Genomic DNA, 48,200 nt, shown 5'->3' on the forward strand with positions numbered 1-48,200 from the left:
TTCTCCAGGTCGAGCTCGGGGTAGGCGGCGTCGTAGCCGACGGCGGCCATGAACATGAGCGCGATGAACGGGGAGCCGTCCAGGCCCTTGGCGACGGCCTGCAGGTCCGCCGGGACGCCGCCCGCGAACACGCCCTTGATCGTCAGGTCGGGGGCGTAGGTCTTCGCCAGTTCCGCCGCCCAGCCCGCGGTGGTGCCGCCCTGCGAGTAGCCCCAGATGCCGACCGGCGAGCCGCCGAGGCCCGCGTCCGGGAGGCGCCGCGCGGCGCGGGCGACGTCCAGCAGGGCCCGCCCCTGGGAGGTGCCGACCTCGTATGTGTGCTGGCCGGGCGTGCCGAGGCCCTCCATGTCGGTGACGGCGACGGCCCAGCCGCGGCTGAGCGCGTCGGCGATGAACAGCTCCTCGTAGTCCATGCCCTGGGTGAGGGTGTAGGACGGGGCGCAGGCGTCGCCGAGCCCGCGCGTCCCGACGCCGTACGCGACGAGCGGCCGCTCGCCCTGGCCCGTCCACTCCTTGGTGGGGACGAGGACCATGCCCGACACGGCGTTGGCCTGCCCCTCCCCCGTCTGCGACCGGTACAGCACCTGCCAGGACTTGACGCCCCCGTACGGCGAGTGGCTGATCGGGTCGACGGTGAACACCGCGGGACGCGACCGGATGACGTCACCGGGCGCGCCCGCCGGGAGCGGGGAAGGCGGCTGGTAGAACGGGTCCTCGGCCGGAGGCGTGGGAGCCTGCGGCGCCGCGGCGGCGGTGCCCTGCAGGGCGGCCGCCGTCATGGCGAGGCCGACGCACGACGCCACGGCGGCGCGCACGACCCGGCGGACGGTGATGGACATGGCGGGTACCCCTTCGACATGGCGGCGAGACTTCGCCCCTGCCGTCGGCGTGACGGCCACCTGACCGTAACGTAATTAGACACTTACTCCAATGTCGCCGGGGGAGCATCCTCGGCGCCGGTTTTGTGCGTGGCCGACAAAGTGCGGCCCTTCCATGCGCCGCCCTGCCCGGTGCGGTGCCGGCGCGCGGAGTCGAGCGTCATCGCCGCGTACAGCAGCGCTACGAGCGGCAGGGCCGGAGCACGCGCGGGCGACAGGCCGTAGAAGCGCAGCATCGGAACGTAGGTGGCCGCCATGAGGGCCCAGGCGAGGGCTCCCGCCGCGAGGGCGAGCCCGCCGGGGCCGGACGGTCCGGCGGCCAGTCCCGCGACCGTCGCGGCGGGCGGGACGGCGTAGAGGAGCAGCAGGCCGGCGACGGTCCCGGCGAGCAGGACGGGCGAGTAGCGCAGCTGGTGGTAGGCGCTGCGGGCGATCATCGCCCAGAGGTCGGCGAGGCGGGGGTAGGGGCGGCGGCTGGCGACGGCGCGGCTGAGGTCGAGGCGGCAGCGCCCGCCCGCGCGCTTGACCAGCCGTCCCAGCGCCACGTCGTCGATCAGCGCGTCGTGGATCCGGGCCAGGCCGCCCGCCCGCTCCAGGACGGCGCGGCGCACGAGCATGCAGCCGCCCGCGGCGGCGGCCGTGCGCGCCCCGTCGCGGCCGACGCGGCGGAACGGGTAGAGCTGGGCGAAGAAGTACACGAAGGCGGGGACGACGACCCGTTCCCAGCCCGTGCGGGTGCTGAGCGTGGCCATCTGCGAGAGCAGGTCACGGCGTCCGGCCTCGGCGGCGCGGACGAGCCTCTCCACGGTGCCGGGGGCGTGGGCGATGTCGGCGTCCGTGAAGAGGAGGAAGTCGGGTTCGCCCGCCGCCCGGACGCCCTCCGCCATCGCCCAGACCTTGCCCGCCCATCCCTGCGGGCGCTCCCTCGCGGGCACGATCGTCAGGGCCGGGTCGCCGCCCGCCAGGGAGGCGGCGGTCTCGGCGGTGCCGTCGCCGCTCCCGTCGTCGACCAGGACCACGCGGAAGGCGCCCGGATACCGCTGCGCGAGCAGCGTCGGCAGGGTCTCCGGGAGGACGGCGGCCTCGTCGCGTGCCGGGACCACGGCCACGACCTCGGGCCACGCGTCCGGCTCCGGCGCCTCGGGCAGGCCCGGTCCCGTCCGCCAGAAGCCGCCGTGCGCGAACGCCAGGTACAGCCATCCGGCCAGCGCCGCCAACGCCAGGGCGCCCACGACCATCACGTTCCGCAGCCTCGCACCGCGCCGGCGCCCCGTCCACCAACGGCGTCCCGACGGCGTGCCGGACCTGGCGCTAAAGTCACGCGGATGGACGACGTCCTGTGGAAGGCCGCCGGCAAGCTGCGCGGATCCGTCGACGCGGCGCAGTACAAGGACTTCATCCTCGGGCTCGTCTTCCTCAAGTACGTGTCCGACTCGTCCGGAGACGGGGCCTTCCGGGTACCGGCCGGGGCGCGCTGGGCGGACCTCTCCCCCGCGTCCGAGAGGCTCGGGGAGCGGATCGACGCGGCGATGAGCGCCGTCATGCGGGCCAACCCGTCGCTGGACGGCGTGCTCCCGCAGATCTTCGCCCGGGTCGACCAGCGGCGCCTCGGCGAGCTGGTCGAGCTCATCGGCCAGGTGCGGTTCGGGGGGCGGCCCGCCCGGGACGTGCTCGGCGAGGTCTACGAGTACTTCCTTGAGCGGTTCGCGCGGGCCGAGGGCAAGCGCGGCGGCGAGTTCTACACGCCGGCCGGCGTGGTCAGGCTGCTGGTGGAGGTCCTGGAGCCGTTCCGGGGACGGGTGTACGACCCGTGCTGCGGTTCCGGCGGCATGTTCGTGCAGGCGGAGCGGTTCGTCCTGAGCCACCGGGGCCGGCTGGGCGACATCGCGGTCCACGGGCAGGAGGCGAACGAGCGGACGTGGCGGCTGGCCAGGATGAACCTGGCGATCCACGAGATCGCGGGCGACGTCCGGTGCGCCGACACGTTCTACGAGGACGCCCATCCCGGGCTCGCCGCCGACCACGTCCTCGCCAACCCGCCGTTCAACATGTCGGACTGGTACCGCGACCCCGGCGACGCGCGCTGGCGGTACGGCGTCCCGCCCGCGGGGAACGCCAACTTCGCCTGGATCCAGCACATCGTGGCCAAGCTCGGGCCGCGGGGCCGCGCGGGCGTCGTGATGGCGAACGGCTCGATGTCGTCCCGGCACTCGGGCGAGGGCGAGATCCGCGCGGCGCTGGTGGAGGCCGATCTCGTCTCGTGCGTCGTCGCGCTGCCGGACCGGCTGTTCCGCAGCACCCAGATCCCCGCCTGCCTCTGGTTCCTCGACAAGAGCAAGAGCGCTCCGGGCGAGGTGCTGTTCGTCGACGCCCGGGACATGGGGACGCTCGTCGACCGCACGGAGCGGATCCTCACCGACGCCGACATCGCCCGGATCGCCGGCGCGTACCGGGCCTGGCGAGGCCATGACCACGCGGACGTCCCCGGCTTCTGCCACGCGGCGGCGCTGGACGAGATCCGGGCCCACGACCACGTCCTCACGCCGGGGCGCTACGTCGGCGCCGCCGAGGCGGACCGCGGCGACGAGCCCGCGGCCGACCGGGTGGAGCGGCTCACCAAGGAGCTCTTCACGCACTTCGAGGAGTCGGCGCGCCTCGACCGGGTCGTCCGGGACGAGCTGGGGCGCCTCCGCGACCGGCGGGCCGATGGCTGACGTGGCGCTGGGGGAACTCGTCACCTTCTCCAACGGCCGCTCGCACCCCGCCGCGGGCACCCGCTACCGGACGTTCGGCGCCAACGGCGTCATCGGCACGTCCGGCCGGTTCAACGCCGGGCCCGGCTCCACCGTCGTCGGGCGCGTCGGGACCTACTGCGGGGCCGTCCATTACAGCCCCGACCGGTGCTGGGTCACCGACAACGCCATCATCGCCACGGCGAAGGACGGGGTGAACCCCCGCTACGTCTACTACCTGCTCAAGCGGCTCGGCCTGAACCGGTACCGCATCGGCTCGGGGCAGCCGCTCCTCACCCACGCGATCCTGAACGGCCTCACCGTCCGGCGACCGAGCCGGGCGGAGCAGGACGCGGCGGCGTCCGTCCTCGGCGCCCTCGACGACAAGATCGCGGTGAACGGGCGCATCGCGGCCTGCGGGGACGCGCTGGTCCGCGCCCGCTACGACGAGGCGGCGGCCGCGGCCGAATCCGCCGTGCCGATCGGCGAACTCGGGGAACTGGTGCGCCGCCACGCGCCGCCGCACCGGATCGGGCGGGACGAGAACTACATCGCGCTGGAGCACATGCCGAAGCGGCACATGTGGCTCTCGACCTGGACCGACGCGTCCGGCGTCACCAGCGCGAAACGGCGCTTTGAGGCCGGCGACGTCCTGTTCGGCAAGCTCCGGCCCGTCTTCCACAAGGTGGGGCTCGCCTTCGTGGACGGCGTCGCGTCGACCGACATCCTCGTGGTCCGGCCGAAGGACGACGCCCGCCGGGGCTGGCTCCTCGCCGCCCTGGCCAGCGACGAGGTCGTGGCGCACGCCTGCGCCGTCGGCGACGGCACGCGGATGCCCCGCGCCAGGTGGCAGGACATCGCCGCCTTCCCCGTCCCCTGGCCCGGCGACGGTCCCGCCCGCGCGTTCGGCCGCCTCGCCGGGGCGCTGGCCGGCCGGGCGAAGGCCGCCGCGTCGGAGAGCGCGGCCCTCGCGGACCTCCGCGACACCCTGCTGCCAGAACTGATCCCCTGAACGCGCGGGCCGCCTCGACCTCACCCTGGCTCCGCTGATCTCCGTCTGGGGCCGCAGGCCCGGCGGCCGGTGCCGGGCGGGTTTTCCGACCGCCGCGGGCTCCCTGACTTGGCGGGTAAGAAGCCGCCCGTGGCGGATCATGGACGCGGCGTGACGCGTCCCAGGGTGCGGCAAGGCCCTTGCACGCGCGCAAGCGTTGGTGACTGCCCCTCGGGGCTGCGTAAGAGTGTGTGTTGTTTCACTTCCACGTCCGACATCGACTTGGCCGAAGAGCACATGTTCGCTTACAGCCCGACACGGAGACGTGAAACCAACGCCGCCATGAACGCATCAGACACATGGTCAGGGCCCCTCCTGGTGCCCGCTCCCGCTCCCTCGCTGGAGGTCGGGATCCCGTCCGTCTGGAACACCAACAACGGCAAGTCGTCCGGGCGCCTCATCGGCGAGATCGACCTCGCCGCGACGCCGCCCGCCGTGCGGCTCGGCCGCTCCTACGTCCGCGAGCTCGTCGGCCAGCACTTCGGCGCCGACCGGTCCGAACTGGGCGACCTGGAACTGCTGACCAGTGAGGCCATGACCAACTCGGTGCTGCACGCGCGGCCGCGCCGGGACGGGACGATCACCGTGTCGGTCCTGCACGTCGACCGGTACGTCCGGGTCGAGGTCACCGACGGCGGCGCCGCCTCCCCGGGGCAGCCGCGGCCGGTGGACGAGGCGCTGCCCACGGGCGGGCGCGGGATGACCCTGATGAAGGCGCTCGCCACCGACTACGGCACCTGCCGAGGCCGGAACGGGACCTCCGTGTTCTGGTTCGGCATCGGCGTCCGGGACGGATGGCGGCTGCCGTGACCCCGGGGGCGGCGCTGCGACCGGCCGGCTGGACCGAACCCTCCCCTCCCGGGGGCGGGATCCGGCTCAGCACGTCGTCCGCCAGCGTCGCCCGGATGTGCAACTACCTCCTCGGCGGCAAGGACAACTACGCCGCGGACCGCGCGTCCGCCGAGCGTGCCCTGCGCAGCTGCCCGGTGGTGCTGCGGCTCGTCCAGGCGAACAGGGGCTTCCTGGACCACGCCGCCGCGCTCCTCGCCGGGGAGGCCGGGCTCCGGCAGTTCGTCGACGTCGGCTGCGGGCTGCCCGCCGCCGAGAACCTCGGCGACCTCGTCCGGCGGGCCGACCCGGCCTGCCGGGTCGCCTACGTCGACAACGACGCGATGGTCCTCGCGCACGCGCGGGCCCTGCTCGCCGTGGACGACGGCACCGGCGCCTTCGCCGGGGACGTCCGCGCCCCCGCCGCGCTGCTCGCCGACCCCGGGCTGCGGCGTCTGATCGACCTCTCCGAGCCCGTCGCGGTCTTCCTGCTCGGCGTCCTGGACTTCGTCGCCGACGAGGACGACCCGGCCGGCATCGTCGCCGCGCTGGCGGCGGGCCTCCCCCCGGGCAGCCACGTGGTGATCAGCCATGCGGTGCGGTCGCCCGAGCTGGACGCGGTCTCCGGGCCGTGCGAGGGCGTCGACACGCCGTTCCGGCCGAGGAGCGAGGACGAGATCGCCCGCATCTGCGGGAGCCTGCGGATGCTCGCCCCGTATCCGGCCCGGCTCACGGCGCCCACCTCGCTGCGCGATCCGCGCCCGCTGCCGCTCGTCGGCTGCGTCGGGCGCGTCCCGGGGTGACGGTCCGGATGCCCTCCGCGGTTCTCACGGGAAACGCTGTCCGGGCGCGGGACGAGGCCCTCGCCTGGACCGGTTACAGGACGGACATATCTGCCGATCGCCCGCCCCGGCCGCGCGGCGCTTCGCTACGATCGAAGCGCCAGCAACTGCCACATCTAGGGCGAGTGATGACAGCGGACGGCGAGCCGAAGTCTCTCTCCGACATCACCAAGGACATGGGGCTCAACATGTCCGACGTTGCGGCCTTCTCCGGACTCGACGAAAGCACGATCTTCCGGTTGTGGGACAACGTCGAATGGCTCGACCGGATCAGCGGCCGGTCGCTGCAGAGCCTCATGTCGTCCGTTCCGGGAATCGCCGAGTACTCCATGGCGCACGCCCTCCGCAAAAGGCGCGACGGGCTCGTCGCCGACCTGCACGGCGAGGGCCTCAACGTCAACCTGGACGCCCTGGAGAGATCGCCCGTCGCGCAGCCGCACCTGCTGAACGCGCTGGAGGCCGGGCTGCACATCATGCGCGGCCAGGCGACGCAGAAGACGTCGTCGTTCATCGCCCGCTTCTGGGGGCGCGAGCAGGACACCGCGCTGGAGGCGCTCTACTCCACCACGGCCGGCGAGGGCCTTCTGGACGACCCGCGGAAGCTGTACGACTCGTCCATCGACCTGGCCCCCCGGCTTAACCGCAAGACCTACTCGTTCCATTCGATCCTCGCGCTCAACATCCTCACGCACCAGGTCAGCAAGGTGACCGGGGAGCTGGAGGCCGACCTCGGGTTCGAGGTGCCCGGACGGCAGGCCGCGTTCATGATGCGCGGCGTCGTGATGGGCTCCCTGATCAGCTCCAACGACTTCGAGCTGGCCGAGCGGTACCGCAAGGAGCTCGACGCGACGCCGGTCTACGCGGCGCTGGAGGAATGGTCGTTCCCGACCTACACCAGGGACGGCCGGATCAGCAGCGACTTCACCCTTCCGAGCTCCCTGTCGCTGCGCAACACGGCCGTCGAGGTGCTCCGCGAGATCGCCGTCTACAACGACGCCTACGTCTACTACCTGGCGTCGACGTACATCCCGCTGGCGGTGAAGCGCGACCCGGCTTTCGGCGGGAAGCTCCCCGAGCTGATCCAGGCACTGGAGCTGCGCGGGGCCGACTGCCGGGACAGAAGGATCAGACAGACCTGCGAAAAGCTGGTGCGGCGGCTCAAGGGCCTCGCCTGAACCAGGCCTTGGAGAATGGGGAGCCGGTGGAGGACACGGCGCAAGCCATCGCGAATCTGACGCGCGCGCGTTGGGAGGCGAACGCGGAGTACTGGGTCAAGGTCATCAGGGAGCGCCGCGACCGGTACCGGACCGAGCTGACCGACGCCGCCGTCCTGGACGCCGTCGGCGACTGCGCGGGCCGGCGCGTCCTGGACGCGGGATGCGGCGAGGGCTACCTGTCCCGCAAGCTCGCCTCCATGGGCGCCGACGTCACGGGGGTGGACGCGGCGCAGGGCCTGATCGACGCGGCCTCCTCGCACCCGTCGCCGGAGGGCAAGGCCACGTTCACCCGCGCCAGCGTCGAGGACCTTCCGCTGGAGGACGACCAGTTCGACCTCGTCCTGTGCAACCACCTGTTCAGCCACCTCCAGGACCCGACCCGCGCCATCGGCGAGTTCTCGCGCGTCCTGAAGAGCGGCGGGCGGCTGGTCCTGCTGACCCTGCACCCCTGCTTCTACGTGGAGAACGCCGAGCAGGGCGCGGCGAGCAGCGTCCCGGCCTCGCAGTACTTCGCCTCGCGCGGGATCGACCAGCGGTTCATGGTGGACGGCCTGGAATCCCCTTCGATGATCACAAGCTGGCTCCGGCCGCTGGAGTACTACGCTGGAACGCTCCGAGACGCCGGTTTCGTCATCGCGGACCTGCGCGAACCGCATCCGACGGAAGAGCAGATGCGGGACGACCCCTGGTGGCGCAAGGGCTTCCCCACGGCCATGTTCATGCTCCTGATCGCGGAGCGCCGTTAGAGTCGTCCTCATGGAGGACGTGCCGGCGGGGTTAGCGGAGCATCCGGACAGGCTCCGGTGGAACGAGAAGTACGCGGAGGCTTCCGGGCCGTCGCGCGCCCACCCGCTCGCGGAACGCGCGCTGTCGCTCGGGATGCCCGACGGCGGGGTGCTCGACCTCGCGTCCGGACCGTCCGGCAGCGCCCTGCTGGCCGCCTGGACGGGACGCGCCGTGACCGCCGTCGACATCTCCGAGGTCGCCCTCGGGCGCCTCGGCGCCGAGGCGCGGCGGCGCGGGCTCGGACCGCTGATCACCCTCGTCCAGGCCGACCTGGGCGAATGGCGGCCTGGCACGGACCGGTACGCGCTCGTCCTGTGCACCGGCTTCTGGGACCGCGCCGTGTTCGAGCGCGCGGCCGGGGCCGTCCTGCCCGGCGGCCTGCTGGCCTGGGAGGCGTTCACCGAGGCGGCCCGGCGCGACCGCCCGCGCCTGCCCGCCGAATGGTGCCTCAAGCCGGGCGAGCCCGCCTCGCTGCTGCCGGACGCCTTCACCGTCCTCGACCAGTCCGACGACGGCGGCAAGCGCCGCTTCCTCGCCCGCCGCGACGATCAGTCGAGGTCGACGACGACCGGGGCGTGATCGGACGGGCCCTTGCCCTTGCGGGCCTCCCGGTCGACATACGCGGAACCCACCCGCGCCGCGACGTCCTCGCTCGCGTAGAACAGGTCGATCCGCATGCCCATGTTCTTGTGGAACGCTCCGGCCCGGTAATCCCAGTAGGTGTAGGGGTGGGGGCCCTTCATAGGCGTCGGGACGACATCGCGGAGGCCGAGGGCCCGCAGGTCGGCGAGCGCCTGCCGCTCGGCGGGCGTGACGTGCGTGGAACCGGCGAAGACGGCGGGGTCCCAGACGTCCTCGTCGGTGGGGGCGACGTTGTAGTCGCCGCAGGCGACCAGCGGCGCCCCCTCGGCCAGCTCGGCCCCGAGCGCGTCGCGCAGGGCCGCGAACCACGCCAGCTTGTAGGCGTAATGGGCGGATTCGGGGGTGCGACCGTTCGGCGCGTACAGCGACCAGACCCGGACGCCGCCGCACGTGGCGCCGATCGCGCGGGCCTCGGGTGCCAGCAGGACGGGCTCGCTCAGCTCCATCTGGCCGGCCTCGTCTTCGGCCCCGGCCTCGCCCGCGTAGGACGGCTCGCCCGGAAAGCCGAGGGAGACGTCCTCGATGCCGACCCGTGAAAGGACGGCCACGCCGTTCCACCGCCCGTCGCCGTGCGCGGCGGTGGCGTACCCCAGTTCCTCTACCTCCGCGGCGGGGAAGAGATCGGCGCGGCACTTGGTCTCCTGGAGGCAGACCACGTCCGGCTTCGTCTCGTCCAGCCAGCCGAGAAGGCGCGGAAGGCGTGCCTTGACGGAGTTGACATTCCACGTCGCGAGGCGCATCCCCCCAGCCTGCCATCCCCGGGAGCGTGAAAGCGTGTGTCATGCCGTCGGCGGGGATATCCTGGCGGCTTCCCCTGTCCCCTGCCAGATGACACCGCTCCTTGCGTGTGGCCGGTAGATTGCGGGTCGGCCTCCTTCTCCCGGATTTCACGCTGTGCTTAGCCCGGCCCTGGAAGGGTGGTCACGTTCGTGGTGTCGTCGAACCCGGAGCAAGTGAGGAAACATGTCCGAGGATGACAAGCCCCGGGGCAAGCCGGCGGTCAAGGCGAAGGCGAAGATCCCGAACGCCCAGAGCATCCGCAGCCCCGAGTTCACTCCGCACGGGATCAGCGCCGGCCGCGGCAGCGGGCTGAACCGGCCGTCCGCGCTGACCGCCAAGGAGGCCAAGAAGCGCCGGCTGATGATGGTCGCCGGGATCGTGGTCGCCGCGCTCGCGATCTCCGGCGGGGTGTACTGGTGGGTCAGCCGCCCCGGGCCGAAGGTCGAGGTGACCGGCAAGTTCGCCGAGGAGCCCAAGGTCGAGATCCCGAAGAAGCTGGAGCCGACCAGGACGCTCAAGGTGAGCACGCCGATCAAGGGCGGCGGCCCCGTCGCCGCCGACGGCGACACCGTCTTCGTCCAGTTCGCCACCTACAAGTGGTCGAAGGCCAAGGACGAGGAGAACTCGCGGGTCAAGAGCTCCAGCGAGAAGGTCCGCTCCTCCTACGAGGAGAACCAGCAGCAGGGCGGCGGCGGCCCCATGAAGCTCGTCGTCGGCAAGAGCGGGCTCAAGGACATCGACAAGAGCCTCGTCGGCAAGTCCGCCGGCAGCCGGGTCGTGATGCAGCTCCCGCCGTCCAAGGAGCTCACCCAGCTGAGCCCGCAGCAGATCTCCGCCAAGGACGCGATCCTGTTCGTCATGGACGTCCAGGCGGTCGTCCCGAAGAGCCAGCAGCCGCAGGGCACCGTGCAGAAGCTGGACGACAAGTCGCTGCCCAAGGTCGAGGACAAGGGCGCCGGCAAGGAGCCCAAGGTGACGATCCCGGGCGAGGACGCACCGAAGAAGCTCGTGGCGAAGACCCTCGTCGCGGGCAACGGGCCCGCGCTGGCCAAGGGCGACGAGGCGGTCGTCAACTACACCGGCAAGATCTGGAAGTCCGGCGACAAGTTCGACTCCAGCTGGGACAACAAGCAGCCCGCGACGTTCCCGATCGGCCTGGGGCAGACCATCCCCGGCTTCGACAAGGGGCTCACCGGCGCGAAGGTCGGCAGCCGCGTGCTGCTCGTCCTGCCGCCGGACGAGGGCTACGGCAAGAAGGGCAGCCCGCCCAAGATCAAGGGCGACGACACCCTGGTGTTCGTGGTGGACGTCCTCGCGAAGGTCTACAAGTGAGCTGACCGAGGCGCGGCCGTGCGCGGGAGCGGCGGGGCACCCCATGGGTCCCCGCCGCTCGCCTTTTTTCGAAAGGCCGCCAGTTGCGGCATCCGTCACGACAACCGGGGAGACGGATTGCCCGTCCTCCTATGGGAGACCGCGGATGCGCATTGGGCGGCCGCCGCACGGATTCCCTCAGGTATCGTCTGTAACGCATTAATCACGGGGGGGTTGTGAGCGACAGCGAGAAGATCCCGGAGAGCCGAGAACGCTCCGGGACGGGCCAGGCGGACCGGCACGACACCGAGGCCGGAGCGCCGACCGGCACGGACGGACGCGCGACCGCCACGCTGACCGCGGATGTGAACGGCTCCGAACCCGCCATCGGAGAATCCGCCCCGGACGCCGAATTCACCGACGAGGACGACATATCTCGGAACGACGACAAGGGTCACGGAGAGGCCGCGGACCTGGGCGACTCAGCCGAATCGACCGCCGTGGACAACACCACCGGCGCACCCGCCGAAGAAGCCCCCGCGTCCGAAGACGCCGCCCCCTCTGAGGATGTCTCCGCCCCCGAAGACGCCGCAGCCCCCGAGCGCGCCACCGCCTCGGAGAGCGCCGCCGCGTCCGATGATCTCGCGGCGGCCGATGATCTCGCGGCGGCCGAAGGTGCCGCCGCCTCCCAGGGCGTCGCCGCGGCCGAAGGTTCCGTCGCCGAAGGGGTTGGGGCGTCCGAAGAGGCCGCCGTGTCCGACGGTGTCGCGGCGTCCGGAGGTGTGGCCGCGCCGGATGGTGTTTACGGGGCGACCACCGGAGATACCAAGACCATGCCCGCCGCCTCCAAGCGCGACTCGACCCAGCGCGACTCCCATGCCGGAGAACCACCGTCCGGCACCGCCCCCGGGCCCGGCGGCGGCGGGGGCGGGGGCAAGGGGCCCGGCAAGCCGCGCAGCCGCCGGACGCGGTTCTTCCGCCGGTCGCTGTTCCTGATCCTCGCCTTCCTCGGGTTCTGCATCGCCGCGTTCGGCGTGGCCTACCTGTTCACGCCGGTGCCTTCGCCACAGGAGGAGGCGATCGCGCAGGGCCCGACGTTCTACTACTCCGACGGCAAGACGCAGATCGCGAAGACCGGCGTGAACCGGGACGCGGTCAAGCTCGACAAGATCCCCAAGAGCACCCGGGACGCGGTGATCGCCGCGGAGAACCGCAGCTTCTACAGCGACCCCGGGGTGTCGGTCCAGGGGACCACGCGGGCGCTGTGGTCCACCGCGACCGGCAAGCAGCTCCAGGGCGGCTCGACGATCACGCAGCAGATGGTCCGCAACTACTACGGCGGCATCGGCAAGGACCGCTCGGTCACCCGCAAGCTCAAGGAGATCATGGTCTCCCTGAAGGTGGGCCGGGAGAAGGACAAGAACTGGATCCTCGAGCAGTACCTCAACACCATCTACTTCGGCCGCGACGCCTACGGCGTGCAGGCCGCCGCGCACGCCTACTTCGACAAGGACGTCTCGAAGCTGACGCCCGCGGAGGGCGCCTACCTCGCCGCCGCGATCCAGCAGCCGAGCAACTTCGCCGACCCGACCGGCCCCCGCCGCGCCTACGCCGAGCAGCGCTGGCGCGCGATCGTGGGCAACATGGTCCGGGACGGGGCGCTCACGTCGTCCCAGGCGGCCTCGCTGACCTTCCCCGCCCCCGGCAAGGAGAAGATCATCGACGTCCTCAAGGGCCAGCGCGGCTACATGGTGAACGTGGCCAAGAAGGAGCTCACCGAGCGCCGCGGCTACAGCGAGGACGAGATCAACCGCAGCGGCCTGAAGATCACCACGACGTTCGACAAGCGGCTGATGGACGCGATGAAGCAGGCCGTCTCTAACAACGCCCCGAACGGGATGAGCAAAAAGATCCGTACCGGGGCGGTGTCGGTCGACCCGTCCACCGGGCAGGTGCTTGCCTTCTACGGCGGCCGCGGCTACCTGGAGGAGGCGCTGAGCAGCGCCTTCGGCGACTGGGCACAGGCCGGGTCGGGGTTCAAGCCGATCGCGCTGGCGGCCGCGCTGGACGACGGCAAGACGCTGTCCACCAGCTACGACGGCAGCTCCCCGCAGTACTTCCGCGGCGCCCCCATCCGCAACGACAGCAACGAGAACTTCGGCACGGTGAACCTCGTCACCGCCACCGAGCACTCGATCAACACGGCCTACGTCAACCTCGGCCAGGACATCGGCAACAAGAAGATCGCCGCGATGGCCGAGAAGATGGGCATCCCCGCGTCGCAGATGAAGCCGGACCAGCGGGACGCCGCCACGTTCCCGCTCGGCATCGTGTCGCTGCACCCCGTCCAGCAGGCGGGCGTGTACTCGACGTTCGCCTCCGAGGGCGTGCACCGGACGCCGTTCGTGGTGAAGTCCGTCACCGACAACGAGAACCACAAGCGCAAGTTCACCGAGAAGGGCGAGCGGGCGTTCAGCCAGCAGGTCGCCAGGGACGCCACGTACGCCATGCAGAAGGTCGTGCAGGGCGGCACCGGCACCGGCGCGCAACTGCCCGACGGCCGCGACGTCGCCGGCAAGACCGGCACCACCGACAAGGGCCGCGCGATCTGGTTCAACGGGTTCATCCCGCAGATGGCGACGACGGTCGCGATGTTCCGCAGCGACGGCAAGCCGCTGAACATCCCCGGCTACGGCGCGTACGGCGGGCAGCTGCCCGCGCAGATCTGGCGCTCGTACATGTCGGACGCGGTGAACATCAAGGACTACGAGGCCAAGTCGTTCGGGTCGCCGTCGGAGACACCGGGCAGCGGCTTCGGCGGGCCGACGCAGGACGTCCCCCCGGGCGGGACGCAGCCTCCGGACACGGGCGGGCCGGTCGAGCCGCCGCCCTCCACGGACCGGCCCGACACCCCGACGCCCCCCACCGACCTGCCGACCATCCTCCCGCCGCAGCCGCCCGGCGACGGCGGCGGAACCGGAGGCGGCGGAACCGGTGACGGCGGCGGAACCGGAGGCGGAGGCACCGGCGACGGCGGCGGCGGGACCGGAGGCGGCCCACTAGGCCGCTTCGGCACCGGCGGCTGACCGCCCCGCGCCACTCCTTGCTCGGTCGCGCGGTTGCTCGGTCGCGGGGGTGCTCAGTCGCAGGCTTTGCCGATGGCCGCGGGCGTCTCCCTGATCACGGTGTCGAGCTGGGAGACGTCGCCGGAGCCGACGCCGGGGGCGGCGGCGCGGAGCTTGCCGGCCTCCGTCTTCAGGGCCTTGCTCAGGTCGGCGTCGTCGGCCTGCTTCGCCAGCCCGTCGAGACGCCCGGCGAGCTGCTCGGTCGCCGGGCGCCACTGCGCGGGCTCCGCCGCCGGGACGCTCCGCACCTGGGCGACGTACTGCTGGAACGCCTTCTTCGTGTCGGTGCACACCTGGCCGGAGTTCCCGCCCAGCGCCCCGCACCCGCTGAGGGCGCCGAGCACCAGCGCTCCGCCGGCCAGCGTCGCGACCACCCCGTACCGCATCGCACCCTCCCCTTGATCTTCGATCGGCTCCGCTTATACTTCCGCATGAGGTCATGAGCGCCAGCGCCAAGCCCCGGCTTGCTGGCCGGCAACCCTTCGTCCGCGATGGGGTGCCCCGGGTGAAGACCTGGCCGGACGCGAGACCGCGTTCCGGCAAGCGCGGATCCCGACGGACGTCCCGGGGTCCCTGACCCGGAAGGTCCAGGTATGCCCACGCTGCTCGCCCGCTCCCCCATCACGACTGCTGTGACGCACCCGGAGGGGGTCCGGGTTCGCCGTCTTCCCCGCGTCGTCGGGGCGGACGCCCCGGTTCCGGTGCGCGGCGGCCACCGCGTCCCCTACGCCAACTTCGACTACGCCGCCAGCGCGCCGTGCCTGGAGGCGGTCCAGGAGGCCGTCACCCGCGCGCTGCCGTACTACAGCAGCGTCCACCGGGGCGCGGGGTACGCGTCCCAGGTCACGACGTCCGCCTACGAGGAGGCGCGGGAGACCGTCCGGTCGTTCCTCGGCGCGTGGCGCCGCTCGGCGGTGGTGTTCACGCGCAACACCACCGACTCGATGAACCTGCTCGCGCACGCCGCCCCCGCCGGGACGAGCGTCGTCGTCTTCGAGAGCGAGCACCACGCGTCGCTGCTGCCGTGGAGGCGCGCCGTGCGGCTGCCCGCGCCCGCCACCCCGGCCGAGGCCCTCTCCGCCGCGGACCGCGCGCTGCGCTCGTGCCCGGTCGGGCCGCGGCTGCTCGTCGTCACCGCCGCGTCCAACGTCACCGGCGAGCTGTGGCCGATCGAGGAGCTGGCGGAGGTCGCGCACCGCAACGGCGCCCGCATCGCGGTCGACGCGGCGCAGCTCGTCCCGCACCGCCCCCTCGACATGACCGCGCTCGACCTCGACTACGTCGCGTTCTCCGGGCACAAGCTGTACGCGCCGTTCGGCGCGGGCGTGCTCGCCGGACGCGCCGACTGGCTGCGCGCCGCCGAGCCCTATCTCAAGGGCGGCGGCGCCAGCGCCTCGGTCGGAGCGACGACCCGGTGGGCGGCGTCCGCCGAGCAGCGGCACGAGGCGGGCTCCCCGAACGTCCTCGGCGCCGTCGCGCTGGCCGCCGCGTGCGAGGCGCTGCCGCCGTTCTGGGACGACCTCGCCGCCCGCGAGGAGGCGCTGGTGAAGCGGCTGCGGTCGGGGCTGGCCGCGCTCCCCCACGTCCGGGAGCTGACGCTGTGGGGCGACCGGGCGCCGCGCGTCGGGATCGTGTCGTTCACGGTGGACGGCTGGAACGCGCGGGACGTGGCCCTTACGCTGTCTGACGAGCACGGCATCGGCGTGCGCGACGGGAAGTTCTGCGCCCACCCCTTCGTCCGGCACCTGCTGGGCGAGGACGGGAGCGCCGTCCGCGCGAGCATCGGCATCGGGACGGTCGAGGAGCACATCGACCGGCTCCTCACCGCCCTCGCGGAGCTGACAGCGCACTGACCTGCGAACTCCCGCGCTCGGTCAGACGATTGTGCTCTTTAATCCTGTTCGCCCATGTAGCGTAGGCAGTCGCGCGGGGACGAGCACGCTAGAAACAGGGGGTGGCGACCGTGGCCGACGCGTGGCGACCCACGTCGGAACTCGAGCACCGACTGCAGGAGACCGTACGGGCCGGCGACCAGGAGAGCTACTTCCGCCTCCTCGCCGACAGCGAGCTCGTCGTTCCCGTTCCGCCCGACCTGGTGGACGGCGTGCTCGCCGGGGAGGCGCAGCCGTCGTGGCCCACCCAGGAGGAGGACGGCCGGGTCCACGTCCTGGTTTACACGTCGGCGGCGGCGATGCGGGCGTGCCTCGGCCCGGCCTACCAGCACTTCATGACCGTCCGGTTCGGCGACATCGCCGAGGGCTGGCCCGACAACCGCTGGTGGCTGGCGGTCGACGCGCCCGCGCGCGGCGTCGCCGCCGCGCTGCCGATCGAGGCGCGGCTGCCCGCCTGGTTCGTCCGGCAGGTCGCCGAGGGCGACGGCCGCCCCCCGCTGGTCGGCCGCGCGACGCCGCCGTGGGAGGAGCTGCGCGACCAGCACCGCGACCTGCCCCGCGAGGCGCCGCGCCCGGAGTTCCAGCCGGCCAACGACGTGGAGCGCGAGCTGCTGCGGGCCGCCGCGAACAACGACCACGACCTGTTCCTGCAGACGCTGGCCGCCACCGACGTGCTGCTGCCCGTCCCGGACGAGACGGACTACTCGCTGCGTCCGGGCCGTCCCGGCTTCCCCTGGCAGACCCGCGAGGTCGACGGCTCCACCGTCGTCCCCGTCTTCACCTCGCCGGAACGCCTGGCCGAGGCGTCCGGGCCCGGCACCGAGCACATCACGCTGCCGTTCACCGTCGTGCTGCGGTACTGGCCGAACCACGACTGGGCGCTCGCCATCAACTCCGGCTCGCCCGCGGGCGGGACCGTCCTCGCGCAGCAGCTCCCCGGCCTCGCCACCTGGGCCGACCGGCGCGCCGCCCAGCGCATGACGGAGCGCTTCGAGCCCCAGAACGACATCGAGCAGCGGCTCTTCGACGCCGGGCGCCGCGGCGACACCGAATCCTTCTTCAAGATCCTGCTCGGCGCCCAGGTGCTCGTGCCGGTGGACGCCGAGACGCCGTGGGGCATCGTCCCCGGGGACGGCGAGTTCCCGTGGCGCCCCGTCCCCGTGCACGGCCGGACGTCGATCCAGATCTTCACGTCGCTGAAGTGGATGAACGAGGCGATCGGGTCGTCCCGCTTCATCATGCCGAGCCTTCTGGAGATGGTCACCGCGTGGCCCGACGCCTCCTGGACGCTCGTCCTCAACCCGGGCACGCCCATCGACGCGTCCATGCCGGGCGACCAGGTCCGCACCCTCAGCGGGCCGCCCGCTCCCCCGTCCGCCGCGGCGCCGCCGGCCCCGGCCGCGCCCGCGGTGCCGGTGGCCCCCGCCGTCCCGGCCGACCCGTCGCAGGCCGGTGAGCCGGGCCGCCACCACGCCGACGCCCCTGCCGCGCCTCCCGCTCCGGCCGCCGGTGCCGCCGGGCCGGGCCGCCACGCGAGCGCAGCGCCCACCGACGAACCCGCTGTTCCCGCACCCGGAGCGCCCGCGGAGGCGGGACGCCACCACGCGGGTCCCGGCCCTGCCGCGCATCCCGACCCTGCGGCCGGTCCCGGGCCGAGCGGTCCCGCCGAGCCGGGCCGCCCTGAGATCGCGCCTCAGGCTCCGGCCCACTTCGGTGAGTTGGGCGCGGCCCCTGGGGAGGCGGGCCGCCACCACTCGGCAGGCCCTGCCATGCCTCACGCCGCCGCAGCGGGCGGAAACGACACCACTGGTCCCGGTGCGCCCGAGATCGGCGCACCCGGCGTACCTCCGCAGCCCGCACCGGCCGGCGCGGACACGCCCGTCCCGCCGGACGCCGCGGGCGGCGTCCCGGCCGACGAGCCGCCGAGCCCCGCACCGGGCCTGCCGGGAGACGCGGGCCGCCACTCGGACCCGTCCAGCACGGCCATCGACCCGGTCCTCCTGGCCGGACTGGACCCGGCGGCCGCTCCCGGCCCGACCGGCCAGGCAGGCGGCGTCATCGAGCCCGGTCCTCCCGGCTCCGCGCCTCGGGACGTCGAGCTCCCGGGCCGCCACCACGCGGGCGCGCCCGGCGCGACCGACCGGCCGGGCATCGGAGCAGAGCCCGGCCTCCCCGGCCCCGCACCGCAGGCCAACGAGCCGCTAGGACCTGACGCACCCGCAGACGCGGGCCGCCACCTGGCAAGCGCACCCGGCACCTCGACCGACGCCGCCACACCCGAAGCGCCCGCCCCTGCAAGCGGCGCTCCCCAGCCGGGCCTCCCCGGGCCCGCGCCTCGGACCAACGAGCCGCTAGGACCGGGGGCGCCAGCGGATGAGGACCGTCATCTGGCAGGGGCACCTCGCACCCCGGCCGACGCGATCACTCCTGAGACGCCTGCAAGCGGCGCCCCGGAGCCCGGCCTTCCCGGACTCGCACCGCAGCGCAACGAACCGCTAGGACCGGGGGCGCCAGGAGACGCGGGCCGTCCGGCAAGTGCACCCGGCACCCCGACCGACGCCGCCACACCCGAAGCGCCCGCACCCGCAAGCGGCGCCTCGCAGCCAGGCCTCCCTGGGGCACAGGCCAACGGGCCGCTTGGACCGAGCGCGCCCGGAGACGCGGGCCGTCATCTGGCAGGCGCACCCGGGACCCCGGCTGACGCGATCACTCCTGAGACGCCTGCAAGCAGCGTCACAGAGCCCGGCCTTCCCGGACCCGCACCTCAGAGCAACGAGCCGCTTGGACCGGGCGCACCCGCAGACGCGGGTCACCACCTCGCAGGCGCGCCCGGCAGCCCGCTCAGCGCTGCCACTCCCGGTCCTGCACCTCAGGACGTCGCCCCCTCGGGCCCCGTGCCGGATGGCGCGGGCCGTCCCTATGCGGCCCCGCCCGGGCCGGGCGCAGACCCTGGCCACATGGCCGGACGGGACGACCCCGGTGCGCCCCGCGAAGCCGCACCGGGCGGTGCCGGTGAGGTAGGTGGCCCCGCGGCCGCCGGCGTCGGGCCGGTGCCGGAAGAGGCGGACCGTCGTGTCGCCGGTCCTGGCGAGCCCCGCGATGCGGCGCTTCCCGGGCAGGTGAGCGGACGGGACGCGACCGACCAAGGCGCGCCTTCCGCGACGGGCGGCCTCGTGGACACCGGCCCCGCCGCCCCCCAGGGCAACGAGCCTCCAACCCCGGAGGACGTGGAGCGCCACCAGGCAGGCATGCCGGGGACGCCCCCGCAGGACGTGGCCGACACCGACCAGAGCGGTCGCCACGACTTCGCCGACCGCGCGGCTCCAGGCGAGGGCGCGAGCGCGTCCCCTGCCGCGGGCGCCGCTGAGCCGGGCGGCCCCCCCGCGGCCGTTCAACCGACCGCAGGTCCGGCGCCCCAGGACGCCGCGCTCCCCGGCCAGGCGGACGGCCGGGACGTCGCAGGCCCCAGTCGCGTCGAGGACGGCGGGAGCGCCGCACCGGCCGGAGAGGCCGCTACGGGGCGCGCGCTGCACGCCGTCGGGGAGCCCGAGCCCGCGTTCGAGCCGGGGAACCGGATCGACCAGGAGCTCTACGAGGCGGCTGCGAGCGGCGACTCCGACGCGTTCCTGCGGGTGCTGCTGAACGCGAACGTGCTCGTGCCGATCCCCGACGACGCGCCGCTCGAGGTGACCCCGGTCCAGCGGGAGTTCCGGTGGGACGCGGCGCTGCGGGACGCGGTGTCCGTGCAGGTGTTCACGTCGCTGGTCCGGTTGCGCGAGGTGCTGCCGGAGTCCCGGTTCGTGTACGCCGACTTCCGGGAACTGATCGGCGCGTGGCCCCGGGAGGACTGGGCCATGGTCCTCAACCCGGGGACGCACATCGGGGCGTCGCTGCACGGCGACCAGGTGCGGTCGCTCAGCGAGTGGGCGGTGCGGGTCGGGCTCGTCCCGGGGCGGCCGGAGGTTCCGCTGCCGCCGCCGCGGCGCGAGCCGGTCCCGCAGATGCCGGCGGCCGACCCGGAGGACCGCGTCTCCTCGCCGACGATCATGCAGAAGGTCGTCCCGCACGGCCATGTCTCCTGGTACCTGGAGCAGGGGTACGACCGGGTCGGCGGCTTCGTCCACTCGACGGCCGACGTGGCCGAGCTCCAGACGCCCGGCCAGCTCTACGAGGTGCTGGGGCTGCTGTACGCCGACTCCCCGTTCTCCTTCGACGACGAGGGCGTGTACGTCATCCGGTGGCCCGCGTACTGCCCCGACCTGTACCGCGTCCCGTTCGGCGGACGGGACGAGGAGGAGATGGCGTCCTGGGGCGAGGCCGGCTGGGTCGTCGAGCGGCCGCCGTTCGTCGGCAGCGGCTTCGCGCCGGGAAGCGCCGGATCGATCCGCGAGTACAAGGTGGCCAGTGTCCGGCTGCCGTACGGGGCGGAGATGTACTACCTCGGCAGGGACCGGTCCGAGCGGTTCATCGCGATGTACGATCCCGACCGGCTCGCCTGGCTGCGGCCGGACGCGAACGCCGACGCATGGGACGGACGGACGGAGGCCGCGCAGTGATCCGGGACGGGTACGTCGCGCGCTGGCTCGGCCGCGACTTCGAGGCGGCGCCCGGCGCCGACGGTGAGGTCCGGCTGTACGCGCCCGGGCCGACGGACGGGTTCGAGGAGTTGCGGCCGGGGCGCTTCCGCCGCATCGTCCCGGCGTCCGAAGTGGAGGACCTCCGCTACGTCCGGACGACGTGCCGCTGGCGCGGGGAGCGGTTCGTCATCGTCGGCGAGCATGAAACGTGGATTCGTGTCGAATACGCGGGCGGGCTGGCCCCGGTCGCCGAAAGGCTGGGGCTGGAGCGCGTCGACCAGGGCATCTGGCAGGCGTGGGCGCCCGGCTCGGAGATCGAGGACGTCCGCGAGGAGTTCGTCTGACCCTGGACGGGCTTGATTTGGCCCTGGGATCCGTGTTCGCATGTCTCCCGAGGCGATCCCTCGGAACGGAAGCGTTCAACGGCGACGCGACGGAGGTGCGGCGGCAGTGATCTGCCGATCGGCGGTCAAACCGATCTTTGTTGGGCTCGGCACGGCGGCCATCCTCGCCGCCGGAGGGGCATCGGCCGTAGCCGAGGTCACGCCCTCCCCCTCAGAATCGGATCCCGCGTCCCCCGCCCCGGGCAAGCTCCTGGTGGACGTCGCCTCGTCGGCGGCCAAGCTCGACCCGGGTGACTCCCTCGACATCACGACCACGGTCAAGGCCGACGGCGGCGACGTCGCGAACATCAAGGTCACGAACGTCGCGGTGACCCTCAAGGGCGCGACGGTGACCGGCGACTGCGGCGCGCCGTTCGAGTCGGCGGCGTGCGCCGTCGGCGACCTCGCCGACGGGAAGACCGGTGGCCCCGTCAAGTCGCACGTGACGGTGCCCGAGGAGGGCCCGAAGGCCACGACGACGTACACGATCACCGTGACCGTCGACGCGACCGACCTCTCTCCCGTCTTCGGGACCACGACCTTCAAGTACGTCGTCCCGTCCAAGCCGCCCACGAAGACGCCCACGCCGACCCCCACGCCCTCGAAGACGCCCACGAAGTCACCGTCGCGCAAGCCGACGAAGCCGTCGACCACGCCCTCGCACTCCTCGTCGTCGGGGACGTCGCACGGCGGATCCGGCGGAAGCGGGTCGTCCGGCTCCGGGAACGGCACCGGGGGCGTCAACACGAGCGGGTCCGTGCAGACGTCGCCCAACTCGTCGTTCGACGCGCGGAACCCGCAGGTGGCGCTGCCGTCCATCCAGGCGCCGAACCCGTCCGTCGCGCCGAGCCCGAGCGCCGGGGCGGCGACGCCGCAGAGCCGGCTCCAGGGGAACAAGACGCCCGTCGCGCAGGACCTGACGTTCGAGCGGATGGCCAGCACCCAGATCGCGTGGCTGGCGGCGCTGCTGGTGGCGTTCTCGCTCCTGCTGACCCAGCTGCGCCTGGGCCGCCGCCGGGTCCCGGCCGGGGCGCCGAGGCGGCCGAGGGGAACGCACCGGCGGCCGCGGGGCGGCATGTTCGGCCGCTGAGCCGGGCACGTCTCAGTCCTTCATCCGGCTGATCGCCGCGGGCCATGCGCCGGTCACGCGCGCGACGGGTGGCCCGCGTTCCTTGGAGGTATGCCTGTCGCGGTCGCCCCCCAGCTCGGCGCGGCGCCGGGTATGTCCCCGGAAACGGCGGAGCCCGGGAAGAGAATCTCACAAGAGGCCGCAGAACCGGTCCGGAAATATTTGGACCCTCCGGCGGCGTTCCACCAATGTGGCTCTCTTCGCCCGCCCCAATCCGCTGATGGAGGACGCCGTTCCTCCTGCCCGCCGCCGAACGGCGCGGGATCGGCGGGCCCGTTCCAAGGCGAGCGAAAACCCGGGGCCGCACGGAGCGTCTTGACGATTATCGGCGGGCGTCCGGAAGGCCCGGCGAAACGGCGGGTACGTGGCGCGCGTACCCGCGGATTCCGCCGCCCGTCCCGGCCGACTCGCCGAGAGGAAGCGGTTTGAGGCTCTCAGAGATGGTTATTTTCCCGAAGCGGCTGTTCCTTGCCAGCGCCCTTACTGCCCCCGGAAGAGGTGACCGGTAATGGAAATTCGGACAGACGGCGGCGTGCCGGAGTCGGACGAGATCGCGAACCTGCGCGCCCAGGCCGAGACCGGAGACCGCGACGCGGCCGGACGACTGGGCGAACTCCTCGCGAAGCACGGCGACCTCGAAAACGCGCTGCGGGTGTGGGCCCGCGCCTATGGCGACGCCTCCCCGACGACCAGGCGACTGGCCGAACTGCTGGCCGACCGCGGCGACCTGAGAGCGGCCGTCGAAGTGTGGCAGTTCTCGGACCCGGTCCGGCAGAACCCGGCCGGCCTCCACGAGGACTTCCTCGCCGCGCTGGACACCGATGAGCTCATCGACTGGGAGGACGACCCGGACGACTGGGCGTTCATGGAGCGCGAGCAACTGACAACCCTCCTGACCGAGCGCGGCGACGAGACCGCGCTCGCGTAGCCGCGGCCCTGGCGAACGGGCGGCGCATAAAGGCTTCGGAGGTCTCGGCGGCGGCTTCTCGGTCTCGTCCGGCCGGCCATTCCCTTTCCCCGACCCGCGGCATGCGGAATCGAAGACGCGAGTCACTTGATCCTGAAGACGAGGTGCCGAAACGGATTGGCCCCCCGCCGGGGCCGTCAACGCATGAGGGTGTGGCAGGCGATGGCGGCGGCCGCAGTGACGTTGAGGGAGTCGACTCCGGCGGACATCGCGTCCGGGCTCATGGGGATGCAGACCGGTTCGTCGGCCTCGTCCAGCCAATGGGACGAGAGGCCGTCGCCTTCCGAGCCGAGCATCAGGGCGACGCGATCGCCCAGGGCGGCCTTGTCCAGTGGCGTGGCCGACTGGGCGGGGGTCAGGGCCAGAAGAGTGAATCCGGCGGCGCGCAGTTTGCCCAGGTCGTCGTGCCAGTTGGCCATGCGGGCGTAGGGGATCGCGAAGACGGCGCCCATGGAGACCTTGACCGCGCGGCGGTACAGGGGGTCGGCGCACCTCGGCGACAGGATGACCGCGTCGATGCCCAGCGCCGCGGCACACCTGTATATGGAGCCCACGTTCGCGTGATCGACCAGGTCTTCGAGGACGAGGATGCGGCGCGCTCCCGTGAGGACGGTCTCGATGGACGGCAAAGGTAGGCGTTCCATGGACGCCAGGGCGCCGCGGTGCACCTGGAAGCCGGTGATGGCCTCCATGGTGGCGTCGTCGACCAGGTAGGCGGGGGCGTCGAGGCCGTCCAGGAGATCGGCCAGCGGCTCGGTCCAGCGGCGGGCCATCAGCAGGGAGCGGACGGGGTGGCCGGCGGCGACCGCGCGGCGGATCACCTTCTCCCCTTCGGCGACGAACAGGCCGTGCTCGGCCTCCAGGCTCTTGCGGAGGTTGACGTCGCGGAGCCGGACGTAGTCCGCGAGGCGCGGGTCGGCGGGATCGGAGACGGGGATGAGGCTGGCCATCCCCTAAGTCTGCCGCCGGGCGCGGAGTGCCGGGGCGTACCGGGAGGGGGGCCCGGGAGGGGGCCGGGAGGGGGCCGGGAGGGGGCCGGGTTGCATAACGGCCCGGCCGTGTCGCGGAGTGGCCCGGTCGCGTCGCGGCCGGATCCGGCCGTCGGCGGGTCCATATGTCCCACTCTGCGGGATAATCCACCTCCCCTTGTACCGCCTCGATCGCTGGGCGTGACGGTCGCGTACACTGCCAGGCTCGTCAGGCCATACGCTCATGACCTGCGTCATTATCAGTTTTGAGTCCTTTGTAACCTCTGGGGCGTACTACTACAGTGCCGGGGAACATCGGCGGGTTTCAGGTGAATCGAGGGCAGCCGTGAGCGGACGTCATCGCAATGACTTCCCGGAGGGGCCGGGTGAGGGCGGGTACGACCCGTCCAGGCCCGTTTTCGGCCCGGCCAACGACGGGTCGTCCGACTGGTTCGGCGCACGGGACAGCCAGGGCCAGCCGCTCGCCCAGCCCCAGGCCGGCCCGCAGGGCGCGCCGCCCGGCATGGCGCCGGGCGCGTCCGGCGAGACGCCCGAGTGGTTCACGCCCCGGCAGTCGTCCGAGCAGCCCGTCTACGGCTCCGGTCCCTACGGCGCCGCGTCCGGGTCGGGCGCCTACGGGGGCGGCCGGTACGGCGAGGAGCCGAGGACCGGGTCCCCGCAGGGTCCGCCCGCCGCGTCGCCGCTGGCCGGGACGGGCTACAGCGAGTACGACGCCATCAGCAGGTCGGACGGCGGCGAGTCCGGATACTTCGGCGGGTCCGGCGGTTCCGGGGGCTCCGGGGGCTCCGGCGGGTACGGCGGCGGTTCCGGTGGCTCCGGTGGTTCCGGCGGCTATGGCGGCGGGTCCGGGGGCTACGAGTCCGGCGGCTACGAGTACGGGCGCCGCAAGCGCAAGCGCAGCAAGACCGCGCTGATCGGCCCGATGGCCGGCGCCGTGGGCCTGGCGCTGCTGCTCGGCGTGGGCGTCTACGCGTTCGCCGAGAGCGGCGGCGGCTGCTCCGGCGACGGCGCGCTGAACCTGTCCGTGGCGGCCGCGCCCGACATCGCGCCGGTCGTGGAGAAGGCCGCCGGACGGTTCAACGACGGCAAGCACAAGGTCGACGGCAAGTGCGTCAAGGCCACCGTGAAGCGGACCGAGCCGTCGTCGGTGACGACGCTGCTGTCCGGGCAGGCCGTGGCGGACGACCGGCCGGACGTGTGGATCCCCGACTCCTCCCTGTGGATCTCGCTGGCGCAGACCAGCGGCGAGAACGGCGACAAGAGCGGCGTCGTGTCCACCAAGACCTCGCTGGCGTCGAGCCCGATCGTGGTGGGGCTGCCGCAGACGCTCGCGGCGCAGCTGAAGAAGCAGGGCATCACCGCCAGCCCGTCGTGGGACAACCTGCTGAAGGCCGCCGGCGGCGTCGCGGGCGGCGCGGTGACCAAGAACCAGATGATCCCGGCCGGAACGGTGCGGCTCGTCGTGCCCGACCCGATGCGGAACGCCGCGGGCATGGGCTCGCTGATGGTCACCAGCACGCTGCTGGCCAACGACCCGAACCGGGACTCGATCTTCACCGGCATCGTCCGGACCGTCCGCGAGAGCACCGTCACCGACACGAAGGCGGAGTTCGAGCACTTCCGCAAGGACCGCACCGGCAAGCAGCCGATCTCGCTGTCGTCGGAGCAGGCCCTCTACGCCTACAACCGGACCAAGCCGGCCGAGCCCGCGGTGGCGCTGTACCCGATCGAGGGCACGCTCTCGATGGACTACCCGTTCGCCGTCACCACCAAGGACGACGCGCGCGGCAAGGGCGCCCGCCTGCTCGAGCAGGCGATGCGGACCGAGGCGACCCGCAAGGACGTCCTCGACGCCGGGTTCCGGACGGCCGACGGCAAGGCGCCGTCCGGGTTCGGGCAGGCGGCCGGCGTCAGCCCGGCCCGGCCGCGGCAGCTGCCCTCGCCGAAGAGCGAGGACGTCGCGAAGGTCATGCAGGCGTGGGCGAAGCTGTCGCTCGGCCTGCGCCTCCTGACGCTGATCGACGTGTCCGGGTCGATGGCCGAGAAGGTCGGGCCGAACGTCAACCGGCTCCAGGCCATCGCGCAGGTCTCGCAGGGCGGGCTCAGCATGATGTCCAACGACACCGAACTCGGCCAGTGGCTGTTCTCGACGAACATGAACGGCAAGACGCCGTACAAGGAGACGGTGCCGATCGGCGCGCTCGGCGACCGGATCGGGTCCACCACGCGGCGCGGCCTCGTCCTGTCGACGCTCAACCAGATGAGGCCCAAACCGGACGGGGACACCGGCCTGTACCGGACCATGCTGGCCGCGTACAAGATGATGAACGACTCCTACAAGCCCGAGTTCGGCAACTCGATCCTGCTGCTCACCGACGGGAAGAACGACGACCCGGACGGCCCGTCGCTGCAGGACACGCTGAAGCAGCTGAAGGGCATGCAGGACCCGAACAAGCCGATCCAGGTGAACATGATCGGGTTCGGCAAGGGCGTGGACAAGAACGAGCTGGAGCAGATCGCCGCGGCGACGAACGGCAACGTGCAGGTCGCCATGACGCCCAGCGAGATCTCCCGGATCTTCCTGAAGATGCTCTCCCGCCGGATCCAGTGATCACCGTTCGGTGATCTTCCGGATGCGCCAGGTAGTTCTGGATATTTCCCTGCTTTCGGTGTCAACCGGGCGCGGGGGTCGATCGTCAATCTATGTGGAGGCCCGACGGGGAGCGGGGCCGTCGGGCCTCCGACCTTCTTCCCTCCCTGGCCCGTGACGGGGAGGCGGCCGCCGGTCGAACAGACCGACCGGGGCCGGGAGAGCGAACCGCTCCCTCTGAGATCTTCCAGCCCGTCCCCGGCGTCCCGGACGCCCGGACGAGGATTCCGAGCACAGCCCGCGGGAGGACTTCGTGTCCGGTTGGCCCAGTCTCGACCGCGCCGACGACGAGCGTCTGGCACGGACGCTCGCGGCGGGCGACCCGAGCGCCCTCATCCAGGTCATGGACCGCTACGCGGCCCGCCTGTACGACTACTGCCACGCGCTGCTGCGCGACCAGGAACAGGCGGCCGGCGCGCTCCACGACGCGCTCGTCGCCGCCTACGCGCACGTGTCCGGCCTGCGCGAGCCCGACCGCTTCCGCGGCTGGCTGTACGCGCTCGTCCGCAACGAGTGCATGCGGCGGCTGCGCGACCCGAACCGTCCCGCGCAGCGGCACGAGGCGCCCGAGGTCGAGGACGGCTTCCTCGACGACGCGGAGCACGCCCGGCGGCAGGAGGCCCGGCGGCTCGTCCACGGCGCGCTGTCCGGCCTGCGCGGACGCGAACGCGAGTCGCTCGACCTGATGCTGCGGCACGGCCTGGACCCCGGCGAGATCGGCGGCGTCCTCGGCATGGACGCGGCGCAGGCCGCGGAGCTGACCGCCGAGGCGCGCGCCCGCCTGGACGACGCGCTCGCCGCCGCCTACATCGCCCGCGCGGGACGCGACGCCTGCCCCGAGGTCGCCGCGATCGCCGACGACGCCGGATGGCCGCTGCCGCCGCCGGTCGTCCGCAGGCTCGTCCACCACATCGAGGGCTGCGGGATCTGCGGCCCCCTGCGCGACCGCACCGTCTCCGCGGCGCGGCTCCTGCAGGTGCTGCCGGTCGCGATGATGCCGACCGACCTGCGCGGGCACGTGATGGCGACCGCCACCGACCCGTCGCTGGCATCCGACTTCGACGCCATCGCGCACGCGGCCGAGCCGTTCGACGCCTGGGGCTGGCCCGGCATGGTCGAGCAGGAACCCGTGCGCGTGGCGCCCCGAGACGGCTCCGGCTCGCGCGGGGTGTGGGCCGGGCTGGCCGCTGCCGCCGCCGTCATCGCGGTCGTCGCCGCGGCGTACTACCTGATGTCCGGCTCGTCCGGCGGGCGGACGGCGGCGGAGGGGCCCTCGGGCGGGGCGTCGGCGTCCGTCGTCGAGCCGTCCTCGCCGACCGAGTCCGAGGAGCCGTCCGACACGCCCACGCCCACGCGGACCGCGACCCCGACGCCGACGACCACCTCGCCGACGCCGACCCCGACGAAGACGCGCGAGCCGTCGCGCTCGGCCCGTCCGACCGCGACCCGCACCCAGCCGAAGGCCGGACGGCTCTCGATCGGCTCCTGCACGATCCAGGGCGCGGGTCCGGGCAGCTGCAACATCCCCGTGCGGGCCGTCGGCGGAACGGCCACCTGGTCGGTCACGGGCGCGTCCGGCGGTCTCAGCGCCAGTGGCGGCGGCACGCTGCGCAACGGGCAGGTCGGCTACGCGCGCGTCAGCGGGGTCTGCGACCCGCCCGGCGGTTCCGGAACGGTCAGCTTCTCCAACGGCGACGCGCGCACCGTCACCCTGTCGTGCCCGCCGGACGGCGGAAACGGGGGCGGAGGCGGCCAGGGCGGCCGCTGATCGGAAAAGTGACCTAGATCACGTTTTCCTTCGCAGGGGCCGTCTCACAAGGCGATACGGATACGGCGCGTACCGGATCCGTCACTAAAATCCACTCATAAGGGAGAAATTCCAGCAACTTGGTGGCAAGATCAGGCAACCGAGTCGGCCGACCAGGGGGTCGGGGCTCGTCGGGGCAGATCAGTACACCGAATTCGACTGGGAGGGTTCCCGTGGCCGGTGAGCCAGGGGCCGCGCAGAATGACGACCTCAGGCTGGCGGACTCGCTGCGAGCCGGGGACGTCATCGCGCTGACCGAGGTCTACGACACCTACGCGCCGTTCCTCTTCGACTACTGCCACGGCCTGCTGCGCGACCGCACCGAGGCGGCCGGGGCCCTGCGCAACACCGTCATCTCCGCGCGCGAGCACGTGGACCGGCTCACCGAGCCGGACCGGCTGCGCGGCTGGCTCTACGCGATCGCCCGCAAGGAGTGCATGCGGCGCCGCGACAGCCCGAACCGGCAGACCGGGCAGGAGGCGCCGGAGGCCGAGGACGAGCTGACCCCCGAGCAGCTCGCCCGCCGCGAGGAGCGCCGCCTGCTCGCGCACAGCGCCCTCGCCGCGCTGAACGGGCGCCAGCGCGAGGCGATCGACCTCTCGGTCCGCCACGAGCTGGACGAGGTGGACCTGGCCGGCATCTTCGGCATGCCGCTGGAGGAGACGCTCGCGCTGGCGGAGAAGGCCCGCGAGGACCTCGCCGCCGCGCTGCACGCGTCCCTCATCGCGCAGAACCACTGGAAGGACTGCCCGAGCGTCGCGGCGCTGACCGAGTCGTGGCCGCTGTCCCCGCAGACGTCCACGGCGCTCGTCCGGCACGTGGAGAACTGCCCGGTATGCGGGGCGCGGGAGACGCCGCCCCTGCCGCCGGACCGGCTGCTGTCGGTGCTGCCGATCGCGGCCATCCCCGCCGACCTGCGGCTCGACGTGCTGACCGCCGCGACCGCCGAGGACCGGGCCGGGAACCGCCGCGCCATCGCCGCCTGGACCGAGCCGTTCGACGAGTACGGCTGGCCGCTCCCCTACCAGCCGACCGCGCCGCGCGCCCGGGACCGCGCGCCCGCGCGGCGGCGCGCGCCGCTGCTCGCCGCCGCCGCGGTGGGCGTCGGCGTCCTGGTGCTGTTCGGCGGCGCGATGGCGTGGCTCGGCGGCGGGGACGACGGGACGAACGCGGCCGCGACCGGTCCCGTCTCGCCCGGCGGCAGTACCCCGCCCGGCGGTTCGACCGCGCCGGAGCCGATTCCGACCGACCCGACGTCCCCCACGTCGCCGACCGCCTCCCCGACCGAGTCGAAGTCGCCGTCGAAGTCGCCGTCGCCTTCGGCGTCCAAGACCGCGACGGAGGCGCCGACGAGCAAGCCGCCGGCGCCGCCCACGTCCAGCGCGCCGAAGCCGCCGAAGCCGGGCACGCTGTCGGTGAGCGGGTGCGACATGGGCCGGGGCAGCTCCTGCACCGTCACGGTCAGGGCGGTGGGAGGCCCGGTGAGCTGGCAGGTGAGCGGCACGGCCGGGCCCGTCAGGGCGGGCGGCTCCGGGCATCTCGACGCGGGCCAGAGCGGCGGTGTGCGGGTGTCGCGCTCGTCCGGCTTCTGCTTGGGCCAGCAGACCGGCACCGTGTACTTCTCGTCCGGCGCCTCGGCGACCGTCACCTACCGCTGCTGAGCGGGGGACTTACCAGACCGAGCCGGCGTCGAGCGTGCGGTGGGCCCGATCCAGCAGGACGGGCACGCCGCCGCCGATCTGGTCGAAGCCCTCGCCGACCGTCGCCTTCTGCAGATAGCGGGCGTGGATGCCCTCCAGGATCACCGCCAGCTTGAAGCACGCGAACGCGACGTAGAAGTCGAGGTCGGCGAGGTCGAACCCGGTCAGCTCGGCGTACCGTCCGGCGAACTCGCGGCGGGTGAGGAAGCCGGGGGCGGACGTGATCGTCGCGCCGACCGGGAGCTGCTCGGCGTCGGCGGCCTCCGCCCAGTAGACGAGCGTCAGCCCGAGGTCGGACAGCGGGTCGCCGAGCGTCGACATCTCCCAGTCGACGACGGCGGCGATCTCCGGGCGCGGCTCCAGCCGGGCGAGCGCGTTGTCGAGCCGGAAGTCGCCGTGGACGAGACGCGCCGGGGCGTCCGCCGGAAGCCGCTCGGCCAGCCGCGCGACCAGCCGGTCGTACTCGGGCAGCTCGCGGGTGGCGCCCGTGGCGCGGACGGCCTCCTGCGAGCTGTCCCACTGCTTGCCCCAGCGCTTGAGCTGACGCTCCATGTAGCCGGTCGGACGTCCGAAGTCGCCCAGCCCGACCTTCTCCACGTCGACCGTGTGGATCGCGGCGAGCGCCTCGGCCAGCGCGTCGCTGAGGCCGCGCGCCTGCTCGGGCGTGATGTCGGCGGCGTCCTCCCGCGTGCGCAGGACCCGGCCCTCGACGAAGTCCATGAGGTAGAAGCGGGCGCCGATGACCTCCTCGTCGTCGCAGAACGCCAGCGTCGTCGGCACCGGCACCGCGGTCCCCTGGCCGAGGGCCGACAGGACGCGGTACTCGCGTCCCATGTCGTGCGCCGTCGGCAGCACGTGGCCGAGCGGCGGCCTGCGCAGCACGATGCGGCGGCCCCCGTCCAGGGTGATGCCGTACGTGAGGTTCGACCGCCCGCCCGCGATCAGGTCGATCGCGGTGATCCGTCCCGATCCGGGCAGCTCGCGGGCCAGCCAGGCCGCCAGCCGGGGGACGTCGATACCGGGCACTCCGGCGGGCAGTTCTGCGTCAACGGTCATGACCCATTATTAGAACGCGGCTCGGTCAGGGGTGTGAACCCCACCCGGGTACCGCCGTGCGGTCCGTGACGCCCCGGCCACTTCCGGCCGACTTCCAGCCGCTTGTCATCCGATCTCCAGGGACGGCGATGACCTGCGCGGACGCGGGCATCTTCCGCCCGCCTTCCCGCAGGGTGAGTGATTCGACCGAACACCCGGGAGGAAAAAGGTGACACAAGGTGCAATGCTCGGACACGCGGGGTGCCCGTCTGCACTACCCGATCGAACCGGTTCAAACCCGGTGAGAGAGGTCGGCAGCCGTCATCCCACCCACTGAGGCGGCGGGCTGGACGGACGAGTCCTCGCTGGACCAAGAGAAGTAACTGACCACTCGGGGGTCTGACCGCCCGATTGGGGGGACGCACCGTGGCAGACGCATGGCTGCCGGGAGCCGGCCGCATGCCGGCGCGAAACGACGGCGGAGCGTTGCGAGGAGGTGCTCCACGCGCCGTCTGGTGCGCCGAGGAGCACGACCCGCACACCGTCTCCGCGCGCTCGGTGGCCGCCGACCTGCTGAAGGAGGACCGACCCGCCCACCTGGTGTGGCACCCCGGCACCGGCGAGATCGTCCAACTCCTGCCCATCACCCGCGCCGCCCGGCTGCTCGGCGGCGCGCTCGGTCGGGAGGGCCGCGTCTGCGCGCAGATCATGGTGGTGGCCCAGTCGCGGTCGCCGTTCACCGGGTCGCCGCTGGCCGGCATCGACGCCATCGTCCAGTGGCTGGAGGCGTGGGGGGTGGCCCGGCGCTGGCCCGCCGGCCCTCCGCTGCCGTCGCCGCAGTCGTACCACGCGCAGCGCAACCGCAAGGAATGGGCGCGCGGCGGGCACTACGGCGCCTCCCAGGTGCCGCTCCTGGACCGTCCCGACCCCGGCGGGATCGACGTCCGGCGCATCACCGGACCCGACACCCCGGTCGCCCCCATCCCGAAGCCCCGCCTCCCCAGCACCCCCACCGGCCCCCGGCTGGTGGCGCCGCGCCCCCGCACGCCTGACCCCGTCCGGTCGTCCGATCCCGTCCGCACTCCCCAGAACGACGCGCCGGCCTCGCGTCCCGGGCCGCTGCACCCCGCGTCGGAGCCCGTGCCCGTCGGACCGAGCGCCCTGTCGAACTGACGCCGCTACCCGACCAGCGTCCGGACGATCTCGCAGCCCTTGCGCAGCTCGGCGAGGGTCGCGGCGGAGCCGTAGCCGATCACCAGACCGGACGCGCGCACCGGGCCCGCGTGGTGGCGGGTCAGCGTCTCCACCAGGACGCCGCGCCGGGCCGCCTCGTCCGCGGCGTGCGAGGCCGCCGGCTCCGGGACGTCCACCACCAGGTGCAGGCCTGCCGTGTCGCCGCGCAGGGGCAGGCCGTCCAGCGCCTGCACGACCACGTCACGGCGCCGGGCGTACTCCGCGCGCATGCGGCGGACGTACCGATCCAGGTCACCCCGTTCCAGGAGAAGTCTCAGCGCGTCCTGCGGGACCACGGCGGTGCGGTCGTTCAGCTCCTCCCTCCGGAGCGCCACCTCCGCCACCAGGTCGGGACGCCCCACCAGCCAGCCGACGCCCATGTCCGCGGTGAGGATCTTGGCGGTCGTGCCCAGGTAGACGACGACCTCCGGATCCAGGCCGTAGAGGGCGGGCAGGGGCGCGACGTCGTAGCGGAACTCCCCGTCGTAGTCGTCCTCTGCTATGAGCGCCCCGTTGCGCCGCGCCCATGCCAGCAGAGCCTGCCTGCGAGGGACGGGCAGCACGCCGCCCATGGGGAATTGGTGCGAAGGCGTCGTATAGACGATGCGCAGGTCATCGGGCAGACCGTCAACTACTAGACCATGCTCGTCCACAGGGCAGGGGACGAGTTCGGCACCACGTCCACTGAGGACCGCGCGTGCCCTGCCATAGCCGGGCTCCTCCACACCGACCCGGTCCCCAGGGCGGAGGACGGTCGCGGCAAGCAGATCGAGCCCGTTCGTCGCTCCCCGCGTGACCAGAAGCCCGTCCACAGGACACGCCACCCCGCGGCTACGCCTGATGTAGTCGGCGAGCGCCTCCCTTAGGCCAGGCAACCCATGCGGATCCTGGCGCTGCTGAGGCGGCATCCCGGCAGCGAGACGCCATGCCCTGCGCCATGCGGGTGTATCCAGGGCCCCGATCCAGGCGAGACCGGGCCGCAGGTCGATCTCGTGTGGGCCCGCAGCCCTCCGCACTGGCTCCTTCTCCACCACCTGGGGCTTCGGCATAGGCGCGGCGGCGACGCCCTCAGTCACATACGTGCCGGACCCATGCCGCCCTTCCAGCCAGCCCTCCGCGTAGAGCTGCTCATAGGCCTCGGTCACCACCGTCCGGCTGACCCCCAGCAGACCCGCCAGAGCCCTACTGGACGGAAGCCGCTCGCCCGCGGCAAGGCGTCCCTCCCCCATGGCGGCGCGCAACTGCCCGACGAGCTGCGCGCTCATCGGCTCCGGTACGTCCCGCTCCACGGCCAGGGGCAGATCGATCGACAAAGTGGTCACCCGCTATCCGCGCCAAGTGGCCATACCTGCCAGGCCACTCGCCTCCTAGCGTAAACGGACATGAACCCGCTCGCCGCGACCGCCCGCACCCGCCCAGGCCGCCTGGGGGAACGTTCCAGCACCGACCGCTCCGTCCTGTACGAGATCCTCGACGACGGCATGATCTGCCACCTCGGCCTCATCGTGGACGGCTCGCCCCGCGTCATCCCCACCGGCTACGGCCGCCTGGACGACACCCTCTACGTCCACGGCTCCACCGGAGCGAGCAGCCTCAGGGCCGGGCCGTCCCAGGACATCTGCGTGACGGTCACCCACGTGGACGGGCTGGTCCTCGCCCGCTCCCTGTTCAACCACTCGATCAACTACCGCAGCGCCGTCGTCTACGGGACGCCCCGCCTCGTCGACGCCCCGGAGGAGAAGCTGACCGGCCTCCGGGTCATCACCGAGCAACTGACCCCAGGCCAGTGGGACGCGGCCCGCCAGCCCAACCGCAAGGAGCTGGCCGCCACCTCCGTCCTGGCCCTCTCCCTGGACGAGGCCTCTGTGAAGGTGCGGCAGGGCCCGCCTGAGGACGAAGAGGAGGACTACGCCCTCGACGTCTGGGCCGGCGTGGTGCCCGTCCGCCAGACGTTCGGCCCGCCGGCCCCCGATCCCCTACTCCGTCCCGGCATCCCCATCCCCGGACATATCGCCCGGCGCGTGACCTCCTAAATCGATCGCCCGCGATGCCCCGCGCAGTCGTTCATGGCCGTAGGGTAAGTGCATGAACGAGCGGCTGGTCTGGATCGACTGCGAGATGACGGGACTCGACCTGCGCAACGACGCGCTCATCGAGATAGCCGCACTGGTCACCGACAGCGAGCTCAACATCCTGGACGAGGGCGTCGACGTGGTGATCAAACCGCCGCCCGAGTCGGTCACCCAGATGACCAAGGTCGTCCGCGACATGCACACCACGTCCGGCCTGCTGAAAGCGCTCCCCAGCGGCGTCACCCTCGCCGAGGCCGAGGACGTCGTCCTCAAGTACATCAAGACCCACGTCAAGGACGCCAAGAAGGCCCCCCTCTGCGGCAACTCCATCGCGACCGACCGCTCGTTCCTGGCCCGCGACATGCCGTCCCTGGACGCCCACCTGCACTACCGCATGGTCGACGTCTCCTCGATCAAGGAGCTGGCCCGGCGCTGGTACCCCCGCGTCTACTTCGCCAGCCCCGAGAAGAAGGGCGGCCACCGCGCCCTGGCGGACATCACCGAGAGCATCCAGGAACTCCGCTACTACCGCGCCGCCGTCTTCGTCCAGCAGCCCGGCCCCGACTCCGACACGGCCCGCTCCATAGCCGCCCAGGTCGCCTCCGGCTGACCCACCCCGAAGAAGCCGCTACACTACTGGAAGCCGGGAGCGATCCCGGCCACGGTGGGTGTAGCTCAGCTGGCAGAGCACTTGGTTGTGGTCCAAGATGTCGGGGGTTCAAGTCCCCTCACTCACCCCAACGGGAAGCCCTGGTCCCCGCAAGGACGACCAGGGCTTTTCTGTGCGGCGCGTCACGCTCGCCCGGCACTCATACCGGATCTCGGAGCACTCCGGCTAGGACGCTCCCCTTCACCGAAGCCGCTCCGGGGCGGCAGCGCCCTGCCTGTCGCCCGGCAGATACTGCGCATCGCGCCTCCGCCGCCACCGCTTGGTGCCGCCACGATGCCCGCTCCGTTTCCGGTATGACTCTGCACACCGCCTCCCGGCCGGACCATCCATGCCGCCGGCACTTACAGCGGCCCGGGCCGCGACATCGGCCGCACCGCGCCGACCTCGCGTAAGAGGCTCACCACACCCGCATACGGGCATGCATTGCATAGATGAAGGTGCAGTAATACACTCAGACACATGCAGCTCACTCCGTTCGAAGAAGGGGATACTCTCCTCACTGAAGAGGAACTCCTCTGGTTGGATGCCAGGGGCCAGACACTGCACCGCTCGGCGGGACAGGTCTTCTTCGAGGAGGGTGAGGAAACCGACTTCGTCCTGCTGATCCGCAAGGGACACGTCATGGTCTCGGCAGGCCGACCGAAGCGCATCATCGCTGTGCGAGGCGCGAACGAAGTCGTGGGCGAGATGTCACCGCTGCGCCGCAAGCCCCGCGTCGCCTCCGTCGCAGCGATCGACGAGGTCGAGGTGCTGCTCATCTCCGCCGCGCGATGGATCGAGTTCCTGCAGACCCATCCCAGGGCGGCGCTGGCCCAGCTCGTGGCCAAGGACGAACGGCTCGAACAGGCCACCCGCAAGATCGCGGAGTCGGAACTGGCCGTGGAGCGGCGACTGGCCTTGGCCTTCATCGAACTGCTGGAGAGCGGCCTCGGCAAGCACGGCGATGAGGGGATCGTGCTGCGGATCAGCCAGCAGGACCTGGCCGACTATGCCGGCGCCTCGCTCGACTCCGTGAAGAAGATCATCCGAACGTTCAAGAGCGCCGCGATCATCGATGCGGCTCGACAGAAGACGGTCATTCTCAACCTGCCCGCCCTCCGCGAGATCGCTGCCGGCGAGCGAACGGCTTCGGCCTGATGAAAGCGAGGGCTACATGAAGGACACCGACACCACACCGGACATCCTGGAGAACGAGCTGATCCGCTGGCTCGCCGACCGCCCCTTCAACCGTGACGAGTTCGTGATCGTCGGAAGCGCGCCACTACTGGCGCACGGCATCGGAGACGGTGTCCTCCGTGATCTGGACGTGGTGGCGTGCGGCTCCACCTGGCGCCGGGTCTACGCGACCGGTGTCCGCGGGATGACCGGAACGATCACCGGCGCCCCCGTGGTGTCGTTCTACGGCGGGCGCGTCCACTTCTCCGAAGAATGGTTCGGTCCCCGAAACACCCGAGAGCTGATCGACCGAGCCGAGATCATCGGCGGCCTCCGCTTCGCCTCCCTGCCGGATGTCCTGGACTACAAGCGGGTCGCGGGAAGGGACAAGGACCTGCGGCACATTCGCGCTGTTGAGAGGTTCCTGAAAAGCGTCGAGACCATCCGGCACGGCGTCGGCGTCCCCGCCCCCGCGGCATGAAGCGCCCGGCCGGCAGCAGGAGGTGAACAGCAGCGATGTCGTCCACGACGATGGGGCAGACGACGTCCGTCCCTGAACCCGGCTCGTTCCTGGCCATGCTCACCACTGACGAACGAAACGACCTGATGGCCGGAGGATCGGTGCGGGCCTGGGCCGCCGGGGAGACCATCTTCCAGGAGGAAGATCACGGCACGTCGGTGCTGATCCTCTTGTCCGGGCAGGTACAGGCAAGCTCCATGGACGACGGCAGCGTCCCAGTCGTCCTCGGCCCTGGTTCGCTGCTCGGAGAGATATCCGCGATCAACGGGCAACCGCGGTCCGCAACGGTCCGGACGCTGGAGCCCACGCGCGCACTGGTACTGCCGATCGAGGAGTACTTGGCGTTCCTCCAGGAGCGCTCTCAGATCCCGATCGCTCTCATGAGGAGGTATCTCGAACGCTCAATCAGCATCGACTGCACGCGCATCTGACCGGCCTCGCCGGATCACCGCCCGCACACGCGACGGCGGCCTCCTGGGATCAGCAGGGGGCCGCCGGTTCGATCAGCCCCATCACCCGTCTTAGCCAAGAGAGCAGGAGCCACTAGTGAGAGTACAACGAACCGGGGACGAAAGGCACCGGCCAGCGGGCGGCGAATCCGTGAGCCGCGCCACGAACGAGCAGGTCAACCCAACTGCCGGGACGCACACGGAGGCAGGGCGCCTGCCCCAGCGCCGGGAACCGGGCGTGTTCATCCCTCGGCACGTACTGCTGGGGACCGCTATCGCGGTGATCGCCGTGTCGGCCGCGACCCTGGCCGCGACTGCCCCGGTCATCGGCATGCCCGTCGGGGTAGGGGTGGCCGTCGCCGGACTGCTGAACAGCGTGTTCGGCTCTCGCAGGAGGGACGGCTAGGCCCGCTGCGTTCTCCCCCGGCACGCATCTGAGGGAGCCGCAGGCCACCCGCGGCTCCCTCCCACCGCATCGCTTGAGACCACTGCTTCATCGGAGTTCTCCGCCTGAGAACAGAGCCACGCGAGGCGATCAGGGTGATACGCCACGGTACCTGCGCACCGTCCAGGTAACAGTTGCCATGCCTATCGGGATCCAAGATGTCATGGGTACAAGCCCCTCATTCGTCCCGGCCCTCACGCCGTCCGTCGCGATCAGGCCCTGACCTCGTTCCGGTCTCGATACGGGCACTGTGCGTGCGGGTTCATCGACCTTCGTAGATCATCCGGTTATGCTCCGACTCTAGAATTGTCAACCACACGCCAAGGGCGACGGATGAGTGTGGACGAGACGGCCCCGCTGCGCGTACTCGTGGTGGACGGCGATGCCCGGGGCAGAGCTGATGTGATCTCCGTACTGGACGCCAGCGACGAGTTCCAGGTCGTCGCCGACACCCCCGACCCGGCCGCGGCGGTCCCCCTGGCCGAACGCCTGCGTCCCGACGTCATCCTGCTCGACGCGGCCGCTGTTGCTCACACGACGCCCCTCAGCACCTCGTCCCGCGTCTTCGTGCTGGCATCGGACGATCAACCCGCCGTCGAGGCCGCCCTCCGCGCCGGCGCCAGTGGGCACCTCGTCCCCGGCTCCTTCACGGCGCACGACCTCGTCCGCGGCGTCCGCCACGCGTCCCGCGCCACCCTCGGCCTGTCCGCCCGCGAGGCCGAGGTCATGGACCTGATCGCCACCGGCCGCTCCAACGGCGAGATCGCCCGCCAACTCTTCCTCAGCGAGAAGACGGTCAAGAACCACGTCAACCGCATCTACGCCAAGCTCGGCGTCAGCTCCCGGGCCACCGCGATCGCCCTGTGGCGCGGCATGATGAGCGTCCTCCCGGGGCGGGAGTAAACCGATTCGCACTGGTCCGCAGGGCCTGATACTGTTCTTCCTGTCGCGAGGGACCCCGGCCCACCGCCGAGGCCCGTACGACAGGCGCCGTTAGCTCAATTGGCAGAGCAGCGGACTCTTAATCCGCGGGTTCGGGGTTCAAGTCCCTGACGGCGCACCCTGCATACCTGGGCATTCGTGATCTTCGCGAATGCCCATTGGTGTTCATGGGCCGTTTTGCTTGCCCGTGCCGCTCCCGCTTCACCCCTCGGTCAGGCGCCGCGCCCTGGATCGTCGTCGGGGCCCCTCTCCATGGGTGAGGTTGCCGGCTACTGGAAGATGGCCAGCACGGGGGAGATCTTCACGTCGCCGGTTCTGGGGTCCCAGCTGATCTTGCCGAGGCAGCGTGCCCGGAAGGCGCCGTCCGGGACCTTGCCGTCTCGCAGCTGGTCGGTGACGCAGGTCACGCTGACCACCCGGTCGCCGGAGGGCCCGTACGGGGCTGAGAACGTGGTCATTTCTCCGGACACGTCCCTGACCGTGAACCGTCCCTCGACCGAGACGAAGGCGGCAGGTTCCAGGTCACGGAGCCGGGCCGCGTCCACCCGCTTCGATCGCCCCCTGGACAGCGGCTTCAGCGCTCGGTCGAGGCCGGCGTTCGGCGCGATCGTCCGGGTGAGGAGGTTGACGTACACGATGTCGTTCTCCTTATCGAGCGCACGGACGATGCGCCCGATGACCGTGATCGACCTCGTCTCCTCGAAGTACTTGGTGACCTGCTCTTCTCCGGCCACACGCCGTACGCCCCCGCGTAGGGGCCGGAACAGCAGTTCCAACACGATGTTGCGGCGGGTCGTCTTCTCCACCGAGCGCTGCAGGTAGGGGTAGTCGCCCTGGAGGTAGAGGTCCATGGCGTTTCGCTCGTCGAGATAGAAGCAGAACCCCGGCTTCTGTGGCGTCACCCAGGCCGACAGGTGGCGGCTCACTCTGACCCTGTGCGCGCAGTAGAGCGCTACTGCGGAGCATGCGGCGATGGCTGAGATCGCTGTCAGCAACGGCATCATCGGTGCCTTCCGGTGTCAGAAGCAGCCGCGGGTCTGCTTGAAGGCCAGGTTCAGGGAGGACGCGTTGGCGTCCACCATGTGTCCGCCGGTCGCCTTGGCCGCGCGGTCCAGTTCGGCTGAGTCGGCCTCGCCGAACCGAACGGTGTACGTGTGCACGGCCTTGGCCTGCGGTGGCATGGCCTGGTATCGGCTGAGGAATTCGTTCAGTCCGATGCCGGCGTTGTTCAGACCATCGGTCATCAGCACAATGGTCACCGGCCGCTCCGGAGCGGCGCGCTTCAGCTCGCCTGCGCGCCGGTAAGCGTGGTCGAGCGCCGACCAAACGGCGGTGTTCTGCTCGAACTTCTCGGTGCCGAGGAAGTCGCGGATGGCGCCGGCGGCATGCGGGTCGGCGACCGTGACGTCGCGCTCCGCCCGGACCTTCTCCCCGAAGCGCATCAGGATGAAGTTCTCGCCCCGGTAGAACCGGACGAACTTGCCGACGGACGAGCCGTCGCCGCCGATGAGGCCCTCGAACGTGGATCGCAACGCCTTGATCCGCGGGCCCCTCATGGAGCCGGAGTAGTCGAGCACGAAGATCACCTGGCCGGGCGTCCGGGCCCTCGGGTCGTAGTTGGACAGCAGCCGGTCGATGACCTCGGGCCGGTCCGGAAAGTACAGCGCGTTGCCGATCTCGGTGCGCAGCCGCGGATCCCGTCGCACGCTGAGATCGAGTGGGCGGCGCAAAGTGCGCTGCATGATCTTCCGCTGCGTGTCCGCGCGGGTCAGCCACGCCACGACCTTGTCGTAGGCGGCGCGGCGGGATGGATCGAGCAGCAGCAGCGGGTACTTGGACAGCACGATGCCGTCCTCGGGATAGATGATCTCCAGCGGCTCGCGCAGCCTCCCGCTCGCGTTCAGGGACAGCAGCGTCGACTCGTACCCGATCAGCGCGTCGGCCTTGCCCTGGTCCGCGACGAACGCATCGATGAGCTCGTCCGAGGACGTCGCGGTGATCGTCTGGCCGGAGAACAGCCCGCGCAACCGGTCGCACGTGACATCCTCCGGACGCAACGCGCTGCCGGTACCGGCGGCCGCGGTGGCCACCCCGACCAGGGCGACCAGCCCGCTGTTGGCCTGCCGGGGGTCGGCCATGCCGAAGCGCACCAGCCCTTCGGCGGCGCCGTCGGCGATGTCCGCCCAGGACAGGTTCGGGTCGGGGGCGTTGCGGCGGAGCCGCTCGGCCGTCCGCGGCCGCACGCCCAGGACCACCGGGGACGTCATGATCGCAGCCGACAGCGGCCGCAGCCGCGTCCCGCCGGCCGCCCGCAACTTGAGCTGCAGATAGCGGTCGTCGGACAGCCAGGCCAGGTCGTGGTCGTCGTCCCCCCGGGAGAGTGAGTTCGAGACCTCCACGGTGCCCCGATAGTCGAGCTCGATCGCGATGCCGGTGTCCCGCCGGAGCTCGTCGAGCAGCGGGCGCATGTCGGCGAGTTCGGAGCTCGCCAGCACCCGCAGCGTCGTGTCCGGCTCGTCCGAGGTGCAGCCGGTGCCCGCGAGCAGCATCGCAGAGGCCATCAGTCCGGCGAACGTTCGCGAAGGCCGCCTCGTCATCGGCACTCGTCCACCCTGACGGCCAGCCGTTGCAGAAGAGGCAGCTTCGGGAGCTCCGCGCGGGTGTAGTCCGTCCGCTCCTCGGGCACCGGCACACCGTTGTCCTTGAGTAGCCCGTACAGCGGTCTGGTCCCAGGGTCCGCGGAGTCGTCGACGACCCGGAAGCCGAGCTCCAGCATGCGGCGCCTCAGTCCGGGATCTGTGCGCAGCAGGTGGCCGAGCCGGTCACCGTTGCCGCGTTTGAGGGAAATGTATGCCGGGTCGGTCTGGAACTCCTGCTCCGGATAGAGCAGGACCCGCTCGGTGTCGACACGCCCGGAATTACGCCGATGTTCCTGCTGATAGGCGAAGAACTGATGCTCATAGACCACCACGATCGGTCCTTGGCTCTTGCCTTCGGGCGTGACGTAGGCCGAAAAGAGCTCTGACTCCGGCATGCCGGTCCCGGTGATGAGCGGTCCGACCTCCTTGGCGATCTGGTCCACCTCGGTCTCGGTCTGCGCCGGCTTGCCGCCGTTGACCACGTATGCGACCAGGCCGAGGTAGGTGAGGCCGGAGTTGGACCGGCATACCCCGGCGGTTCGCGCGAGTACGCGGTTGCCGTTGGTGATGCCCTTGATCCCGATGTCGTTCCAGGTCTTCCCCCGCCGACCCAACTCGACGAACTCGGCCGTCCTCAGCGTGTAGTAGAGCGCATCCCCGGGACCCCCCGAATGCCGTTCCGCGATGCCGCGCCCGACCAGGGTCTCGGCGTACTCGCGGTAACTGGCCAGCACGATCGGGCTGGTGAACAGGTAGGTCGTTCGGTTGTACAGGCGCCGCTTGCTGCGCTCCTTCCTGATCAGATCCGCAGCCGGCTGTCCGGACGGGAAGGCGAAGTCGTAGGACTCGGTCTTCTGGCCGAGTACCTCGGCGGCGACCTCTTCCGAGCCACGCGGAGTGACCTCGACGCGGATGTGGTGCTCCAGTAGCAGGTCCTGGACCTTCCGGTCGTTGAAGAAGTCCTGTTTGGAGGCCATGATCCCGCGGATCGTGACGACCGGACCGGGCCGGGCGACCAGCACCGCGAGCGACGCCCCCGCACAGACCAGCGCGACAAGGGCGGCGACCACCGCTCCCCCGCCGAGTGGCGAAGGCCAGAAGCGGGGTGGCCGAGGGATGCTGAACGTCGGTTCTTCGACAACGTTCCGGGGGTCGGCCGTCACCGCAACTCCTTGCGATCACATTCGCAATACAGCCCAAGCTTACGCACCATCACCGACGGCCAGGGGTGATCTTGCCGGACAAGGCCAATTCATGTGACCGTCGAGCACGTGGGCCGCAAGGCCTCCCGTGGTGGCAGCGTTTGACAAGGCCAAATCGTCTCGGCCCTTTGAGTCAGTCCAGCGCCCTGGACTCGCGTGTGTGTCACCACACGTAGACCTATTCGGTCGCCCGTCGCATGGTGTTCAGTTGCCCTTTCCACAGCGCAGGGTCAGCACCAGGGAGCCGACAAAGTGCTCCTTTCGCCCGCGTCCTTTCTTGGCGGGTCGTAACTCCTCGGCGGGGGCAGGGTGAAGATCTCATCGGCGGCGTTCGCGAGCGAGCGAGCGGTCAGCGGCGACCCGGAACGCGGAGGTCGCGCCCTCCCTTCTCGTCGGCCCGACCGGCCGCAGGACGAGATGGAACGCAGGCGGCCGCCGCACACCGGCCGTGGGAAGTGGCGCCAGCCGCTCCTCTCTGCCCGCGGAGGGTTGCGGTGGGGTGACGGATCGCTGCGAGTGCCTCCGCGTCGATCAATCAGACGTTATTGTCTTTTTGAGAGAGGGAGGTGTGCCGTGAGACCCCTGGAGTCGTCCGATCCCCGCCAGATCGGGAACTACCGAATGCTCGCCCAGCTCGGCCGCGGAGGCATGGGACGGGTACTGCTCGGCAGCGGGCCGGACGGGCGGCTGGCCGCGGTCAAGCTGGTCGACGAGCAGTTCGTGCACGACGACGGGTTCCGCGGCCGGTTCCGCCGCGAGGTCCGCGCCTCGCGCCGGGTCGCCGGTGCGTACACCGCGGCGGTGATCGACGCCGATCCCGAGGCGGCCGAGCCCTGGCTGGCCTCGGTGTACGTTCCGGGCCCGTCGCTGCACGAGGTGGTCGCCGCGACCGGTCCGCTGGCGGCCGGCCCGGCGCTCCGGCTGGCCGCCGGCCTCGCCGCCGCGCTGACCGAGGTGCACCGCGCCGGGCTGGTGCACCGCGACCTGAAGCCGTCCAACGTGCTCCTCACCGAGGACGGCCTGCGAGTGATCGACTTCGGGATAGCGCGGGCCGCCGAGGGCGAGGACGGCACCCAACTCACCCGTACCGGCGCCCTGGTCGGCACGCCCGGCTTCATGTCCCCGGAACAGGCCCTGGGGCGGGATCTGACCACTGCCAGCGACGTCTTCTCGCTGGGCTCGACGCTGGTGTACGCCTGCACCGGCCGCGGCCCGTTCCACGCGGGGAGCACCCCGCAGACCCTGCAGAAGGTCATCCACGCCGAGCCCGTGCTGGGCGACCTGCCGGACCGGATCCGCGAGATCGTCTCGGCCTGCCTGGCCAAGGACCCGGCCGCACGGCCGGAGCCCGCCGCGCTGCTGCGGTGGATGGGGGAGGTACCGCCGTCCGCCCGGCCTTGGCCTGACCCGGTCCACGACACGATCGCGCGGCAGAACGCCGAAGTCGCCCGGCTGCTTCAGACTCCGCAGGTCCCGGCGCCGCACGTCCCGCCCGCACCGGCGCCGACGCCCACGGCCGTCGCGCCGGCGCCGGACAGGAGGCGGTTCCTGCTGATGGCGGGCGGTGGCGCCCTCGGCCTCGCCGCGCTCGGCGGCGCCGCCGCCTGGGCCCTGCGCGGTGACGGCGAGCCGGTCTCCGGCAAGGGCGTGTCCGGCGGAGGCGGCGGTAAGGACGCGAAGCCGCTGGCAGTCCTGGAAGGTCATGCCGGTTCCGTGCACTACGCGGAATTCAACCGGGCGGGTGATCTCCTGGTCACCGCCGGGGAGGACGGCACCGTACGGCTGTGGGACGCCAAGGCCCGGCGGCCGTCCGGCCAGCCGCTCAAGATCGCCTCCCAGAGGGCTTACCGGGCCAGGTTCGACAGGGCGGGGCGGCTGCTGCTCACCGCCAGCATGGACGGCGGCATCAAGGTGTGGGACGTGCGGACCCGCCGGCAGATCGGCGCGACCCTCGGCATCCCCATGTTCGACTTCTCCGACGATCCGGCCCCGGTGACCGACGTGGCCTTCAGTCCCGCCGGGGACCGGCTGGCGGCCATCGGCTCCCATCTGAAGGTGTGGGACACCGAGTCCCGCAAGGAGGTGAGCGGGCTCACCTTCGATAAGGCGAACATCATGTCCTTCATCGCGTTCAGCGGGGACGGGCGGTTGCTGGCCTTCACCGAGCAGAATCTGGTGCGGGTGTTGGACGTGAGTTCCCGCAAGGTGGTGGGGCAGCCCCTGCGCGGGCACACCGTCCAGATCACGAAAGCGGCGATGAATCCGGACGGTCGGACGCTGGCGACCGGGAGCGGCGACATGACCGTGCGGTTGTGGGACGTCCAGCGTGCGGCTCCGCTCGGTGAGATAGTGCCCGCGAGCGACCACGCCCCGCAGGGCATGGCGTTCAGCGCGGACGGACGACTGCTGGCCACCGTCGGGAACGACACCACCATGCGGCTGTGGGACGTGGCCGGGCGCAAGGAGGTCGGGAAGCCGATCGGTCTCCCGAGCAAGTCCTCCGCCGTGGCGTTCAGTCCGGACGGGAAGGTCCTCGCCGTCGGCGGCGACGAGAAGGTGTGGCTCTACGACGTCGCCGGCCGCACCCGCGCCTGAACCGCCGGTGAGCAACGTGACCATGCGCCCGCTCGCCGCGTCCGACCCGGCGAGGGTCGGGCACTACCGGATGCTCGGCGAGCTCGGCCGGGGCGGGATGGGCCGGGTGCTGCTGGGGTCCGCGCCCGACGGGCGGCCGGTCGCGGTGAAGCTCATGCACGCTCGGCTCACCCACACCCCCGGCTTCCGGGAGCGGTTCCGCGCCGAGGTGGCGGCCACCCGCAGTGTGTCCGGCGCGTACACGGCCGCCGTGCTCGACGCGGACGCCGACGCGCCGACACCGTGGCTGGCGTCGGTGTACGTGCCGGGGCCGTCGCTGCGGGACGCGGTCCGGGCGGCCGGGCCGCTGCCGGAGCCGGCGGTGCTGCGGCTGGCGGCCGGGCTCACGGCCGCGCTCGCGGAGATCCACCGGGCCGGACTGGTGCACCGCGACCTCAAGCCGTCCAACGTGCTGCTGGCCGCCGACAGCCCGAAGGTGATCGACTTCGGGGTCGCGCGGACGGCCGAGGGCGACGGCGACGGGCAGACCGGCGTCCTGGCCGGAACACCCGGGTACATGTCGCCGGAGCAGGCGGAGGGAGGGGCGGCGACCGCGGCCGGCGACGTCTTCTCTCTCGGGGCGGTGCTGGTGTACGCCTGCACCGGCCGCGGCCCCTTCGACGGACCCGGTCCGGCGCAGGCGCTGTACAACGTCGTGCACGCCGAGCCCGACCTGTCCGCCGTACCGGACCGGCTCCGCCCGGCCGTAGCGGCCTGCCTGGCCAAGGACCCGGCCCGGCGGCCGGACCCCGTCCGGCTGAGCGCGATGCTCGGCGCGATAGCCCCGGCCGCGCAGCCGTGGCCGCCCGCGGTGCAGCGGATGATCGACGAGCGGCGGGCCTGGATCGGGTGGACGCCCGGCCCGGAACCTTCGGCGACCCTGGTCTACACGCGCCGTCCCCGCTCCAACCCGTTCACCGCCCTCGGCACCCCGCGCGGCGCGCTGGCGGCGGGCGGCGTGCTGGCGGCATGCGCGGCGCTGGCCACGGCCCTGGTGCTGGCGCCCTGGTCGGGATCGGCAGCCCGGAGCGACCCCGGGGCGCAACGGTCCGCGGCCGCGCCGCAGAGCCGTCCGTTGCGCGGGCACACCGCGTCCGTGCGCGACCTGGTGTTCACCCCGGACGGCCGGACGCTTGCCAGCGCCGGCGACGACGCCACGGTACGGCTCTGGAATGTCGCAGATGGGAGGCAGCGCCGCGCACCCCTCGACCACCCCGACGGCGTCAACGCGCTGGCGATGAGCCACGGCGGCAGCACCCTGTACACCGCGGGCGACGACGGCAGCCTCCGCCTCTTCCCGATGTCGGGCAAGGGCGAGCCAGGCGACCTCGACATCGATCTCGGGCCCCTGACGTCCCTGGCCCTGAGCCCGGACGACCGCGTCCTGGCCACCAGCAACACGGACCAGTCCGTGCGGCTGTGGGACCTGGACGACGCGAAGGTGGGCCCGCTTCTTGAGACCCACGCCGGCAACGTGCAGGCCCTGGCGTTCGCCCCGGACAGCCGGATGCTGGCCATCGGCACGACCGGCACCGAGCAGGATCCCGGCACCGGAAACACCCGCGGTGTGGCGCAGCTGTGGGAGGTGTACGACCGCAAGAGGCTCAGCGAGGGCCTGTCCGGGCACGACTCGTGGATAGAGGACGTGGCGTTCAGCCCCGATGGGCAGACGCTTGCGACGGCGGGCGGTGAGACCGTCCGCCTGTGGGACGTGGCCCGGAGCCAGCAGAAAGGCACACCGTTCCAGTGCGACGGCCGCTGCCACACGGCGGTGTTCAGCCCGGACGGCCGCATCCTCGCGGCCGGAGGTGCGGAAGGGACCGTACGGCTGTGGGACGTGACCAGCCACCGGCAGCTCGGCCCGGCGCTCACCGGGCAGGACGGCGCCGTCCTCAGCGCGCGCTTCAGCCCGGACGGCCGTACCCTCGCCACCGGCGGCCAGAACGGCACCGTCCGCCTGTGGAAGGTGCCCGTGTAGCTGCGCGAGTCGGCCCTGACGCCGGCGCGCCGCGAACAGTCGATATCCGATGGTCACGAGTGGATGCGTGACCATATCCACTTGCCGCCGGCCGGGTCGCCGGTGACACCGCACTTGGTCGATAGCGCCTGGACGATGTGCAGGCCCCAGCCGCCGTTGTCGTCGAACGCTTCCTCGGACAGGTCCAGGTCGTCGAGGGTGAGTTCCTTCATCGGCTTGGTCTGAGGGAGGGCGTAGTCGGCGTCCCAGACGGCGATGACGATGCCGTGCCCGTCCCGACTGAGCTGGAGGCGGATCTCCTCGTGCGGCGTCTGCCGGGCCGCGTTGGTCACGAGCTCCGAGACGACCAGCCGCGCACTGTCGAGAATGTGAAAATAGCCCCAGTTGCGGATTCGTACGTCCACAAGGGTGCGAGCTAGGCCGACTGCGGACGGTGTTCCCATAAGGGGCATAAGCAGATCGCCACTCGACGTCATCAGCATCGCTCCGCCCTTGCCCGAGATTCTGAATTCATGTGGCAAGGATCACTGGCAAGCTCTAGTTTCGCCTGTATCAAGAGGAACCGAAAACAGGGAGCAGCGATGGTGATCGTTCGAGACCCGCTCGACCCCAAGGTCTCCATGTGGCATTTTCTTGCCTACTACCTCCGGTTCACGAGGGAGAGGGAAGGACTGTCACTTACCCAGTGGGGCAAGATCATAGGAATGGCGCGATCAAGTGTTTCGAACATCGAAGCCGGGCGAGCGAAGCTTCAGGTCGACTATGCCAGGCGGCTCGATGTCAAGTTCGAAACCGGTGGGCTGTTTGAGCTGCTGCTCTGGTATGCCCGGATGGCGCACGATCCGAACTGGTTGTGCGACGTGAAGTCGCACGTTTCGAGTGAATGCATGATTGGAGGTCGATGGAAAGTCAAAATGCATTCCAGGCTAGTGCCTGAGCC

Annotated in this window: 39 protein-coding genes, 2 tRNA genes and 1 riboswitch (1 of these 42 only partly in view); of the genes, 30 read left to right on the forward strand and 11 right to left on the reverse strand. The window is 71.8% G+C overall.

The annotated features are described in order from the left end of the window. A protein-coding gene (locus tag AB0C21_RS38775) for a lipase family protein (protein ID WP_500211095.1) crosses the window boundary here: on the reverse strand, positions 1–839 show its 5' portion. 415 nt of this gene lie to the left of the window's left edge; 839 of the gene's 1,254 nt are visible here — the first part of the coding sequence; its start codon is at positions 837–839; its stop codon lies beyond the left edge, outside the window. Between the two features lie 83 nt (positions 840–922). Beyond that, the gene (locus AB0C21_RS38780; RefSeq protein WP_500211149.1) at positions 923–2,116 is read right to left on the reverse strand and encodes a glycosyltransferase; all 1,194 of its coding nucleotides are present in this window, start codon (positions 2,114–2,116) and stop codon (positions 923–925) included. A gap of 87 nt (positions 2,117–2,203) precedes the next feature. Here AB0C21_RS38780 and AB0C21_RS38785 point away from each other — a divergent pair, with 87 nt between their 5' ends. The 7 genes from AB0C21_RS38785 (at position 2,204) to AB0C21_RS38815 (ending at position 8,913) form a co-directional block, all read left to right on the forward strand. Continuing rightward, positions 2,204–3,592 carry a type I restriction-modification system subunit M gene (locus tag AB0C21_RS38785; protein WP_500211097.1) on the forward strand — a complete coding sequence of 463 codons (1,389 nt, stop codon included), beginning with the start codon at positions 2,204–2,206 and terminating at the stop codon, positions 3,590–3,592. Continuing rightward, positions 3,585–4,622: a restriction endonuclease subunit S gene (locus AB0C21_RS38790; RefSeq protein ID WP_500211098.1), complete on the forward strand. Its 1,038-nt coding sequence runs from the start codon at positions 3,585–3,587 to the stop codon at positions 4,620–4,622. The genes AB0C21_RS38785 and AB0C21_RS38790 overlap by 8 nt, the downstream gene beginning before the upstream one ends. A gap of 321 nt (positions 4,623–4,943) precedes the next feature. After that, the gene (locus AB0C21_RS38795; RefSeq protein ID WP_500211099.1) at positions 4,944–5,471 is read left to right on the forward strand and encodes an ATP-binding protein; all 528 of its coding nucleotides are present in this window, start codon (positions 4,944–4,946) and stop codon (positions 5,469–5,471) included. Next, a complete protein-coding gene (locus AB0C21_RS38800) occupies positions 5,456–6,292 on the forward strand; it encodes an SAM-dependent methyltransferase (protein ID WP_500211100.1) in 837 nt (278 codons plus the stop codon). The genes AB0C21_RS38795 and AB0C21_RS38800 overlap by 16 nt, the downstream gene beginning before the upstream one ends. Positions 6,293–6,459: 167 nt before the next feature. Then, the gene (locus AB0C21_RS38805; RefSeq protein ID WP_500211101.1) at positions 6,460–7,506 is read left to right on the forward strand and encodes a hypothetical protein; all 1,047 of its coding nucleotides are present in this window, start codon (positions 6,460–6,462) and stop codon (positions 7,504–7,506) included. 26 nt (positions 7,507–7,532) lie between these two features. After that, on the forward strand, positions 7,533–8,294 hold the full coding sequence (locus AB0C21_RS38810; protein WP_500211103.1) for a class I SAM-dependent methyltransferase: 762 nt from the start codon (positions 7,533–7,535) through the stop codon (positions 8,292–8,294). 10 nt (positions 8,295–8,304) lie between these two features. Beyond that, the gene (locus tag AB0C21_RS38815; protein WP_500211104.1) at positions 8,305–8,913 is read left to right on the forward strand and encodes a methyltransferase domain-containing protein; all 609 of its coding nucleotides are present in this window, start codon (positions 8,305–8,307) and stop codon (positions 8,911–8,913) included. Here AB0C21_RS38815 and AB0C21_RS38820 read toward each other — a convergent pair. After that, positions 8,883–9,716 (reverse strand): exodeoxyribonuclease III, encoded by an 834-nt coding sequence (locus AB0C21_RS38820; RefSeq protein ID WP_500211106.1) that lies wholly within the window; start codon positions 9,714–9,716, stop codon positions 8,883–8,885. The genes AB0C21_RS38815 and AB0C21_RS38820 overlap by 31 nt on opposite strands. Before the next feature lie 223 nt (positions 9,717–9,939). Between AB0C21_RS38820 and AB0C21_RS38825 the strand changes: the two genes are divergently transcribed. Then, entirely contained in the window at positions 9,940–11,088 is a 1,149-nt protein-coding gene (locus tag AB0C21_RS38825) for an FKBP-type peptidyl-prolyl cis-trans isomerase (protein WP_500211107.1), read from the forward strand. 215 nt (positions 11,089–11,303) lie between these two features. Next, complete coding sequence (locus tag AB0C21_RS38830; protein ID WP_500211109.1) at positions 11,304–14,153, forward strand: transglycosylase domain-containing protein; 2,850 nt, start codon at positions 11,304–11,306, stop codon at positions 14,151–14,153. Between the two features lie 53 nt (positions 14,154–14,206). On the opposite strand, the gene AB0C21_RS38835 is transcribed toward AB0C21_RS38830, so the two are convergent. Next, the gene (locus AB0C21_RS38835; protein WP_500211110.1) at positions 14,207–14,578 is read right to left on the reverse strand and encodes a DUF8711 family protein; all 372 of its coding nucleotides are present in this window, start codon (positions 14,576–14,578) and stop codon (positions 14,207–14,209) included. 49 nt (positions 14,579–14,627) lie between these two features. Then, a riboswitch (SAM riboswitch) is annotated at positions 14,628–14,744 on the forward strand. A 41-nt stretch (positions 14,745–14,785) separates the two neighbouring features. On the opposite strand from AB0C21_RS38835, the gene AB0C21_RS38840 reads away from it, so the two are divergent. The 5 genes from AB0C21_RS38840 to AB0C21_RS38860 all read left to right on the forward strand — a co-directional run bounded on the left by AB0C21_RS38840 (position 14,786) and on the right by AB0C21_RS38860 (position 23,101). Continuing rightward, on the forward strand, positions 14,786–16,045 hold the full coding sequence (locus AB0C21_RS38840) for an aminotransferase class V-fold PLP-dependent enzyme (RefSeq protein WP_500211112.1): 1,260 nt from the start codon (positions 14,786–14,788) through the stop codon (positions 16,043–16,045). Positions 16,046–16,146: 101 nt separating this feature from the next. After that, the gene (locus tag AB0C21_RS38845; RefSeq protein ID WP_500211114.1) at positions 16,147–20,640 is read left to right on the forward strand and encodes an SseB family protein; all 4,494 of its coding nucleotides are present in this window, start codon (positions 16,147–16,149) and stop codon (positions 20,638–20,640) included. Next, positions 20,637–21,005 (forward strand): UCP033725 family protein, encoded by a 369-nt coding sequence (locus AB0C21_RS38850; RefSeq protein ID WP_500211116.1) that lies wholly within the window; start codon positions 20,637–20,639, stop codon positions 21,003–21,005. Before AB0C21_RS38845 ends, AB0C21_RS38850 begins: the two co-directional genes overlap by 4 nt. 106 nt (positions 21,006–21,111) lie before the next feature. Beyond that, complete coding sequence (locus tag AB0C21_RS38855) at positions 21,112–22,134, forward strand: hypothetical protein (RefSeq protein WP_500211117.1); 1,023 nt, start codon at positions 21,112–21,114, stop codon at positions 22,132–22,134. 547 nt (positions 22,135–22,681) lie between these two features. Continuing rightward, complete coding sequence (locus AB0C21_RS38860) at positions 22,682–23,101, forward strand: hypothetical protein (protein ID WP_500211119.1); 420 nt, start codon at positions 22,682–22,684, stop codon at positions 23,099–23,101. Between the two features lie 176 nt (positions 23,102–23,277). Here the strand turns inward: AB0C21_RS38860 and AB0C21_RS38865 are convergent, their stop codons facing one another. Then, positions 23,278–24,090, reverse strand: a complete 813-nt coding sequence (locus tag AB0C21_RS38865) for a TrmH family RNA methyltransferase (protein WP_500211120.1) — start codon at positions 24,088–24,090, stop codon at positions 23,278–23,280. Between the two features lie 364 nt (positions 24,091–24,454). On the opposite strand from AB0C21_RS38865, the gene AB0C21_RS38870 reads away from it, so the two are divergent. The 3 genes from AB0C21_RS38870 to AB0C21_RS38880 all read left to right on the forward strand — a co-directional run bounded on the left by AB0C21_RS38870 (position 24,455) and on the right by AB0C21_RS38880 (position 30,247). After that, on the forward strand, positions 24,455–26,740 hold the full coding sequence (locus tag AB0C21_RS38870) for a substrate-binding domain-containing protein (protein WP_500211121.1): 2,286 nt from the start codon (positions 24,455–24,457) through the stop codon (positions 26,738–26,740). A gap of 292 nt (positions 26,741–27,032) precedes the next feature. Beyond that, complete coding sequence (locus AB0C21_RS38875) at positions 27,033–28,547, forward strand: RNA polymerase sigma factor (RefSeq protein ID WP_500211123.1); 1,515 nt, start codon at positions 27,033–27,035, stop codon at positions 28,545–28,547. 212 nt (positions 28,548–28,759) lie between these two features. Beyond that, on the forward strand, positions 28,760–30,247 hold the full coding sequence (locus tag AB0C21_RS38880) for an RNA polymerase sigma factor (RefSeq protein WP_500211124.1): 1,488 nt from the start codon (positions 28,760–28,762) through the stop codon (positions 30,245–30,247). 9 nt (positions 30,248–30,256) lie between these two features. Here the strand turns inward: AB0C21_RS38880 and AB0C21_RS38885 are convergent, their stop codons facing one another. Then, positions 30,257–31,342, reverse strand: a complete 1,086-nt coding sequence (locus tag AB0C21_RS38885; RefSeq protein WP_500211126.1) for a phosphotransferase family protein — start codon at positions 31,340–31,342, stop codon at positions 30,257–30,259. Between the two features lie 438 nt (positions 31,343–31,780). On the opposite strand from AB0C21_RS38885, the gene AB0C21_RS38890 reads away from it, so the two are divergent. Further along, positions 31,781–32,494 (forward strand): hypothetical protein, encoded by a 714-nt coding sequence (locus AB0C21_RS38890; RefSeq protein WP_500211127.1) that lies wholly within the window; start codon positions 31,781–31,783, stop codon positions 32,492–32,494. Between the two features lie 5 nt (positions 32,495–32,499). Here the strand turns inward: AB0C21_RS38890 and pdxR are convergent, their stop codons facing one another. Then, positions 32,500–33,819 (reverse strand): MocR-like pyridoxine biosynthesis transcription factor PdxR, encoded by a 1,320-nt coding sequence (gene pdxR / locus AB0C21_RS38895; RefSeq protein WP_500211150.1) that lies wholly within the window; start codon positions 33,817–33,819, stop codon positions 32,500–32,502. 117 nt (positions 33,820–33,936) lie between these two features. On the opposite strand from pdxR, the gene AB0C21_RS38900 reads away from it, so the two are divergent. The 9 genes from AB0C21_RS38900 to AB0C21_RS38940 all read left to right on the forward strand — a co-directional run bounded on the left by AB0C21_RS38900 (position 33,937) and on the right by AB0C21_RS38940 (position 38,925). Further along, positions 33,937–34,587, forward strand: coding sequence for a pyridoxamine 5'-phosphate oxidase family protein (locus AB0C21_RS38900; protein ID WP_500211129.1), 651 nt, complete (start codon positions 33,937–33,939; stop codon positions 34,585–34,587). 52 nt (positions 34,588–34,639) lie between these two features. Then, entirely contained in the window at positions 34,640–35,236 is a 597-nt protein-coding gene (gene orn, locus AB0C21_RS38905) for an oligoribonuclease (RefSeq protein ID WP_353818233.1), read from the forward strand. 54 nt (positions 35,237–35,290) lie between these two features. Continuing rightward, positions 35,291–35,366: transfer RNA gene (locus AB0C21_RS38910), tRNA-His, on the forward strand. Between the two features lie 389 nt (positions 35,367–35,755). After that, entirely contained in the window at positions 35,756–36,433 is a 678-nt protein-coding gene (locus AB0C21_RS38915; protein ID WP_500211131.1) for a Crp/Fnr family transcriptional regulator, read from the forward strand. A 16-nt stretch (positions 36,434–36,449) separates the two neighbouring features. Next, positions 36,450–36,932, forward strand: a complete 483-nt coding sequence (locus AB0C21_RS38920; RefSeq protein WP_500211132.1) for a hypothetical protein — start codon at positions 36,450–36,452, stop codon at positions 36,930–36,932. A 35-nt stretch (positions 36,933–36,967) separates the two neighbouring features. Next, a complete protein-coding gene (locus tag AB0C21_RS38925) occupies positions 36,968–37,402 on the forward strand; it encodes a Crp/Fnr family transcriptional regulator (protein ID WP_500211133.1) in 435 nt (144 codons plus the stop codon). Positions 37,403–37,571: 169 nt separating this feature from the next. After that, entirely contained in the window at positions 37,572–37,826 is a 255-nt protein-coding gene (locus AB0C21_RS38930) for a hypothetical protein (protein ID WP_500211135.1), read from the forward strand. Between the two features lie 372 nt (positions 37,827–38,198). Beyond that, positions 38,199–38,768 (forward strand): response regulator transcription factor, encoded by a 570-nt coding sequence (locus AB0C21_RS38935; RefSeq protein WP_500211136.1) that lies wholly within the window; start codon positions 38,199–38,201, stop codon positions 38,766–38,768. 84 nt (positions 38,769–38,852) lie between these two features. Further along, positions 38,853–38,925, forward strand: a tRNA-Lys gene (locus tag AB0C21_RS38940). Positions 38,926–39,076: 151 nt separating this feature from the next. On the opposite strand, the gene AB0C21_RS38945 is transcribed toward AB0C21_RS38940, so the two are convergent. The 3 genes from AB0C21_RS38945 to AB0C21_RS38955 all read right to left on the reverse strand — a co-directional run bounded on the left by AB0C21_RS38945 (position 39,077) and on the right by AB0C21_RS38955 (position 42,609). Then, the gene (locus AB0C21_RS38945) at positions 39,077–39,733 is read right to left on the reverse strand and encodes a hypothetical protein (RefSeq protein WP_500211137.1); all 657 of its coding nucleotides are present in this window, start codon (positions 39,731–39,733) and stop codon (positions 39,077–39,079) included. Positions 39,734–39,826: 93 nt separating this feature from the next. After that, positions 39,827–41,368 (reverse strand): substrate-binding and vWA domain-containing protein, encoded by a 1,542-nt coding sequence (locus AB0C21_RS38950; protein ID WP_500211139.1) that lies wholly within the window; start codon positions 41,366–41,368, stop codon positions 39,827–39,829. 32 nt (positions 41,369–41,400) lie between these two features. Then, positions 41,401–42,609: a hypothetical protein gene (locus AB0C21_RS38955; RefSeq protein WP_500211140.1), complete on the reverse strand. Its 1,209-nt coding sequence runs from the start codon at positions 42,607–42,609 to the stop codon at positions 41,401–41,403. Between the two features lie 612 nt (positions 42,610–43,221). On the opposite strand from AB0C21_RS38955, the gene AB0C21_RS38960 reads away from it, so the two are divergent. Beyond that, positions 43,222–45,243, forward strand: a complete 2,022-nt coding sequence (locus tag AB0C21_RS38960; protein WP_500211142.1) for a WD40 repeat domain-containing serine/threonine protein kinase — start codon at positions 43,222–43,224, stop codon at positions 45,241–45,243. Positions 45,244–45,250: 7 nt separating this feature from the next. Continuing rightward, complete coding sequence (locus AB0C21_RS38965) at positions 45,251–47,260, forward strand: WD40 repeat domain-containing serine/threonine protein kinase (RefSeq protein WP_500211144.1); 2,010 nt, start codon at positions 45,251–45,253, stop codon at positions 47,258–47,260. A 53-nt stretch (positions 47,261–47,313) separates the two neighbouring features. Here the strand turns inward: AB0C21_RS38965 and AB0C21_RS38970 are convergent, their stop codons facing one another. After that, entirely contained in the window at positions 47,314–47,664 is a 351-nt protein-coding gene (locus tag AB0C21_RS38970) for an ATP-binding protein (protein ID WP_500211146.1), read from the reverse strand. A gap of 177 nt (positions 47,665–47,841) precedes the next feature. Here AB0C21_RS38970 and AB0C21_RS38975 point away from each other — a divergent pair. Continuing rightward, positions 47,842–48,200: helix-turn-helix domain-containing protein (locus AB0C21_RS38975; RefSeq protein ID WP_500211148.1), on the forward strand; the 359-nt coding region annotated here is incomplete at its 3' end.

Origin of the sequence: Spirillospora sp. NPDC049024 (genome assembly GCF_040649235.1) — a bacterium.
Taxonomy (GTDB): domain Bacteria; phylum Actinomycetota; class Actinomycetes; order Streptosporangiales; family Streptosporangiaceae; genus Spirillospora.

Excerpts from the sequence above, each read along its gene's own strand:
- AB0C21_RS38815 (WP_500211104.1), top strand. The coding sequence starts at position 8,305 with ATGGAGGACGTGCCGGCGGGGTTAGCGGAGCATCCGGACAGGCTCCGG.
- AB0C21_RS38915 (WP_500211131.1), top strand. The coding sequence starts at position 35,756 with ATGCAGCTCACTCCGTTCGAAGAAGGGGATACTCTCCTCACTGAAGAG.
- AB0C21_RS38780 (WP_500211149.1), bottom strand. The coding sequence starts at position 2,116 with ATGGTCGTGGGCGCCCTGGCGTTGGCGGCGCTGGCCGGATGGCTGTAC.
- AB0C21_RS38935 (WP_500211136.1), top strand. The coding sequence starts at position 38,199 with ATGAGTGTGGACGAGACGGCCCCGCTGCGCGTACTCGTGGTGGACGGC.
- AB0C21_RS38820 (WP_500211106.1), bottom strand. The coding sequence starts at position 9,716 with ATGCGCCTCGCGACGTGGAATGTCAACTCCGTCAAGGCACGCCTTCCG.
- AB0C21_RS38805 (WP_500211101.1), top strand. The coding sequence starts at position 6,460 with ATGACAGCGGACGGCGAGCCGAAGTCTCTCTCCGACATCACCAAGGAC.
- AB0C21_RS38865 (WP_500211120.1), bottom strand. The coding sequence starts at position 24,090 with ATGGCCAGCCTCATCCCCGTCTCCGATCCCGCCGACCCGCGCCTCGCG.
- AB0C21_RS38785 (WP_500211097.1), top strand. The coding sequence starts at position 2,204 with ATGGACGACGTCCTGTGGAAGGCCGCCGGCAAGCTGCGCGGATCCGTC.
- AB0C21_RS38920 (WP_500211132.1), top strand. The coding sequence starts at position 36,450 with ATGAAGGACACCGACACCACACCGGACATCCTGGAGAACGAGCTGATC.
- AB0C21_RS38860 (WP_500211119.1), top strand. The coding sequence starts at position 22,682 with ATGGAAATTCGGACAGACGGCGGCGTGCCGGAGTCGGACGAGATCGCG.
- AB0C21_RS38950 (WP_500211139.1), bottom strand. The coding sequence starts at position 41,368 with ATGGCCTCTGCGATGCTGCTCGCGGGCACCGGCTGCACCTCGGACGAG.
- AB0C21_RS38885 (WP_500211126.1), bottom strand. The coding sequence starts at position 31,342 with ATGACCGTTGACGCAGAACTGCCCGCCGGAGTGCCCGGTATCGACGTC.
- AB0C21_RS38800 (WP_500211100.1), top strand. The coding sequence starts at position 5,456 with ATGGCGGCTGCCGTGACCCCGGGGGCGGCGCTGCGACCGGCCGGCTGG.
- AB0C21_RS38790 (WP_500211098.1), top strand. The coding sequence starts at position 3,585 with ATGGCTGACGTGGCGCTGGGGGAACTCGTCACCTTCTCCAACGGCCGC.
- AB0C21_RS38925 (WP_500211133.1), top strand. The coding sequence starts at position 36,968 with ATGTCGTCCACGACGATGGGGCAGACGACGTCCGTCCCTGAACCCGGC.
- AB0C21_RS38835 (WP_500211110.1), bottom strand. The coding sequence starts at position 14,578 with ATGCGGTACGGGGTGGTCGCGACGCTGGCCGGCGGAGCGCTGGTGCTC.
- AB0C21_RS38900 (WP_500211129.1), top strand. The coding sequence starts at position 33,937 with ATGAACCCGCTCGCCGCGACCGCCCGCACCCGCCCAGGCCGCCTGGGG.
- AB0C21_RS38840 (WP_500211112.1), top strand. The coding sequence starts at position 14,786 with ATGCCCACGCTGCTCGCCCGCTCCCCCATCACGACTGCTGTGACGCAC.
- AB0C21_RS38890 (WP_500211127.1), top strand. The coding sequence starts at position 31,781 with ATGCCGGCGCGAAACGACGGCGGAGCGTTGCGAGGAGGTGCTCCACGC.
- pdxR (WP_500211150.1), bottom strand. The coding sequence starts at position 33,819 with ATGAGCGCGCAGCTCGTCGGGCAGTTGCGCGCCGCCATGGGGGAGGGA.
- orn (WP_353818233.1), top strand. The coding sequence starts at position 34,640 with ATGAACGAGCGGCTGGTCTGGATCGACTGCGAGATGACGGGACTCGAC.
- AB0C21_RS38825 (WP_500211107.1), top strand. The coding sequence starts at position 9,940 with ATGTCCGAGGATGACAAGCCCCGGGGCAAGCCGGCGGTCAAGGCGAAG.
- AB0C21_RS38795 (WP_500211099.1), top strand. The coding sequence starts at position 4,944 with ATGAACGCATCAGACACATGGTCAGGGCCCCTCCTGGTGCCCGCTCCC.